Here is a 56,097-nt window from a genome sequence, read left to right on the forward strand (position 1 = left end):
GCTGCAGCCCGCCCCCGAGGCGCTCACGGCCATAGAGGGGTCGACGGAGCTGGCCAGCCGGTAGGTGCCGTCGGCGACGGCGCGGGGCAGCGCCGCGCCGTCGATCAGCCACGCCTGGGCGGCGGTGCCGTTGGCCCCGTAGAGCCATACCTCGTTGCCCTCCCAGGCGCCGCGCGAGCGCAGGTCGAGCGCCAGCCCCGAGGCGGACGTTATAGACCAGCCGCCCTCGCACTCGGACAGGCGCCACAGCTGGGGGGCCGAGCCGTCGGCGTCGGCCAGCACGGCGGCGTTGCCCGACTCGGTGAGCAGCCTGCCGCCCGACGATATGCGGTAGAGGCCCGTGGCGGAGTCGCGCTCGAACGCCAGGGTCGCCGCGCCCGACGCGATGCTGCAGCCCGCCCCCGAGGCGCTCACGGCCATAGAGGGGTCGACGGAGCTGGCCAGCCGGTAGGTGCCGTCGGCGAGCGTGCGTGAGGGCATCGTTGGGGTTTCGGAATATTTAGCTGCGAAATCGTACTTCGCAGACCACTTGTTGCTCGATTGCGTGGTGACGTTGGAAATGGCGGTGAGGCCGACCTTGGCGTTACTTGCCTTCCATTCACGTTGATCCATCGCATAGGCGACGATGCCGTTTTGTATCCCGGAGATGCTGGGCGGGAAGGATTGGTTATCGGCGTCGATGCTGAATTCGGTCTCCCTGGCATCGAGATGCTGCTGGATGCGGCCGGCATATGCTTCCGCCCATTCGTTAGCCTTGCCGTTGCGGACGAAGTAGTTGTTGGACAGGTCGGTGGAGCGGTAGGCGTAGCCTTCTGCCTGGTAGTTCTTCGTGTGGTCGCTGTGGGCGATGGCCATCAGCTCGTCGGTTAGGCCGAAGTAGAGGTGACGCTGATCGAGGTCGCCGTACCAGTTGTCGCTTGTGTCGTCCCAGGTGAGGTCGATCTGGCACCACTTGCCGTCGATCTTCACGGCGTTCCAGGTGTGGCCATTGCCTTCAATGCGGCCGTTGGCGATGTCGGCGGCATTCAGCAGTTTGGCGTAGATGCGCTGGTAGCTTTCGCACGTGCCTTGATGGCGGGTGAGGCCGCTTTCCGCGCTGCACCAGTTGAGGTTGTGGTCGTATTCCAGCTGGTTGAGCGTCCAATCGTGCAGCCACAGGGCGCGCGCGTAGTCGGACCCGTCGGTCTCGGCGTTGCATTTGTCGACTGCGGATTTCACGATGGTGCTGACCGCCGGATAGGCGTCGTCGTTTGCGCTTGCAAATACGTTTGCGCGCAGGTAGTACACGCCGGCTGTTTTGTCCATCAGGTAAAAGCGCAGGTAGTAAGTGCCGCTTGCGGTCATTTCGAACTGGTAATCGTGCGATGCGCATTCGCCGGTGTATTGCTGCCATTGGTTGCGACTGGGGTCGGCAACGCTTTCGTTGTTGCCATCGGGATCCATATACGTCGGCGCATCCATACGGAACTGGTACGCACCGCTTCCGCCCGTTGCAGATACATGGAACGTGGTCTCCTGGCCGAGCTTCGGGTCGTTCCACTGGACGGTGAGCATGATATCGCCGCTTTGCGCGGTAGTGCTGTGCTGGTAGTTCGCAGCCGCGTTCGTCGGCTTGATTTCAAACGGGATTGCGCAGGTGCCGCTGTAGTTCTGGCTGTTCGCGGTCACGATAGCGGTTGCCTGGCCGATGGCGACGTTGTTCTCGTAGGTGACGGTGTACTGGTCGCTCGGCACCGTTGACGACGTGACGGTGGGCATCACGGGATTGCCCGTGTAACGAATGTCGGTGTCCTCGATGCTGAACATGCTGGCGTCGATCGGCTGTGTTGCGTGGACCGTTACCTCGATGCCGGAGACGGTGCTGTAGTTCGCCGTGTCGGCCGGGGTGTATGTCGCGGTATATGTCGGCCATCCTGGCGTATCGATGGTTGCGGACGCATCGCCTTCCCAGGCGAAGCCTTCGGGCAGGGCGATGTCGGACAGTTTTTGGCCGCAGGTTGCTGTGAGTCCCTTAACTTCAGGGTAGTTCGGGGTTGCTTTGACGATATCGTACGGGAGTTCCATCGACCCGGCATAGCGCCCAGCGCCTGCGATGGTGATGGCGGCGGTGCTCACCTTCGTGTTGTTTGCGTACGCCACGGTGTAGTCGCGGCCCTGCTTGAGGGTCGAGGTCACTTTCTTCTCGATAGGCGATCCCGTGTAGGTGACGTCATCGGGATTGTAGAAGAACGGGAATTGGGTGACGTCAAGCTGCGACTCATACGTTGCCGCAACGTTGGCGGGAACGTTGATGGGCGCGTAGATTTCGTTAGAGGCAGTATTGATCCAATTGCCGGTAGCCCTGCTCCCACCGGGCTCGGGGAAGCTCACCGCGCATTTGTCACCAACGGTAATGCGCTCGAGGGAGGGGCAGTTATCGAACATCCTCGAAAGGGCATTCGGGTCCTTGCCGAGTTTCGACATGTCAAAGGATGAGATGTCTATAGCTTGAAGCTTCGTGCACTGCGCAAACATCGAATCCATATCGGTGGCGCTTGTCGTGTCAATGCCTGCTAAATCGACAGTTGCAAGGGAGGAGCATCCCTTGAACGCGTTGGCGAAGTTCGCTACGTGTGACGTGTCGATTCCGGCAAGGCTAATGGTCTCTAAGCGCTTGCAGTCCGAGAACATACTGGAGATTGTGGTTACGTTGGAAGTGTCAAGCGGCGAAATGTCGACGCTTTCAAGCGACCCGCAGTTGCTGAACATTGCGCTTATGCTGGTTACTTTCGGCGTTTTGATGCCTGTCAGATTGATGCGTTCCAGGCTCTTGCAACCGGAGAACATGCTTGTCATCTTGGCAACGTTGGACGCGTCTACGTTTGAGAGATTGGCATCTTTTAGAGCTTTGCAGCCGGAGAACATGCTTGCCATGTCGGTAACGTTGGGTGCGTTAAGGTTCGAAAGGTCGATGCATGATAGAGATTCGCAGTTTGCGAACATTGCCGCCATGCTCGTTACGTTTGATGTGTCTAGCTTTGAGAGGTCAATGTTATCGAGGGATTTGCAGTCATGAAACATAGATGTCATGTTGGTTGTGCGCGAAGAGTTCAGATTTGAGAGATTAATGTTCTTGAGTGATTCGCAGCCAAAGAATAGCATGACCATGCTGGTTACGTTGGACGTATTGATTCCTTGAAGGTTGATGCTTTCGAGTGACTTGCAGGATCCAAACATGTTGGTCATATCGGTGACGCTCGACATATCTAGTCCCGAGAGGCTTATGTTCTTGAGCGATTCGCAACCGTAAAACATCCAAGCAACATTGGTAACGTTGGCAGTTTTGAGCGCGGACAGATCGACGGAGCCGAGGTTTTTGCAGCCTTGGAACATGCTGCTCATATCGGTGACGTTGGTCGTGATCAGCTGCGAGAGATCTACGGATTCTAGCGATTGGCAGCCAGAAAACATGCTTCTCATATCCGTGACGTTGGAAGTGTCGATGCCTAATAGATTGACGGACTTCAAATTCTTGCAGTCGGCGAATATGCCACGCATGCTTGTGACGTTCGACATATCAAGCTGCGATAAATCTACGCTTTGAAGCGACGTGCAGCCATAAAACAAGTTGCGCAGATCTTTTGCTTGAGACGTATCAAGTTGAGAGAGATCGGCATGCTCGATGAGGTCAGGATACGCCTTCCAGGATTCGTACTTTAGGTTTGAATCGGTACGCTCGGCAATGCGTATAACAAGGGTGCCGTCTGCCGTGATCATCCATTTGAAGCGGTTTTCGATTCTCCAGTCAACGCGAGGCGCATCGTTGCTCGCTGAATCGGTGTCGCTCTGGAGGACGGTGGCCGAGTCGTCGTCCGCGTTCTCGTTGCTTGGCGACGCATTGCTTGTTGCGTTTATATCAGAGGGGGAACACTCGGGTGTTTGATTTGGCGTTTCGCTTGAGGTATTGGAGGCGGCGCTGATTTGATCGTTTGCCTGGGTTTGGCCCGACGTAGTTTCGGTTGGGCTCTCGTTAGGTTTGCTGGCGCTTTGCGTAGCGGGTTCTGACGTACTGTCGATTCCTGCAAACGCGGGTGACGGGATAAGACCAACCGACATCACGACCGAGAGCGCGATGGAAAGGACGCAGGAAGCAGGCTTACGCATAACGGCCCCTTTTCTGTAATCGGAACAGGTACGATTCTGCAAGCGTACGGCTATTTCAACGATTGCAGTATAAACGAAAAACCGCAGGTTGTTGCCGAGTTCGGCGTGTTTCGAGGGCGTGGCAAGCATTTGCTGTTCCAAGCGATGTTACGAACGTAGGCTGGTGATTTCTTGTTGCTTTGCGGCGGCAGTTCGGGACTGTTTGCCGAGAGGCTGCTTGTTGCATGGGTGGGTGCTGTTGGTGTGGGTTTGAGTGCTGTATAGGGACGGCGACGGCCGATGCGGGTGAAGTTGCGGAGCGGATTGGAGATGCGAGGGTCTGGCTGATTCCGCGCAACGGTCGAGTGCGTTGTTTGCGGTGTGCGGCGCAATCGACCTATGTAGGGGGTCTCCCTATCGCGAGGTGTCCGAAGGTGGTGCCCCTGGAGCCCTCGCGCTTCCTGGATATCTTAGCGATTGAGGTGTATCCATTCTCAGCTGGCGTATAGAATGGGTTGCGGGCGTGGCGGTTGCCCGCAACCGATTTCCTGATTAATCGACGACAGTGGCAACCGCGGCGATTGATCGGGCAGTTGGCATGTTCACGAGTGAAGCGGCGGCCTTGTTCGGCGATGTGTTGAGGTATATTGCAGCGAATGCGGACGACCTATCGATTGGAGCCATGATGCAGCAAAAACAAGCGATGCGTTCTCTGTCCGTCTATAAAGCCATCCTCAATGAAAGAGGAGATCCAACTAATCTGATCTCAGTTAACGATGTTGGGCATTATACGTTAGCTGAACAATTTGCTCGTTTTCTTGAGAAGAGAGCAAATCAGATATTAGATACTAAGAGAACCTCGAAGCATATCATCCTTAAGTCCTGTGAAAGGCTGGATGACTCGCTCCTCGTGAGGCTCGTTTCAGGTGCGTCTGGCGAGCACGTCGATGTTGTTGACGTGCAGTCTGCTGAGGTTGACTACTCGTATGATGGCGATAAGGCATCAATGGTTGAAACGCGTTTGTATTTGTCTTGCGCGCATGGTGACACCTATATGCTTATTTGTGTTGAGCACGCAAATAATGGAGCAGGAGAAACTGTTTTGTTCGAGCCCTTTAAGGGCTATCTTGCTCAAGTCGTTCCGAATGTTGTTATTAGCTACGAGCCGGTTTTGGAGGCCGAGGTCCTCGAATCGTTTAATCAGGTTGAATCTGTTGTCGTGAAGAAATACCTCGAACCAAGTGACCCTTCAACGGCTCTTGTAAGAGAGGGCGACTACATTGAGGTGAAGTTAGGACACAAGCGTGGCAGGCCGTTCAGTATGGCGATTCTAAAGGAATTGCTTTCTGGCAATATGCGCGCAACCACGTTGTATGGGCTTCAAGGCGGAATCATCGAAGATGAAGGCGCGATGACGACCGTTTCGCTAAAAGGACCTAATTCGGCAAAAGGGAAATTCGTGATTGGGCAAGGGTTGCGTTCGAAAGTCCATGAAGTTTTAAACGAAAAGGGCAAACCGGTTCTTTCGGATGATGAGTTTGTGGACAGATGCGCCTCTCGATGCCAAGAGATCGGGAGGCGGCTAGGACGTGAGCGGTTATAACCTGAAAGAGCTCCCATGGGTAAAGCTGGCATAGGAAGAATATTCAAGGATTACTGCGATACGTTGCGCACGGGTGTGTACCGCAATCGTAATTGGAGAGACTATGTTACGCATTTTGCTATTCCGGCAATTGTCGCCATTGCGATTTTTGTAGCGCCGCAGTCTGTGTCGTCCTCGATTCGTTCATGCTTTGGGAATGCGATAACTGCACTTTCGATTGTGTCCGCTCTGCTGTGCGGACTTGCCGTGGCAGTGTTTCAGTTGAGGGTTCAGATATCGTCCGGCTCAAGCGGCCTTGAAGTTAGGGATGCAGAGGTCAAGTTAATCGATGAGCTTTTCGCGGCAATCCTTTGGGCGGTTGTAGCTGGTTTCGGCGCTGCGGGTTTGATGGTGGTTGCGGGTATCGGCGAGTTAGCGAATGTCGTTTGCGACATCGCTACGGCATGTTCGCTCGGGGTTACGTGCAATTTTGTCGTAGTTGTATGCATGTGCTTGAAGCGGCTAAGCATTGCATATCGTCTTGCGAGCAAAGAGTGGGGAAGAAAGGGCTAGCTGCTTTCGGCCGCGAATCGATTCGTGCTTATGGGCTGTTCGATGTGGTCTGCGTTAGCCCGGTGTGTTGCTTCGGGCTGCTTGTTGTGCTGAGTTAGCTGTTGTCGTGATATGTGCGATGACCTGTATGCTGAAAACCTTGGTGTGAACTCATCCCGTAAGAAGAATGGCGAGGCTAGGGAGCTGACCAACGTGAAAGACAAGGTCCTTATAATGATTCTTCTTTCAGAAAACGGTTGGTATGCTTTCCGGCACGCGGCGGACTACATTGTGAAAGTAATCTTAACGAATGCGATGACCGATGACCTTGCTGCGCACAATCCGCTTCGCAACAAGATTTGCCATGGCGCGCAGACCGAGTACGGAACTGTAGAACATTCTTTGAAGGCCATACTGGTCACGGATATCGTCATCCGTTTTGGTGCTGTGATATTTCCTGGCAAAGCAGAGGAAGCACGTGATGGCGAGCCTCAGGTGGTATAGTGCTTGCTCCGACGACATGCCCTGCGTCTTTTTGCCATAGGGGATGCTTGTGGTTCGAGGCGTGTGTTACCCATCTGTCATTCTGGGCTATACTGTAAGGCCTAGTAGGAAGACTCATGTATTGCGTGCTTCTCAACCGATTCCAAAGGGTTATTTGGCGTAATGACAGCTATCGATCGAAATGCCGCAGAATCTGCTTTTGGATGGCAGTTCCAAGTTCATGCGGCAATAGTTCTTGCCTTGAAAAATATTGAAGACATGTCCTCAATAGAGGTTGAGGGGGACATGGAGGACATCGAGATTGAGCTTCAGAACGGTATGAGGGTATATTGTCAGGCAAAAGCTCATTACAAGGCAAATGAACCGGGTGCTGGGTCGACAAGGCGTTTATCCGAAGCGATGGAAACTCTGGTGGACGATCTGCGCAAAGCAGATTGCATGAAGGCGGTATATGTTACGAACGATCGCCTGCTCTTCGGCAAACGAATTAACGCAGATAATTTTAGTGATGGCGCTTTCTATGGTTTCTACGAGCTTGAGCCTGAGCAACGAGTTGCTGTAGAAAAACACATCGGAGATACCGTTCTCTTGACCAAGGAGTATGGCCTGCTTTGCTTCTTCGTGCTTCCGTTCTTTGGGAGTGACGAGGCTACAAAGACGAAAGCGGTAGATGCAGCCATTGCTGCTTTTCTAGGCTCGATTAATTCATCGGATGCTCATGGCGTTATTCCGAGCAGATTACGGCGTATATGGGTCCAGTTGCTGGGAGCTGATGCAACGGTAAAGCCAGGGCATCCCAATAAGAGCATTTCCAAGAAAACGTTTATATGGCCAATAGTTTTCGAGATGTGTGATAAGGCGTCCGTTGGAAACGGCATGCTAGAAATCGATGAGGATGTTCTTGAGGATGTCATGCATCGCTATCGATCGACGATTGATGGCCAGAGTGATTTGTATAGTGTTTCAACTCGCATAATCTCCGATTATGAACAGTTTCGATGTTCTTCCACAAGCGGCAGTCGGACTCTGTCCGATTTTGTTTCTGAACGATGGGAGCAGTATGTCGATGTACTTGGTGCAAGCGTAATTTGTGATGATGACGAACGCCGTGCATTTGTTTGGCTTGTTCTATTAAAGGTCTTGAAGAGGCGATCGGCGATGAGAGAGGTGTCAAATGCCGTTAGACTGCATGATTAGGCGTCTCGATATTCGGAACGGAATGTATTCAAAGACGTTCTTCTTCACTGATGGATTTAACCTTATACAGAGCAATGGCAGGAATTCAGTTGGCAAGACGACGCTGATTCGAGCGGTTTTTTACGCCTTGGGTGAACCAATTGCAAATACGGTTCAGTTTAAGTTCCCGGATCACGCATTTCGCATTGAGGTGCAACAGGGGAATAAGACTATCATCGGGATAAGGGAGAGGGATAGTTACAGGATCAGCTCGGGGGATGATCGATTTTCCTGTTATGTGCTCCCTTATGAACTGAATGACGTGCGTAAATCCATATGGGGCTTTGATTCTGAACAGGTAGCCGAGAATTATCTGGCAGGGATGTTTATTGACCAGGATGAAGGGTGGACTCTCTTAAATCGCGGCAAAGTATCTTGCGGTATAGGCTTCAATATTGAATTGCTCATTGATGGTCTTTCGGGTGATAAGGCCCTTGATCTGACTCAAGCAATTAAAGGCCTCGACGATCGCATCGAGAGATACAAAACCGTTTCCAGTATTGCCGGCTTGAAAGAGGAATTAGGCGATAGCCAAATTGGTGAGCAGGCTGCACCGAATTTGCCGGAGGTAGCAGAGGCGTTATCGCGCTTGAGAGTGGAGCGTAATGCGCTTCAACGTCGCGCAAACTCGGTTAAGAGGGCAATAGCCGAAAACGAGCGATTTGCAGCTTACATTGAAAACCTTGGTTTGCGCGTAACCGTTTCCCCTGGTGTTGAAGTTGCGGTTACGAAAGAGAACCTCGCGGGATTTGAAGATAGTGTTGACTATCAAATAGCGGAGTTGTCAGCAATGCTGGCTAGCATAAAGGCAAAAGACGGTGAGATTTCCGATCTTGAGAACAGAATCAAAGGCGATTCCGTTTTATTTTCTGTTGCTGAGAGCATTGATGATGCTGAAAGACAAATCGCACAATTGAACATTCGAAAAGTTGCATTCGAAAAAGCCGTTGATAGCTTGAAGAAGGAGAGAGGCGAAAAAAAACAGCAGCGTAGAGAGCTTCTGGCTAACGGCAACGAGGTTGCGGATTTTTTGGCTGAAACGATAGCGGGTTATTGCGAGCGACTTGGTGTCGAATCGGATTACTATTCGGATTCAAAAGGAATTTTCACATACAAGCTAAAAGACAAAAGCGGGACTCGTCGTTTGCTTCTTGTCCTTGCATTCAGGCTTGGCTACGCAAAGGCGATAGAGCGGTATTGTGGTATTCGCCTTCCTTTTATAGTTGACTCGCCTCGTAGCGGCGAGATAGATGAAGATAACTTTAGGCGAATGATGAGCTTGATTCATCGGGAATTGCATGGTTGGCAGATTGTGGTTGCGTCTATCGGTGAGGTTGGGGTTGAGCCTGCCAACTGCATCGTGATAAAGGAAAAAATGTTAGAGAATTCGTGCATGATAGATGATATTGGGCAGTGGGAGCATGGTGCTTTTGCTTAGGGTGCTCGTTGTTTGAGTGAGTTGCGGGGGCGTTGGGATCCTTCGACAGCCCGGATATCCCCAGCTTCTTCGCTATGCGCTGCACCTTGCGCGTCGAGGTGCCGGTGGCGTACATCTCGGCCACGGCCGACACGACCGCGCGGTCGACGCGCTGGTAGCGCTCGACCACGTCCTCCGGGAAGAAGCTCCCCGACCTCAGCTTCGGTATCCTCGTCGTGATGTCGCCGACGCACGTGACCAGGTTGCGCTCGCGGTAGCCGTTGCGGCTGTTGGCGCCTCCCGCGCACAGCTGGTCGGCCTCGGCGTCCATGATAGCGTTCACGACGTCCTCGGCGATGCGCCTCATGAGCTCCCTCAGGTTCACCGACCCGTCCTCGAACCTCGGCATCGCCGGCTGCTCCCGCACGCTTTCTGCTAGACTCTCCAGTGAAGTCTTCGTCCTTTCCAAGAATCCGTTATGTCGCAATTCCAGATTCTAGGGCGAAGGCCGTTTCCCTTCAAAGCCATCCCGATCTGTTTCGCTTACACCAACTTTTCCGACACGATCGCATAGCGCCCATGTGGCACCCGCGCATGAACAAGCTCTTGAAGCTCACTGGCGTGCAGGCCATAAGCCGCAAGTCCGTATGGTGGCGCGGCGAGTGCGGCCACGTCTATCAGATGGCCGTCCGCGACAGGGCGAGGGCCAAGCCGGGCTACTGCCCGTACTGTTCGGGGAGGAAGAGACCCGAGAGGCCGATAAGGCTCGACTAGCCCTCGGCCCCTCGGCGAGGAAGGAATGGGGGGTGTTCCTATAGTTCTGTCAAGGGGAAGCTATCTTCCAGAGAGGCGTTTTTGGCAACGCTGACGCAAGCCCGGCCGGGCCTTGAATTCTCGTTGGCCGCTAGGCGACGTACGGGACCCTGTCCCTCATGACCGCGTAGATCACCTTGAGCCGCTTCCTCGCAACGGCCTTCAGGGCCTTGCCGTGCGGCATCCCCCTGCCGCGGCAGCGCGCGTAGTAGTCGCCCCATCGGTTGCGGCTGCGCGCAAGGCAGTTGCACGAGAATATGAGCAGGTTCTTCAGCCTCTTGTTGCCCTGCCGCGACGCGGACACCGACGATATCGACGTGCCGGACCGCCGGTTGCGCGGCGCCAGCCCGCAGTACGAGGCCAGCCTGTCGTGGCTTGGGAAGTCGGCTATGTCTATGGATATGACCAGCTCGGATGCCGTTCGTGGCCCTATGCCGGGCACCGTGAGCAGGCACCTGTACGTCTCGTCGGCGGAAAGCAGCGCCGATATCTCGGAGGTCAGCGACCCGATCTCGGCGTCGTTCTCCGATATCCTTCGCGCGAGCAGTCGAACGGCGCGGTCCTCGCAGGCGACGGCCGCCGGGTGCGGCCTGCTTGACGATTCGACGGATTCGGCCAGCGCCGCCACTTTGGCGCGCCTGCAGCCGCGCGTGAGCGCACCGACGGCCTGCGGCGACGCCCCGGATATCGACCACGGGCCGCCGACGGCGGCCATGAGCTTGAGGGTCGCCGGGTCCGAGAGGTCGGCGTGCGCCTCGAATTCCGGGCACGATTCGAGCAATATGCTGCGGAGCCTGTTCTTGCTGCGCGTGTTCTCGCAGGTCAGAAAGTCCCTTTGCGCGGCGAGCGACCTGGCTGCCTCTATCTCGGGCGGTCTGTCGGCTACCGGCAGCAGCGCGTCGGGTATGCCCAGCGCCGTCTTCGCGATGACCATCGCGTCGCGCTCGTCGGTCTTGGCGTCGCCGGCGAACAGCTTCGACGCGCCGTGAGCGGCGAGCCCGGGCAGGTACGCGCGCGGCATCCCGGCGAGCCTGGCACGCGAAAGCGCCAGCGACCCGATGTTGCGGACCTGGTCGACGACGACCAGCGCGCCCGGGTACTGCGCGTAGAGTCCGTCGATGGCGTTTTCCCTGTTCAAGACAGGCTTGCTTGCCAGAAGCTCGCCCTCGCGCGTGACCACGCACGCCCAGTGCGAAGACTTCCCGACGTCGAGCCCTATGACGATTCCCGGCCTGGTGGGTGGTGCCATGGTGGTATCCTCCAATCGGTAGGCCGATCGGAAGCCCTCCCCTCGACACCCACATTACCTGGCCGTGGCCCCCGGGCCCGGCAGTTTCCTATCAGTCGTTCGGAGCGGCGAGCGTCCTCGGTGGCAACACCCCCCGGGCCCTCGAGGGGCAGGGGCAGACGGCCATCCGGGGACGCCCGATCGGCGGCCCCTCGGGGCTTGCCCGTATCGTAGGCAATGCGCCGAATGATCGCCACCGAAGCTCATCGATGGCTTATCTCGGACTGTAATGGGGAGGCGTCGGTGCCTCCTGCCTATAGGCGTGATTTTGCAACTATTGGACTGGCCGGCTATGCGTGGCAGCTATGGGGATCTGCATCGTTTTCGATGGCTGCTTGGGCTGCGGGCGCATGGAGACGTGGAGAGGATGAGCGGATAGACCTAGGGAGGCTATGGTGGCTCCGATGGTGAGGCGGCTTGCAACAATCAGATGCAAGCCGCCTCATTTTTTTTCGCAAACTATCCCAGGGTCCCCGGGAAATGCGTCGACACGAATGTGGCTAGGGCTGCGACATGCGTCGCGGAGGACGAGCAGTCGTTGAAACCCTTGAGGCTGTTCACGATCGTTTTGACGATTGAGGGTTTTGGCTGCGCGTCGGACAGGCCTCCTTCATAGCCTCGATGGTTTCCAGGGCGGCTTGCTGCCTATCGGCATCGAGCTCGCTTGCCGACTTTTTCAGGTCTTCCGGGATCGTCTTGAGCTCTTCGGCCGCCGCGCCGTTCGTCTGGTTTGCCGTGACCGATGCGTTGTCCGTTGCCATGGCGGCTTCGGCGCCGCCATGGTTCCCGAAATAATTGAACTGCGAGGCTTTGCTGTCGAGGCCCATTTCTGTTCCCTCCAATGTGAGCGTGCGGTTAACGCTCGCCACCAAGCGCCGGGCGACTTCTTCGAGGAAGTTTTTCGCCATGTCGTCTAACTTCTTCGAGCTGTGCGCATAGCCATAGAGCAGGAATCTAATGTTGCAGGCATGCTCGTTCACCTGGAGCGACGGCACCTTTGTAGGGACGGGGTGAACTTCGAGTCGTCGAGGTAGAAGCTGACGGTGTACGCACCCCTCTTTGTCGCCGCGAGCCCGATTTGGCGGACCAGCCCGTATTCCAGCCATCTGACGGCAGAGGGAAGGAGCACCCTTCTAACAGCAACCCGTCATCCAGGGAGGCTCGATGCTGCGTTGCGCAAGAGCCGGTCTTTTCTGCGGTTGGCTATGTCATCTAAACTTAAGAGGCCATAAAACGATTGGCCGATTTCGGGAAGGGAGAATCGATGGACGGGATACAGGATTGCGGCAGCGGCGCTGTTGCCGTCAGCGCCGCCAGCGGCAATATGAGCGGCAACGAGCTGACGGCAAAGGCCTCTGTCGTGGATGCGAGCGGTACCACGGTGAGGATAGGCGGCGGCGCCAGGCGCGAGCCCTTCCTGACCTCGTCGTTGAGGGCCCGCATCAACGCCAAGGCCCAAGGGCGCTACGTCGACTCGGCTCTTGAGCAGATCAGAAAAGTCGAGCAGAGCGATATAGATGTTGCGACCAAGAACGCGATCGTGGCGACGCTCAACAGGTCGCTGGCGCATCAGCTGAACCTTGAGGACATCGCCGAGAAGGCCGTAAGCTCTCCTGATCTGAAGGAAGATGCCGATCCCGGCAGGCTCGACCCGGAGTGGGTGGACAAGTTCGAGGAGCACGCCGGTGCGAAGTACGATGAAGATGCCCAGTGCCTATGGGCGAGGCTGCTGACCGGCGAGTTGAATAAGCCGGGGAGCTATTCCCGCAAGTCGATGAGGATTCTCGACGATATGGAGCGCGAGGATGCAGAGGCATTTGCCTCGCTTTGCGCAAGGTGCGCCGGGGGCGTTCTTCCTTGGGGCGAGAGGCAGCAGCTCCTGCCCCTCCTCATGGAGAAAGGCCAAGAACTCGCCTTGCCCGAGTCAGGCCTTGCGAGGCTGAAGGGGCTTGGGCTTATCGAGTTCGGAAACTCGAGCGGCTTTGGCATGTACGAGAGTATGAGGCTCGGAGGCGGGGGTTGGCAGGTTCTCAAGGTTGGCTCCCGCCTTCTAGGCGTTCGCTTCCCTGAGGGCGAGGGCTTCGAGGTCACCGTCCACAGATTCACGCGCTACGGTGAGGAGCTGTCGCAGCTCTGCGACTTGGGATGTGAGCTCGACCGCAACAATCTGCTCGCGAACAAGCTCAAGCAGGCTGGCGGGGAGGTCGTGAGGGTGATGGAAATAGAGTCTGATGGCCGAATGCGCTATGTGCCTCTCTAGTAAAGCGCCTGCTATGCGTGCATGCGGTCTATCCTGCAACCCGGCTCGGCCTTACGACGCGTGGTGGAGAACAAAAAGAGATCAGCGCCGTGGTCGTGAGCGCTCTGAGACGCTTGAATGGCATGGGCGTGACGGAGGTCGGGGCCGTTCTCGTAATAGACTAAATCGAGACGGGCTCGAGCCTCATAGGCTCAGTGGGCTTCTTCGGGGGTTGAGAAAGAAAGCCTAGTCCGAGGGTGGCCAGGTGATTATCACGACCCATTCGCCTGTGGCGATTACCGAGCTCAGCGAGTTTGAGGCAGCTACCGTTCATAGTACGGATGGCGTCATGAGCGTGCGCGAGATGGCAACGCGAACGGCGGCGTCGAGATGTTCATGCTTGCTCGTCTTATGAACAGCTGCGGTTGCCGCGACTTCTGGACGGTTTCGCAGGAAACGGGCGCCGATTTCGCCCTGGGTCTGGACTTCTGTGCGGTTTTCGGCGGCAGTTGTTCGCTGCCGGCTTCGCCGACCTGGGGAAACGCTGGCGTATTGTGGCGTTTCGGGCCGGTTCGGCCTGTGATGGAGCGGAGTCATGCTCGACGAGTTCGCGGACATGCTCGACGCCTATCTCGGATGGTATAGGGATGTCAGGCTAAAAAGCGACCTGGGCTACAGGAGCCCGATGCAGTATCGGAGGGATTTGGGGCTGATCACCTAACCCGAAACGGTCCAGGATTTCCACCGCAGCCCCAAATGGTGAAAAATGCATTGACGCTAACACGCTTGAGCCTGCGGTTCTCCTCGGCCGCCTGGAATGGGTTTCCGCCGCGCGGGGCGTCGGCCTTCTTGACCCAGTCCGACAGGCTGCCCGGGTCGCATCCGAGCCCGCGCGCCACCTCGGCGTAGGTCGTCCCGGACTTTCTGTAAAGCTCGACCGCCTTCTGCTTGAACTCGGCCGTGTGCTTGGGCGATGGGGGTTCCCATGCCTGCCTCCTATCCTCCGTTGCCCGCATCATGCGAAACGGAAATCGACTTGTCAACGGGAATGGGGCAGATTCAGATTCAGATTCATCTGGCTGGATGCCGCCGCACTGGGCGTCGACCTGAACAATGGGGGGGTCGAACGCGCGCTTCCGCGCCAGGTCGTGCTAGAATGCGGCCATCCGCAGCGCCGAACGCGCCACGAATCTTATCGCCGCGGCGAGGTTCCCGGCCGACTTTTCTCGCAAAACCTAACTCGCACAGCAACAGGTGGTCAAGGTGGCCGGCTATAATGCGAAGCAACAAGGCAGGGAAGGCAGGTCGCAGAACATGGGCATATTCGACAAGGATTTCAGCCCAATCGGCATCGCCGCAGGGGCCGTCGACGTGGTTGCAAAGGCGGGCGGCGCTGTTGCGAAGGGCGCTGTCGACGTTGTCTGTGGAATAGGCGGCACCGTCGCCGACATCGGCAACCAAATACAGCGCAACATCAACCGCCCCAAGACGCCCTTCAGCTTCGAAGACAGCATTTCCCAAGAAGAGTTCGCACAGATGGCCGACGCCGCCGCCAAAACCATCAAAAGGGTCGTCTCGTGCCGCTGCGACGGACCCATAGCCCGATTTACGGTGCGGTCCCAGAGCAACATCTCGGAATGGGGGTTCAGCGTCGACTTCAACGCATGGGGCCATTTCACCGGCCAGTACTGGATTAAAAGCGACAACGCCGATTCGAAGATACCGGGCGCGATTGCAGAGCGCATGAGCGAGTCAATCAAGGCCCGCATCGCTTAGACAGGCTGCGGCTAAGACATATTCCCAGCCTAAACGCCCTTCATCGCTCCTCCGTATGAAGGGCGCGGTATTCCTTCAGCAAGTCCACCAAAGTCGCCGATTCCCTCGCACGACGCTCCACACTTTCGTAGTGTTTTATGGAACCGGGCAACTTCTCGGACACACGACGGAAAAACGTCTGGTTTTTACTACGTTCGAGGAACATGCCCCAATTCGATTCAACCCATCTCTCGAAGGCAATCCGCTCGCCCTCGTCCTTATAGGTCGGGACGAGCGAATCGAGCCAGCGGACTTCCTCCAGAGCGCTGGGACCTTCTTTGCTCTCATCGAGTTCGAACATCATCGCGGCGCGCTCGATGGAACCTTCGAGGTAATACATGTAGAAGTGCGCGTCTTCGGGCGGAACCGCATAGCAGTGGTCGTGAAGCGTGGAAATGGTCGGCGCCGGAATCCACAGATGGTCGGAGTACGCGCCGGGCATCTGGTAAATCATGGTCTGATGGTAGTAGAGGTAGCACGTCCACCAGCTGGGATGCGAGAAGAACGGGCTGGCGAGCATGAAGTACTCAACGGCGTCCCAATCCTCCTCGGGCTTGCGGACGAAAGTGAACTCAGGGAAGTCGACATGATGGAAGCAGTACCCGCAGTACTCCTCATCTCGTGCCAAGACGGGAAGGGTGTGCTTCCACTTCGAGGGGTCTTTTAGCAGCTGTGGAAGCCTTTCAAGGGGGGTCTTGTCCAACCCGAAATGCCTGCGCCATAGTCGCTCGGCGGCGAGAGGGGTCGCCGTCCCGTTCTTAGGTGTGTTGCTGTCCGCGTCTCTCGTGTAAATGGCGCCGGCGCGCACGGTGCTACCGCCGTCTCTGTAGTCTTCTACAAGGTAGTAAGGCATGGCGTCCTCGTCGTGGTCGACAAGGACGACATCGACGCAGGCTCCACGGAGGTCGATTGTGGCAATACGAATTCTCGGCATTCCGTCGGCCCATTTCTTGGAACGCAGTATATCAACGAGGTTTTGCGTAACCAATCGCTTGCCTAAGGCGTCGGCGTCGCCGGTCGGCTCATAGCCCGCCTCTTCATCGACGCCGATTATCAACAACCCCGTCGTCTCCGCGGGATTGTTTGCCATACAGATGATGTCATGGAGTAGATCGGCCTTGTTGTCGTGCCATTCGCGCTTGAAATCCCAGTAGATGCCTTCGCGCTTGAGGCTGGCGAGGTTTGCCACGAGTTCGGGTAGCGTCCCATCGTCCGTATACTTTAGATTCACCTAACATCCACCTCCTGCAATCGCACCACCATCTAAAGGAACCAAATTAGTCAAATTGGCTCCGAATCAGGCATCTGGATCACGTTTCATGCTTGCTCTGCAGGGCCCCATCTTCTCCAACGGCGACCGAAACCCCATCGCCCGCAGAAACTCCCTCACGCGCTCCGGCACCCAGTAACCCTCATCAACGTTTTCATGCTGCGCACCAATTACTAGACATCGTTCATGTGGCAATGATGCGTCGCGGTCACAAGCGCGCAGGCCATGCGGATATCATAGCGCCAACGTGTCCCTAAGGAGTGCCCCATGAGCGACTACTACTGCCCGAACTGCGGAGCCGACCTCTGCGACCAAGCGGGCTTCGACCCCGACGAGGGATTCTGGAAATGCATGCAGTGCGGCGAGGAGCTCTACGGCGACGACTCCGTGGACGACTGCTCCAACCAGTTCCCCGGCGTCGTGTGGCGTTGCGACGGCTGCGGCGCAGTCCTCAACAAGCAGAGCGGCTTCGACGACTGGATGTCCGCATTCACGTGCGAGAAGTGCGGCACCCTCAACTTCATCAACGAGAGCGAGATCGAAGACGATTCCAATAATACGGACGATGATGAGGACCGGTCTGCACTAGGCGCCATCGCGAGCTTCCTCGACAGCGCGGCGAGCCTGGCGGACACCATCAGCGAAATCAAAGAGCGTCGCTCCGGCGAAGACGATGACGACGAAGCGGCCGCAGGCGAAGAAGAGGAAGCCGATGAGCCCAGCACCGAAGACGTCGGGCAGTTTCGCACAGTCAAGCACGCGAAACCAGGCCGTTCTGGCCGATCGCTCAAAGCGATCCTCCTGAGCCTTGCAGTCACCGTCCTGCTCGTTGCATGCATGGTCGCCTGCCCTGACGAGGCGCTCGAGTTACTCAAAGCGCTGGGTAGCGCCTTCATAGCGCTGTTCAACCTCCTGGTAAAGGCGCTCTCTGTCTTCTTCGCCTGGCTCCCAACGCTCTTCGCCCAATAAGCCGCGCGGGGTTGGCGAAGAAAAGCCCCAGCCCGCCCATCCGCTCCGTACCCATGTTTCGTTTGATGAAAAAAAGAGAAGAAGAGCAGGGCGAAGAACAGCCCGCCGTGAACCTTGCGCCGCTACCCGCGAAGCACATCGTCCATCACCGCATACCTAACGGCGTCGATCGAGTGGACGTTCCCATCGGGTACGTCCACGTCCAACACCGATATGCACGCGCGGCGTAAATCATGATGCGGCAACGACGTAAATCGTGGTGCGGCTGCTGCGTAAGCAATACGCGCGGACACGACCATCCGGTCATGTCCGCGCTTCCGCCCGCAAGGAAAAGAGCAAGGCTTTGGGCCTTGACGGGCATTGGCGCGCCGACGAGGGAAAACGACGCCGTCCGCAATCGGTTCCGCCATCTCGGTAGGCGCAGGGGCGCCCGTCGGCCATTGATGCGGGCGCGCATATCGCTTATGCGAGGGTGTCGTTTTGGTTTGCGCGGAATGTCACCACGATTTATGCGCTGCGTGCATATCGGCGTTGAATGTACTTTAGCGGCCAAATGCGTACCTACTCCGCAGTTTTACGGAGCAGGTACGTAGCTGATCATGCGTTTTCCGGGAGCCTGTAGAACTGGTTGGGATCGTGAGGGTTTTACCTACCCATTCCAGTAGTCCCTTTTTGCAAAGACGCTTCAGCGTCTCAGATGCGGTCTTTTCCCGATCTCGGCGTTTTCGGCGAGCAGGCCGGTGGCGTCCTGCTCGATGACCTCGCCGTCGTCTTTGACGCCGAAGTACAGCTCTCCTGCGCCATGCTTGTTGAGCATGGCGCTCATGGCCTGCGGGGCCTCCTTGTGCTCGCCTGTCGACTTTTTGAACTCGACGGTCTCGCTCTCGCTGCCTAGGTTCATTCGGGCCGCCTTCCTATTTGCGTTCGATGTTTCGAATTATACCTTGGCAACCTTGGGGCCTCGACGTTGCGGCGCCGCCTGTTGTCGCCCTCCACTTCACGTCCAATCTTGTTTCCGTTTCGACAAAAGGGATGGTTGCACGGCATCCGCATACGTTAATTTAATAACGGGCTGCTCTTCGCTTTAAAAATGGGCCACCCCGCTCCGGCGTATGCTGTTCGCCGGAGGTGATCGGAGATGGTCAATTTGACTGACAAGATGAGAATCGTCCAGATGCACCTGTCGGGGAAGTCGAACCGCGGCATTGCGGCCAAGCTGGGGCTCAACCGCAAGACGGTCGACAAGCGCGCGTCGCGCTATGAGGCCGCGCTGGCCGTGATGACGGCAGACGGCGCCCCGCGGACGCGGTGCGGGCCGCATCGCCGCGGTAAGGCCCCTGGCCGACTTCCCCGCAAAATTTAACTCGCATTTCTGGACAGTCTTACTTGAGGGTCTAACGTATGTGCAGTATAATATATCTGCACATACATCGATAGGAGTATCATGTCTAGCTCTACTTTGACCATACGCATTGACGACGACCTGAAGCGCGGCGCTTCCGAGGTGGCCGATTACTACGGCCTCGATCTCTCATCGGTTACGCGCGCGTTTTACAAGCAGATGGTGAACACGCGCCGCATCCCCCTGACCTTCGCCCCCGACGAGCCCAGCATCGAGAGCCTCGAGGCTATCCGCGAGGGCGACGCCTTCCTGTCCTCTGGCGAGAAAGGCCGCTTTGACAACGCGGCCGACCTCATCGCGGCAGCGATGGCCTAATGGGCAGGCTCACGGCAGATTTCTCCGCTGCATTCTCTCGCGACCTCAAAAAGAAGGCGAAGCGGCGTAATTGGGATTTAGCTGAGCTGCAGAAGCTCATCGACCTGGTGCTGGAGAACACTCCCGAGTCGACGGAGATTCTCAAGCGTCGCCACAACATGCACCACCTGAGCGGTAGCTGGGCCGGGAGGAACGAGTGCCACGTGGCGAACTCCGGCGATTGGCTGGTGATATGGTCGGCCAACGACGAGGTCGCCTTCTTCGAGCGCACTGGCGGTCACGACGAGCTGTTCAGGTAGGAGGGATTGGCAAGTTGCGATAATGACGGACTTTCTCGTTAGGGGGATTGGCCCAACGGTTGGGGGCGTCTCGGTTCCCGGGAGCGCCGCTCATCCGGCAGCCGCCTATCCCCGGCAGGATTCCGTGGACGGCTAATCGCAAAGCCTTGCTACCTCGGCTCCGCATTTCGCGCAGCGGCCCTCGATGAGCACGCAGCTGTGGCGCATGCGCAGCGTGTAGCCGGGCGCGAACTCCGTCGTGCCGCAGTTATGGCAGAACGCGTTGGCGAGCAGAAGCTTGCGGATATGCTCGGGAATCTTCCTCCACTCCCGCAGCGCCTCGAACTCCGTGACGCCCTTTCCGCGGCGGAACTCGTCTTCCTCCATCTCCTCGGCGACGAACCTGGCGATCATCGCCTCGCTGACGCCGTCGGCTCTCATCTGCTGGGCCATCTCCTCGTATTTTGACCCCATGAATTGCCCTCGTTTCTCGCGTGGCTGCCGGTTGGCGGGCGGTGCCTTATGCCTCCAGCCCATTAGGGGCAAACGTCACCGTTTGCGCTGGCCGGGCTCGCCGTCAGTCTTCGCGCAGAGCCTGCCTATGGCGAGGTCCAGGTTCCTTCTGCTGTTTGGCGTTTTAGGCTGCGTCATGCCGGCTCCCTTTCCAATCTTTCATATTCACTGGCGGTGACCTGGCCCTTGCCTCGTGCCTGCCTGGCGGTGATTATCCCGTACCCGTCGGCTGCGATGTCGTATATGTCGTCGAAATGTGGGAAAAGGTTCTTGCCGAACGTGCATCCTTCGGACGCCGCCAGAGAGATGGTTGCCGCCGCCGTTTCGAGGCGACGCGACAACGCATCTACTTTTCTCCCGCGGCCAACTCTTCGACAAGATTGAGAACGCTTTCGTCGTAATAAGGCCAGTCCACAAAGTTTTCGAGGTGCCCGCGACCCGTGGTCGCCGACAGCTCGTCGTTGATCTTGAGCGTGACGGCGATAAGCAAGGTCAGCATTCGATAGTAGTCGGCTCGGAATTCTTCTGAGTTCGGGTCGACGATTGGGGAATGCGCGTGGTCGTATCTGTTTCGGAGGCCCTGGGAGTTGGAAAACGTGGCGTCGTTGAACATGTAGTCGAGATAGGCGCTCTCGTCCGGGGTGAAGAGTTTCTCGCTATACGAGAGCATCCCATCCGAAACGAGGCTTTCGACGATGGCCAGGCCATCGCTTCCGCGTCCTTGGAGGGATACGGCCCCGTTGTCCCAGGCTGCTTTTAGACAGTCTGCGCGGGGCGTAGGGGAGAGGGCTTCGGTCTCGTCGTCCATGCAGGCGAGTTTGCTGTCGATTAGACGGTGAATTAGGTCGGTGTATATCGGGTTGTAGTCGCCAACGAAGACCTCGGTCTTCCGCATCAGCTCGTAGAAGCACCGCGCCTTGTCATCGTGCCCGCGCCTGTATGTCAGCATGCACTGGTCGGAGAACAGGGACGTTGCGTATTGATCGAAATCGGAGCCGGCGATCGCGTATTTACGCTCAGAGAGCGCCTTGAGGTCGCCAAACGACTTGAAGGTTACGTAGGGGAAGTAGTCCCCGTCGATTCGCCCTGCCGTCGAATAGATCGAATAGGATTTGGCGGCGCGCTCGATTTCGGGCCCTATCGACTTGCATTTGTCGAGCCACGATGCTCCGTCGGCCGGTAAGGCCAGCGTGAACCCGTCGATGGAGTACTCTTCGGCAAAATAGACGTTGTACGCCCATTCGATTGCCCGCTCGAGCTTCGCCCCGCGGCTTTCGAGGAAGTGCGAGTATGCGACGACTTCGGTATAAGAGAGCGACTCCCTCATGTTCGAAGCCATGTTAGTCCTGTATTCGCCCAGCACGCGCGACCCCAGCGTGGCAAGCAGCCCGCTTTCCTCGTGCGCGTGCGCGGGCATGGACATGAACCCGTCGTTGTCTACGATGTCCAGCAGATACCTGCAGTTGTTCATGACGGTTGCGTGGTCGGTGAACTTTTCGAGCCATCTCTCGCTAAAGCTGTAAATCAATGTGAAGCCATCGCGCTCTATGCCCTTGCACGCTACTTGCTCGGGGTCGATTCGGACCCCGGCTCCGTATTCGAGCCCGGCCCCTTGCCCGAACATCGTCTCCATGGCGGCATCGCATGCCCGCTTTGCTTGCACTTTGACGTGAGGCGATGGGGAGAACTCGCATTTGCTCGAGCCGGAGGGCCAATTGAAGAGGGCTTCCTCGTAATTGGGGTTGGCTCGTTGGTCGCCGAGGTAATCGGCCATTATGGAGTCGAAGTCGTCTTGGGAAAGGCTCTTTGGGAGGAAGATGCCATCGGGATCACCGGATTTCGTCGCGTATTCGCGAATCAGGAGCTCAGCCGAGAAATACGGGTTGTCGATCAGGGATTCTCTGATTTCGGCATCGAACATCCCAACGATTTTCTTGTTCGCCAAGATGCCGGGCAGGCATTCAACATGCCGCGAAAGGAGGACGCTGAGCTTCTCGCCGCAGATTAGCTTCTCCGCACCGCATGAGCACAACAGGTCCCAGAATTGATCGGCGTATTGCACCTCCATGTCCTCGTAGGCCTCGACGATGCTCGAGGAAGAGAGCCTCTCTCTTACGTAGCGGCAAGCGCTCGAGAATAGATTCGAAGCGACCTCGATGGCGTTGGCGACATCGGTTCCTTCGAACAGTTCGGGAATTGTTTCGAGGGTAAGCTTGAGCTGATGGACCTCTATCGCGTCGTTGATCGTCTTGATTCGAAGACTGCTCCCTGTTTCTATGATTTGGAGGCATCTCTCCCTGAAAGCGCCAGCAGCAAGATCGTTGCGGTCATAGCAGATGATTCTCTCGTGATTGAATTCTCTCAATGCGGGCCTTTCTCGCGTAGGACGCAGCGCCATTGGGCGCATCTATGCTGGGCATCCCCATCTTCGTTGCAGCTTGCCAAATGGGAGGTTGGTATACGGTGGAGGCGCGGGGCGGCTTGACCCTGCTGCGGCTCCGGCAAAACAGCCTCGGTGCGAGGCGGCTACTGGGAAGAACTTCGCAGTAGCCGGGAAGAACTTCACAGTAGCTACGAGATGAAACGATCGTCGTTCGGAAGGCGGTAGAACTGGCCGGGGTCGTGCGCGTTCTTGCCGACCCACTCGAGCAGCCCCCGTTCTGACAGCCTTTTCAAAGCGGCCGAGGCGGCACGCCTGGTGATTTGGGCGCTCTCGACGAGCGCGCCCGTCGAGACGGTCCCGTTGGCCGCAGCGAGTTCCATGGCCTTGCGCTTGCTCTTCCCTAGCTTGCCGAGCGAGGCGCCCCAGGCGGCGTCGGCGTCGGCGACCGCGGGTGTCTTGGGCTCGGCATCCGCACCGTCTTCCGCGACCGTCGCCTGTGCCCCGGGGCGCTCGAAGCGTATCACGGTGGAGCTGACGTCCTGGCGGTAGCTGAACGATGCACCTGCCGTGTCACACACCCTATATAAAAAACTAGGCGGAACCGCTTTCGCGACCCCGCCTTACAAAACCCGTGGGTTTTTCTGTCTGAGACCATTATGCCTCATTAGAACCAGCTGTCAATCAGCTTCGCCAGAAAATCCAGGGACGAGCGGACGGTGTCGTTGGCGTTGAGAAGCTCGGACGTCTCGCCCATCCTGGCTTTGAGCGTCGCCATGTCCCCGACTGCGCGCCGCTTCCCGGAGCCCTCGGGCACGATTCGGGAATGCAGGTACATCAGAGTTGCTATCTGCTTGAGCCTCGGGTTCCTCATCTTCGCTGTTCTGACCCTGTGCGAGAGGCCGGTCCTTGCAAGCGCCCTCTCAACGTCGGCGTTGGACTCGACTGCGCCGCCTTTGATTTCGAAACCGTTTATCAGGTTCGACGAGTGCGCGCACGCGTTGCGGACGAACTGTGCCTGGCGCAGCATGTAGTGCTCGTCTTCCATGGCCGGGTCGGCCCATCGGTTCGCGCAGAAGAGGTACAGGCTCGCGAAGCTGCCGAACGAGAACAGTTCCATGAGCACCCAAGTCGGCATGGCGTCGGGCCTGCTGCCGTATCGTCTGACGAGTGCCCCGCAGTACGCGTCGTTCTCGAGCGACTTGATGTCGCCCTCGCGCCGGCGGCGCTCGTTGTGGTTGAGGCTCGCCATGTAGTCCGCCGCGATAGAGTAGCCGTCCTCGTCTTCATGCTCGGTAGCGATGCGGACAAGCTTCGTGCGCGCGGCGTGCTCGACGTCGAGCGTCAGCGGCAGCAACGCGTAACGCAGGTCGCGGTCAAGCGATGCGAGCGCCCGCAGGTGGCCGAAATCGAGGTTGACGTACTGCCCGTCGCGCTCGCCGCCGACGCGCTTGTCGAACAGGACGCGGTAGGCTGCCAGCTTGAAGTAGTAGGTGCGGTTGGAGAGGTAGGCGGCGGCCTCGTCCTCGGAGCAGAGGTCGAACGTGACGCCCTTCGCTTTGAGGTGGGCAATCTGCTTGTCAACTGTGAGCATGGCCTTGCGCTGCTCGATATTGCCGCTTTCCGTCATTCCCCATCCTTTCGCTCCGGTGTTCGGAAGATTATACAAGCCTGTGGCGACTTTGACGGTCGCGTTCTGATGGGGCGGTAAGGCGCCTTGTCTCTCGGCTAGATCTCATCGATTTCTTTTGCCCTAAGCGTATTTGTGAAGAATCGTCTCATTGGGAAACGGGTCCCAATGAGACGATTTTGACATCAGTTATAGGGGGAGCGGCATGCTCTGCATGCTTGAAACATCGCATCGTTTCGGCTCTCTTGTGCGTCCCATCAAGCCTGAATTGCCCTGCCGGAATCATCGATGATGCCCGTCACCTGCGCAAAATCCCTGCACGACCTTGCATTTTCGTCTTGACAAAAGGGATGACGCTCGTAGGCCTTTGGCCTACGAGCGTCGGCTAGTGTCCTACGCGTTGGGCATCAAGATCCAGACGGGCATGCACGTCACTCCCCGGCCCTGAAGGGGATCATGCCGCTCGCGACGGTCTCGAGGGCGAGGATCCTGACGGCGACGGAGAACGATATCCCCATGCCTGCCAGAACGGCCATGGCCTCCTCGGCGACCTCCTCCGGCAGCCTTACCGACGTCACGGCGGTCTTGCCCGACATCTCGAAGTCGACCGACCTGACCTCAAAGGGAATGGCCCGCTTCCGAACGAGCTGGTAGGCGAAGCTCTTCACCGCCGACGTGTAGTCCAGGCCTATGCCCTCGAGCGTTCTCGAGAACTCGTCCTTGAGGTTGGTGTCGATTCTCGCGGACACCTTTTTGCATGCGCGCATCTCCTCTTCCTTCCTGTTGCCGCCTTCGCTGCCGGGGCTTGCGCATCTCCGGTTCGCCGGAGCCTCCACTCAGTGGCGCCGCCCGGCGCTTTTTGGACATCGGGTCCCGACAGGCGGCGAGGGCCGTCGAGCGGAGGTTCCCCTCGATGCCGATCGGCCTGCCGCCGATGCAAGGCCCCCTTGCTCGGCTTGGATGCCGCCGTGCGCGGGCACGAGGAGGGAGGGGCGGATTCGCGAAGGCCCGGCAGGGCCGGCACCTCCACCGATTTCCGGATCTGGCCGCAGGCCGTTCGGGAACCTGTGGAGATGTCGCGCGTGCGCCCCGCAGCGACGAGGTCTGCGCAACAGCCCCCGCGGCGGATGAGCGGCTGCCGGCCGGAGGGGTTGCAAGGGGAGGAGGCGAGGAACGCTCCCCTTGCCATGGGACCGGCGGGCGTGTGCTCGGGATGGTTGCTCGACTGGCAGGACGCAGCGAAGGCGGACGACGGCCAGCGGGCAGGTCCTCGACCCCGCTGCCGAGCGTGTTATTTACGCGGCATGGGCTCCTGGCCAGGCATGCTGCTTCAAAGGCGTCCTTGCCGATTCGCTTCTTGGCGTGCGTCAACTGTGCTGCCGAAAAGGACGCGTGCCTTGCAGTTGTCGGATCGTCGAGGCTTGCACCTCGCCATTTCTTCATCTGGACCAATAGTTATCGAACGTCTCAATCCGCATATAGACGAGTCGGATGATCGGGGCTGCTGGAGACGGGCTCCGTTTGCGCCTCGGGGTTTGGCCTGCTGCCCGGCGTGCTTTGCATGCTGCCTGCGTTCCTGGGGAACACGCCGCTGTTGGGCGAAAAATAGGCGGAACCGCTTTGCGATTCCGCCATACAAGGCCCGTGTGCCTTTTCTGCTTGCTTGACGTTATGAATCACCGGCATCGACGGTCGACGGGTTTTGCCTGGAAAGCCCAAACATACGCTTAGGAGGTGTCATGGGCGTCCGGTCGGCCTTGCCGCGATGGGCCCAGCCTCGCTTTTCTGAGTCTCTAGCTTTGGGCTTTGTTTTTCGAGTAGACGAAGCGGGCTTGCTCTGAGCGGAGAAACTCAATGACGTTGACGTGGTGGACGTCGAAGTGGTCGCAGACGTCCACCAACGACGCCTTCTTCTTGCTGGGCTTCGGAGCCTCCTGCGTGACGACGCAGCCACCGTGCGCCATCGCGTATGCGACGAGCCAGGGGTCTGCAACCGTCTCGGCGAGGAAGTCCGAGGCGACGTTCGGCTTGTAGTCGCCTCGGACGTATTCCGCAACCTTCATGTACGCCTTCACCACCTCGGCATCGCCGAGGCTGTCTTTGAAGGATGACCGTTCGAGGTTGCCCTTTACCCAATCGGACAGGTCATCGCCGCCGACGACGAGCTCGTCGTAGACATGGCGAATGCTGAGAGACCGCTCTGCGTTGAAGTCGTCGACCATGAAGTCCCAGAAGCCGGGGCAGATGTCGAACGCGTAGTAGCGGTTCTTCGACTCGATGAACGCGTTGGAATCGATCAGGTAAGGCGGGTAAGGCGCCACTATACGAACATCCCCTCTCGCTTGTAGTAGTCGGAGAAGCTGCCGGCGCTCATGCCGGTGAGCCGGTAGGCGTCGGAGTAGAGCAGCCTCTCGGACTTGAGGGCCAGGTACACGGTCTCGGGGAAGAGCTTGCCGAGATGGTTCTTCTGCAGGGTGTAGAAGGAGGGCCCGGAGGTTTTTGCGCGCTCTCCCTTATTGGGAGACAGGGAGGACAGGCGGGCCCTGTAATCGTCCAGCCTCCTGAAGAACTCCGCCTTGCTGATGAGCTTCAGGTCCTTCGCCCTGCGCAGGCACACGATCTCGCTCACCTTGGTGAAGCGCATCATCTCCTTGATGGCCCCGTCGTTGTCGAACCGGTCGAAGAGGCGGAAGGCCAGGGAGGAGGGGACGAGGAATTCGGCCGCGATCTCGTCGCAGATGGTCTCATTGCTCTCGTCGAGCTCGGCGTCGTCCAGGCCGCTCTCGTTGAAGAGCAGGTGGGCGAACTCGTGGGCCAGCGTGAACAGCTGGGCGGAGCGCGCGTCCCTGGTGTTGATGAAGATGACCGGCGCGTAGGCGTCGGTCAGGACGAAGCCTCTGAACTCCTTCACGTCGAGCGTTCTTTTGCTGCTGTTGCCGACGTAGCTTCCGGCGCAGACGTAGACGCCGGTCGCCTCGATGGCGTCGCGTAGCGCGCGAACGGCGGCGTCGCTGGCCAGGCTCTTCGCCCAGCCGACCTCGAGATTGATGAGGGAGCGCATGGCGGCCACGCACTCGGCGACGGAGGTCATGCCCTTGCAGCTGCCGACGAAGGAGAGCCTGTCGGCACCGTCGTCCTCCAGATACTCGGAGAGCCAGTCCTGCCGGGATTGCATCAGGTTGATCGTGTCGTAGAGCTCCGGGCTGGGGTCCTTCGGCGCTTCGGAGGTCACGGTGCGGAAGTCGGGGATCTGGAGGCCCAGGTCGGGTAGCTCGTCTTCGTAGAAGTACGGCAGCAGGACGTGCGTGGCCTTCGCCAGCTTCTGCATCTGCTTGGCCGTCGGCTCTGCGTCGCCGGTGACCCACAGGGGCGCCTTCTTGGAGATGCCCGTCATGTCCTCGGGCGTCTTGCCGCAGCGTTTGATGGCCCACTCGATAACCGCGGGATTCGGCGTGTCCCTCATGGCGTTCACCTCCTTCTTCTGAAGACAACAATATATCGCAATCTCTTGCGTGGCGCAGCGTGCGCGCGGCGCAGGTTGGCGGAATTCGCATCTCTCCGCCATCTCGCCGCGCACTTTGCCTGCCGAGGACTGCAAATACCATAAGAAGCCTTCTAAGGGCCTGAATTGAGCATTATGGGCGTATCCGCAGAAGCGCGCTTTGGCGACTGTCCCCGCGTTTTCATGCGCCTTGATGCCGTTTGTGAAGAACCGTCTCATTGGGAAACGGGTCCCAATGAGACGGTTTCGGCGGGCATCAAGGGTGGAAATCGGCGCGCTTCGAGCGTTTGGAATACCTCAGCATTTCGATTGCCTTATGCGCTCCTAGTGGCCCTAAACGACCCGTCGAAATCGCCATCGACCCCCGCTACCTGCGCAAAATCACCTGCACGACCTTGCGTTTTCGTCTTGACAAAAGGGATGAGTGTCGTGGGCCCGCGCCCCGCGCTGCCGAACGAGGTTGCAACCTACAACGACTACCAGCGCCAAAGGCTGCTGGTGAAGCCCGGCATGACATGCTACTGGCAAACCCGTCGCAATCGCGACTCGATTACCTTCGACGAGTGGGTAGATTTGGACCTGTGGCGGTTCGGCTCTGCTTTCCGCTCTGGTTATTGTGTTATCGAAAAGAGTGCCTTTCTTGAGAAAGGTATTTGGCATCTAACGGATCAGCAGCATCAGGACTTCTTCTGCGCTTTTTACGGCTAAGGAGTATTGCGTGGGCTGCGAGCGCCTTAGAGTGATGATGTCGGTTGCAATTTAGGTGACGGCGATGGCGATATGTGAGCTCGTTGATTCGCTTTTGGCATATGCTATTGACCTTGCTTGCATGGTTGCGCGCTAGGTCCGGCGGACGTAAAGATGAGCATGCTAAGGGGCGCATTCTCTGCCTGTTGCAGTGGATCTCGAAGTGCTTGAACACGTTTAGCTTCGTCTCTTCCCTTATCTTGCAATCCCGTACTGCACCCTTGCTGTTCACCGGATCGTGCATGAGCGTCTTAAAGAGGACTCAGCTCGTTATCCTGTGGTTTGCTCTGATTTGACATGGATCGGGCGATTCCATGGGGATTGCAACTGTTATCGTGCACTCGGCGGGCAGAACGGTGGAGCTCATTGCGGTTGCAAAACCCTAGCTAACCTTCAATTGTAATTACTCGGTCGCATATTTCTAGTGCTGCTGGGCGATGTGTGACAATGATGACGGTGCGGCTGAGGGCTCGCAGGCGGTTGGTAGGGGGTTGCGGACAAATAGTTGGACCAAATCGGTCCGGTCAGGAGTTCACGAATGCCAAGCTACACGGACGAGCAGAAGCGCAGGGCCGTTGACATGGTCGAGGAGTGCGGCGGGTCGATGACGCGCGCGATGCGCAAGCTGAGTTATCCTACGCGCCAAACGCTGTACCGCTGGCTGAACCGGCGCGACGCGTCGCGCGAGAGAAGGGCTGGCAGGCCTTGGAGCCATTACGATCCCGCCCTGAAGGCGCAGGCTGTGGCGTTCGTGAGGTTGGGCATGGCGTGGCGGAGATGCTCGGAGTGTCGAGCGCCGCGGTGGTCTACAATTGGGCCAGAGCTGCAGAATCCCCGAGTCCCGCGGCGGCGGACAGGAGCCCCATAGAACCCATGAGAGATTCCGACGACAGGGCGCACGACGGCTTCGAGGGGAGCCTCGAGGAGCGCGTGCGCCAGCTCGAGCTCGAGAACGACATCCTGAGGGCGGCGGCGAAAGTTTTAAAAGCCGAAAGCCCCAGCCCGATGACGAACAGGGAGAAGGCCCTGGTCATAAACGAGCTACGGGCGACGACGGGGAGAAGCTTGAGAGAGCTCGCCGGTTCCTTGAGGATATCGAAGAGCTCCTATGAGTACCAGCGAGCGGCGCTCTGCAGGCCAGACAAGCACGCCGGGCTGCGGGCGCGCGTGCGCGAGGCGTTCGAGGGCGCGAGCGCCTTGCGCGGCTATCGCTACGTCACGCACGTGCTGCGGTCTGGAGACGGCCCGGTCACGGTGTCCGAGAAGGTGGTGCGCCGCATCATGCGCGAGGAGGGGCTGGCGGTCGCGTACGCTAAGAGGAGGGCGAGGTGCGGCTCGTACAAGGGCGAGATATCCGATGCGCCCGAGAACCTGGTCAACCGCTCCTTCCGGGCCGCGGCGCCCAACGAGCTGCGGCCCGCGGACATCACGGAGTTCGGGCTACCGGGCGGCAAGGTGCACCTGCCCCTGATCCTCGATTGCTTCGACGGCGGCCTGCCCGCCTGGTCGATCGGCACGAGCCCGAACGCGGAGCTCGCCAACAGCAGCCTCGAGGCCGCATGCGGAACGCTCCGCGAGGGCCAGCGCCCCGTGACCCGTTCCGATCGCGGGCGCCGTTGCCGCTGGCCCGGATGGATAGCCATATGCGAGAAGAGCCACCTGATCAGGTCGATGTCGAAGAAGGGGTGCAGCCCGGACAGCTCGGCGATGGAGGGATTCTTCGGCAGGCTCAAGAACGAGTTCTTCCACCATCGGGACTGGTCGGGCGTGACGATGCCCGAGTTCTGCCGCATGCTCGACGCCTATCTGAGATACTACAACGAGGAGCGGCCGAAAGAGAAGCTGGGATGGCTGAGCCCGATGCAGTACCGCAGAAGTCTAGGGCTGGCCACATAGCCGGTCCAAAGAAACGTCCGCATCCTCCGATCTCCGAAATCTAGATACAGGTCAAAGTATGGTGATTCAAAATAGATGAATCTGAGTTTCGCTAACCTTACGCCGTCCGGCGCCTTGGTGATAGTTGTGAAATATGCTAAAAGAGATTAACGTGCGAAGTGAGAAGTGTGGCCTATCTCCTGCCGAATGCCAGAGGACCTGTGTTCGTTGTTGTCCTCGTCGAAGCTCCAGTTATGGATGCCGGCTAAGGTTTTTGCCCATCTGGATAGAAGGAGCATCAAAGAATGGAAACGCTAAACCTAATCCTTGGGATAATTGCCTCATGCGCGTCGATTGTCGCTGCTGTCATATCCCTTTCTATTAAGTCAGATATCGAGAAAATGCGAGATTCTTTTCAGAGAAATGCCATGCGTGTCTCTGGTAACGGCAGCAGCCAAGTTATGGGCTCGGGCAACAAGGTGAACGTGCATGCCAATCGCTAGCTCATGTTCGACAGAACTTTCTTCGCTGGGGTTTGGAACTGGCCAGATTGTGGGTGATAACAACACCCAGAAGATTATGATGCAAATTGGCGGCAAAGAAGGGCTTACCCATAGCGTGGTGCATGATTTGCTCGCCCTCGTCTATAGCGGTTCGCTCAGTGCTGATTCAGAGCTTCCGCTCGATGTCCCCATCGGCATGAATGATAAATTGCGTTTCAACAACGCAAACAAATATATAAGGATTATCCGCAACCATTCGGACGACTATTCCAAGGTTCGCGAAGCCATGGGCGAGTTCCCCGACAGCGAGAAGATAATCAAGAAACTCGGCGATCTCTTCTTTATCGCCGCTGATTATAATGCCGACGGCGAGCTCGTAGTTGGCGATGGGGACAAGCAGCTCGATGCAATCAAAGACCGTCTTGTCCAGACAATTCTTGAGGACGTGGATTATAATCCGCATGTTCATACGCGCGAGGATGTAGAAAGTTTCTGCATCGCGCTCGTGGCGTGCGGGGTTTCCAGATGCATCGTTCTGAAAAAGCCCACGTAGGAGAGTGTTTAACTATTCATGCTGCTTCTCGACAGGAACAACGACCCGGTGAAGACGGTCTACTATATCGCCGCTTTGGCACATTCACGGATTTCCGCCGAAGGAGAAACCGGGATAATCGACCTTTACAGGTGGGTTTGCGACTCCGCTCGATGCGGGGAAGTTCCTTACGATTTCTTCTTGATGGCTATCGATTTTTTGTTCCTTGTTGCTGGAGTGGATGTTACTGGGGAAGGGAAGCTCCATGTTCATAAAGTCGGTTAGGCTTCGGAACTCGATGACCGGTCGTGTCATGCGTGAGGTTGTGTTCCATAGGGGGCCAATCTCATTGCCGATACTTTTGAGTCAGACAGGCATAATAAGGTCGGGAAGACGACGTTCCTCAAGCTCGTAGACGTGCTGCTCGGTGCAAATGGAAGGGATCGCCTCTACAAGGACGACGAGACGAATAGCGTCAGCGAGGAGTTGCGCGACATTATTGTTGACAAACGGGTCGTGGGAGAGATGACTCTCGTGAGCTCGTTCGAGAGGCCCTTTAACCACAGCGTTGAGCTCAAAGTGGAGCTGTTTCCAAGAGGTCGATATTTCTTTGACGGCGAGAAGGTCAATGCAGCCAAGTACAGGGAACTGTTGGGCGAGGCCTTGTTTGCGGTTGGCTCTAGCAAGCCCACGTTCCGCCAGCTCATCAAATATTTCGTGAGAGTATCCATGAGTGGGGACGACGATTCCTTCCTTAGAGCGCTGCCCAGAGCATCTATCGCTGATTACAGGGCGGTCTACAACTATCTATTTGACATTTCGGATTCGGAACTCGACGCAAGGTTAGCTGAGCTTAACAGGGAGCTGAGCAAGCTTAGGGAATCCGTCAAGCAGTACAAGCGCCTTTCTGGTATTGAGGACGAGGAACAGCTTGCCCAAGTGGGTGTGGCGCTGGAGCGCGAGTGCCAACGCCTGGAGTCTCGGCTAGGCGACGTGCTCGATGCCGATGAGTTTAAGGCCAACAGGGAGACAATCGAGGAGGCGAGGAGTCGTTATGCCGAACTGCGCTCTGATTTGGCCGAGGTCGAATTTAGGATTGAGCGCAACAATAAGTCAATAGAGCGCTTCAGGAAGGGGGCGGCGAAACAAGCAGACCTGTCGCTTTCGCGCAGCTTCTACGACGAGGTCTGCTCCCTCATTCCCTCGGTGAACAAGACGTTTGAGGACATGGTTGCGTTCAACCGAGCGCTCTGCGAGAACGAGATAGCGTACTTCCGGGAGGTCGGGGCTGAGCTCGAATCCGAAAGAGCGGGCATCCAGGCTAAGATCGCAGCCTTCTCGGCTGAGAACTTGCGCTACCTCTCGCTCCTTGATGGCAAGGCGATGGGCGAGTACGAAGCCCTTCTCGAAGAGTGCATGCGCCTGCGCCAGGAGATGGGCAGAAATGCTGAGGTCCTTAGCACGCTGCAAAACTATGATAATCGTATAAAGGCACTGAAAAGTCAAATCGCAAGCCTCTCCGAGGGTGGAGAGGAACGGGAATCCTCGATCTCGAGTCATCAAGCTATGATGAATTCCTTCAATAGTTATTTTACGCCGATGGCAAATGCTGTTAACGGCGAGAGGCCCATACTGACCTACTCGACTGACACGAGCAAGTTTCCGGTGGCTATAACCGACCTCAACGGATCAAGTACCGGCACGCGTAAGTCTCTTTTGGCAGTTTATGACCTTTCGTACCAGCAGTTCGCAATTGCTAACAAGATAGAGGTGCCTCGCTTCGTGGTTCAAGACGTCGTTGAGAATGTTGAGGGTGAAGACCTGAGGAAAATTATCGACCAAGCAAATAGCATAAATTGCCAGTTTATTATCGCCGTGCTTAAGGAGAAGCTTGATTCATCGCGGATATCCCAGGAATCACAGGACGCAATGTGCATCCTCGAACTGTCAGAGCGGGACAAACTATTCCAGGGCCTGACGGTCGAAGCAAACGAGCGGAGCCATGGTTCGGAATGAGCGGTGCGCAGTGGCCAACCATAAGAAAGATTCCGGACGTTACAACCCATGGAAGTACAGCACGACAAAGCATCCCTCGATACTGAGCGAATGCCCGGACTGCAAGTTGCTTGATGATGCCGAATTGTGGGCCCTTTACGAGTTCTACGTTCTCCACTCGCCGTGCGAAAAAACTAGCTGCCAGGGAAGACCGTTTGAACGGTACGGCTGGAGCGGTTCTATAAGGGATACCGGGCTGGGCTCCGAGCTTGAGGCGGCGTTCACAGAATGCAAGGGTCAAATGATCGTGCCTCGAAGCCCCGTTAGTATTCCTTGCGGGGACAAACTTGCGGTCGATTTGCCGCGTATGTTTCAACTTGCTGATTTCACTGATGGACTCCTTTTAGATGTCGCTACGGAACGGGTCGCCATGAGGGCTACGTCGGGCAGCAATTCATGGCTCAGGCTATTCCGCCGTATTAGGAACTGCTTAGCGCATGGGCGCTTCGAAGCAGCCGATCCAGCTGACGGACTTGGTCCGTCTCTGATAATGGAAGATAGGGATGCAAATAATATTACGGCCCGTATGGTGCTCAGGTTGCAAACTTTGTTGAAATGGCGTGAAATTGTCGAGCGCGGCCCGACCATCGCAGTTTCACCGGCTGAGGTTTCGTGGAGCGAATAGGGCTTTACGGCACTAGCTGCTCGATTCTATGGCCAGCAGCTATGCTGCTACCCACGTAAAAACCATCAGGGGGAGTGGCGGTATGGCGATCGGACAGCAGCAAAACTGTTTATGTCAAGCAGGCAATGAACAAAGGGGGATGCTGACATTTTTCCGTCCCAAAGCCTATGCTGCGAGCCCCAATGATCTTCTGTATTGCATAGGACTCATTCCTCCCAATGGCAGCTTGATCATCTCCTCGTTATACCAACGGATGTATTCATCGAGGGCATCCATGAAGCCATGGATCGACCATCCCGACCAGTCGCGACCACAGAAGAACTCGACCTTGAGCCGCCCGAAGAACTCTTCCATCGCGGAGTTGTCGGGAGAGCAGCCCTTCTTCGACATGGAGCGCGTGATTCCGTATCCCAAACGCGCGCTTGCGCTAACGTTCAGCGTCAATGCCGCAAGAAAGATGAAGAATGACATTCACAAAGCCATTGCCCAACAAAAAGGCATGAGGAAGGAGTTGGTCGGTCGGGTTGATGTGATGAATTATCACGCTCTTGCAAGGCAGATAATTATGAAGCATGGTCACGCATCGCTTTCGCATGGCATTGACGTTAACGCTCTTACGCCTATGAACGAAAGCCATGTTTTGGCATTTCTGCATAATCTGAAAGTTCCTTTCTCGGAAAAGCACAACAAAGTTTTGACTTCTCTTTCCGCTGCAGTAAAGCGAGCGGATGAAAGGTTAATCGATTCTCTATTTGAGCCATATTGCGATCTGGTTTTAAAGACATTGATTCAGAATGGCTGTATTACCTACAACGCAATTCTTCTCCCGGCAATCAAGGTGCTCCAAGACGACAAAAATACTTGCGGTCTTTACCGATCCCTGTACCCATACATCATCGTTGACGAAGCGCAGGACACCAATCTGCTTGGTTACAAATTATTCAATAAGCTTGCAACAAAACGGACAATAGTGTGTATGTTCGGGGACTCTTTGCAGCGGATTTACGGCTTTATTGGCGCAGTTCCGAATTTCATTGAAATCGCCTGCAAGGATTTTGATTTTAAGGTGATGGAATTGAAGGTTAACCACAGGTTCCTTCCCGGATCCCCTATGCAGCTTCTGGATAAGAATATTCGGGAGAACATACGCAATCCGTTATCTCCATCCATTGACGATGAATCGAAAATCCCCTTGCTTCTATCTAGTTCGGTAGAACTCGAGATTAAACAGACTTGCAAACTAGCTTCCAGAGTTATTAACGCCCAAAATCACGCAAAGATTGCAGTGCTTGTTCGCTCGAGGGGTTATTATTCCGACCGCATCGTTAATTCAGTTCGCGCGGAGGGCATCTCTTGCTTCGATGGTCTATTTAGCGACGAGGACGAAGAATACATCCAATTCAACGATCAATGCATTGCCGAGTTGGATCGACTTTCAGGCGGTGACCATAAACTCAGTCTATCTACTTTGAATGATTTTGTTGAAGCAACAAGAAAGCTGCTACAAGGGGGAAGTTTTGCCCATGGTGATTCATAGATGCAGCTGATTGAGGGGATGCGAGCGCAGGTCCGAGCGGAATATGCGGGCACGCCCGCAGACGCTAAATACCAGTATGTTAGAAACATTCTTGAAAACAAAGCGCTTCGCCATGCCGTTAATTATGTTGATGCGGCAGTTGTGGTCACCACCATGCATGCGTCAAAGGGGCTCGAATGGGATTACGTTTTTCTCCCTGAGATGATGCAGTGGGTCGTACCTGCATATACCACATGTAATGACTGCTGCTTTCAGCTCAGAGAAAACCGAACGGTCGGGCATAAGTGCTTGCATGAGGGAAGCCATGTTCCCCAATCGTACGTCGACGAATTGTGCTTGTTTTACGTGGCAGCTACTCGTGCCAAACGCTCGGTAACTCTTCTTGCATCAAGAGACCGCGTGAACGGAAAGTGCGAGCACAAGACGGGATATCTTTCATGCTTTGCATCCATCCCCGGAGTAAAAGCCTTCACGCCTGAGTCGTTAGCTGACATTGTCGTCTCGTAGTGTATTGAATCGGGACTGCGGTGGAAATCCTGGACCGTTTCTGATTAGGCGATTTGGACTGGTCAAGGTTTCTTGGACGGAAAAATAAGCTTCTTCAGGCAACATCTCGCTCTAGGTCGCACGGGGCGTAATAGCCGATCGATGAGCGCATCCTCTACCTGCTGCAGCAGGGCTCGATGTATTCGAACACGTCCCGCTTCGCCTCCTCCCTCGTCTTGCAGCCCTTGCCGTTCACCAACTCGCGCTTGAGCGTCTTGAAGAAGGATTCCGCGAGCGCGTCGCCCCACAGGTCGCCCGGCCGCGACGTGGATCGGGCGATTCCATGTGGCTTAAGGCGGCGCTGGAACGTCCGGAATGCATGCTGGCGGTTCTAGTTGGAGCTAGACCGACTTCCGCTTAGCTGCGACCGCGTATTCGCGTTCTGGGTACGTGAATGTCGAATCGTGGCCGTCAACGGCGGTGTGTACGATGGCCGACTTGGCATGCTCAGGGAGAATAGGGAGCTGGTCCTTGACCTGCTTTACCTCGATTTCTCCACTATCTATGCTTTATCGTGGCAGGAGATGGTGATGCCGGTGTCTATCCATTATGCATTGGATACGAGCAGAAGGCATCAATTCCGCTACCATAAAAGCGTTCGACGAAACCGGCTTGGGACAGCTTTGTTGCTCGGTTGCAGTGATTTAAAGATCGCAAAAGGATCTCGTGAGTTTTATCGCATCATGAGCAATGAGACTATAGGGGAAGCCGTTTTACGGGGAGATTCGACCAAGCTGGCGTTATGAGTCTCCCCTGGAGGCTAACCCTTCAAGAAAATGCATGCAGCACAGGAGGAAGATGTTTTCGAAGTTAGAAATGGGAGCGTTCGCACAGCTTTTCAACCGTAGTGGTTATGTCCTCGACTTCAGTACTGCGGACTTCAATGCTTTTACGATGAACAGCATCGGGATGCCTCTCTGTGGGCATTATGGTCTATCAAAAGGACAATCAATGCTCGCCTATCTTGGTGAAGCCGATCCTATAGATGCGACACGGCTACTGCTGGATCTTTTTGAGTACTACGAGTTTCACTTTAGGCCGGAGTTCGATTCTGCCGCAGAGGATGAATTCAATTCCTACAAGCATGAGAAAGGCAAGAGGGGCCTGTATATCAAATGTAAGGAGGTTGCAGATCGGGAACGTGCCGGGGCGAGTTACCTACAGCCATCGCTGCGCTATCTCCAAAAGGAATTCTCGAGCGAATTCATGAACGACCGCATCTCCTTGCTCATGGAAATGAGGGAAAGCGACCCGACGGAAGCCATTGGCAAGTCAAAGGAGCTTATCGAGAGCTGCTGTAAAACGATACTTGGAAAGATGCAGATATCCGCGGATAAGAATTGGGACCTAAATAAACTCGTAAAAGAGACGATGAAAGCTCTTTCTATTACTACCGAAACAGTTACTGGAAACAGTAGGGAGGCTAGTATTGTCAGGCAAATACTTGGAAGCCTCAGCGGCCTTGCGACGGGAGTTGCCGAGTTCCGAAACGAGTACGGGTGCGGTCACGGCAGGGAGGCGGGTTTTCTCGCCCTGCCCGTCAGGCATGCCAAGCTCGCAGTAGGGAGTAGCATCACATTAGTCGAATATCTTTGGGAAACCTACAACTGGCGCTCGGGCGGCAATCAGAACTGAGTAGCTCACGTGCGTAGACAAACAAGCCCCTAATTGCCGGCTTCATGAGTGATGAATACAGCCATTGTTGTGCAAATCGATTAGACTTGTAAGTGTCTTTCAAAGAGATGGCTGCTCCGAGTTTGAATGCGAAGCAATGTGTATTTGGAGGAAGCAATGTTGATGTATTCCACGCTGTTGGATATCGATGAGTCTCTTACTCGCGATGATTTCATACGTCTTGTGATTGAGTGGAATCAGTCGAGCCCACATCAAGATTGCGTGATTCCAGATCTGAAATGGAGTGGGCAGGGCAACATCCGATATGGTGATGGGTCGCTTTGGCTTGGTATTGAGGAGTATCGTAACCATAATACCGTTGCAATTCGTTATGAGATGACGAATGCAGAGGGTGTTGTCTGGGATACTGATTTCATCATGAATTTCGATGAAATGAGAATGGCAATTCAGCTTGATCGAAGTCTTACTGAGGGGGCTCAGGTCGAGGACTATCGTTTTTCTGTGCCTTATTTTGTGACGATGTTAATCAAAGAGGGATATCTAAAAGATGATAACGGTCTTCCTGTTTTGAGAGATCCTATTGATATCACAAGTGACAATGTTGATTTGATTGCTTCAATTGTTAACCATGAGAGACAGTATAGCCTTCCGGTTATCTATATCTCAAAGACATCAGCGAATCATGCTCTGGTGAATGTAAGCAAGCTTTGCAACAGCTTGAAGGGGGTTGCTCATGTTTTGTTGGAACAGAGTTGCCAGCTTGATTTGGCCATAAGAAATGCATGCGGCGACCAGAACGAATACTTGGGCGCAGTCGGTGTTTATTTTCCGAACGGTGATCACAAAAGACTCTTGCCAAAAAAGTATTGCAACGATAGTGGCCTATTCGCTAATAGAATCATTCGAATAGTCCTGCAGTATGCAAATGCGCAAAAGACGGATTTATCGTATACATGGGCTGGTGTGACATATTCTCTTTTGAACGATCGCAAAAGTGCGGCGGATCACGCACGTCAAGTGGCTGAGAATCAGAGGGAAGAGTACGTAGATGCATTTGATCAGGAAAATAAAGAACTCCATCAAAAGGTTGATGAACTGACAGCGAAGAATGCATCATTAGAAGCGGAGGTTCGTGGGCTTAGAAGAAAGCTGAATAATGCTGAAGGGACCCCGCTTCTTGTTTACGGTGAGGAAGAAGAATTCTTTCCAGATGAAATTAAGGAAATGATTCTTGAAGAGCTAGAAAAGCGCGCTAACAACCTTAGCTCTGGGACGCGAAGGGCTGATGTTCTGAGTGATGTTTTGGAAGCTAATCCTGTTCAGGGCAGAAGCGATCAGAGGAGATCGAATCTGCGAAATGCACTGACGGATTACAGTAAGATGTTGCCTTCCAAGAAGCGCCAGCTTCAGGATCTTGGATTCGAGATTGACGAAGATGGGAAACACTATAGTCTGTCATATTACGGAGATAGCAGGTACTTCACTACTCTCCCAAAGTCTGGCAGCGATTGGAGGGGAGGCAGAAATTCCGTATCGGAAATCATCCAGAAGCTGATGTAGCCTTCTATGGCGAGGGCCGCTTCCTTTCAAAGCCGTCTTGATTTGTCTTGCTTGCACCAACTTCCCCAAGGCTACTCGGTACCGTCAATGGTTTTACGCGAATTCAGCCAGCCGTCAGCATGACTGCTCCTTGAGAAGCGACACGTCCAGGTAGGGGCGCGATCCCCATTCGCTGTCGGCGACGCACTTCAGGCGGGTGGCCACCAGCATGAGCGCGGATTCCCCGTCGGGGAACGCGCCGACCACACGGGTCCTGCGCCTTATCTCCCTGTTGAGCCGCTCGATCGCGTTGTTCGTGCGGATGCGCCGCCAATGTTCGCGGGGCGTCGTGCAGTACGCGAGGGTCTCAGCGTACCCGCCGCGCACGACCTTGGCGCCTCTTTGAGCTTCATCGACTTGAGCTCGGTGGCCACCGACCCCGCCTTGGCCGATGCCGCCTCGCGCGACTCCATCGCGTGGATCGCCTTGAGCATGGCCGCGACCTGGGAGCGCTTCGATTTGGGGACCTTGGCCAGCGCGTTGCGGTAGAAGTGCACCGTGCGGCGCTGGTATCTGGCCTTCGGGAACACCTCGGCGATCGAGCCGACCACGCCGGCGGCCTTGTCGCCGGTGAACATGCGAGCGCCGCGCAGCTCTCGCGACTTCAGCCACGACGGGAAGCCGCGCCAGCACTCGGCCGACTCCGTGAAGCTCTCGGCGCAGCCGACGACCTTGCGGTAGCAGTCCCCGTTCACGCCGATGGACACCATCATCGTCACGTCCTCGAGCCTCGGCATCGCCGGCTGCTCCTGCATACTTTCCGCTAGACCCCTCCATTGCGGTCTTCGTCCTTTCCAAGAATCCGTTATGTCGCAATTCCAGATTCTAGGGCGAAGGCTGTTCCCCTTCAAAGCCATCCCGATCCGCTTCGCTTACACCAACTGTCTCGACACGATCTCCGGGTCGTGGACCGCCGTCCGCCCGCCTTCGGTGATATCTGACCAAGGCGGCTTGCATCAACGATCGGCGTACTACTACAAACCGAGGTTTGCATAACTGCTATGCGGAAAACTTCGCAACAAACTTGCGAGCTTTGAAGAGTTTTACCCCTAGGTATTCTTCTTTCTTGTCGATTTGGTTTTCGTATTGTTTGAGAATCTTTAAGCATAGGTTCTTTTTGGCGGTAGAGTTGCCGTCGATTCTCTTGCGGGCAATTGATTTCAGAATCGTTTGCTCCATTGCCTGCATCGCCGCAGCGCGGTTTGCGCAGAGATTCGTTTTGCTGCTATTTAGCCCCAGCGTATCATTAAGGTCATGGTTGATGTCCGGGTCGTCCGCATGGATTCTTCCGTCATGATGATAGGTAATGGTAGCAAGCGTTTCTGGCTTGAGCGGATTCACTGTCAAAGGCTTATTGCCGCGCCGCTTATCACACGTCGCACCGCTTCGACCATCGCAAACCGCGAGCATATTCTTGTATGACAAGCTCAAATCCCTATCGAAGCATGAGGTGGCGGGATGTTGCGGCGTTATATGCTCGATCGTTGCGGGGTTGTCGTTGGTGTCGATTCGGCACATGCAATATGCGCACAGATGCCCCTGCTCGGCAATAAGAGCCTCGAGGACTTTTCGCTTATGCTCGCCACGTAGCGGCGAATAGTCGAATGAGGCATCCGGGGTGTTTTTGATATCCTGCTTCGCTTCGGTTAGCGCTTTCGGCTCGTTGCCCTTGATAATGGGAATCATGACAGCAGCTCCTCGAGTTCGAGGGTTGTTTTTGCCGCTATAACATCGGGGTCATCTCCGCCGATAAGGGATTCGATGTTGATAATGACATCCTTTGCCGTTCTGTAATCTTCCTCGTCGATTGCGCGGTTGAATGATGCAAACAACTGCATAACGTTTTCTGGACGAGAGGTGGCGCCGAGTACGGTATTGAGGATGTCGCTTGCGTCGCGTCCTCGGGTTTCTGTTGCGGGTATGGCTGTAGAGCACTCTTCAAGTATGCGAATGTTGTTCCGCGGAACCGACGCGACAATGACAGGGGAGTGCGTGGTTGTGATAAATTGCACGTTCGGGAAAATTCGCACTAGATCGTCGAGGATGCGCGCTTGCCAACGAGGATGCAGATGCAGATCGATTTCGTCGATTAAGACGACGCCAGGCGTTTCAAGCACATGCTCGCGTAAAGCAGGGTTAAGCGTTGCCATACGATAGGCAATATCGGCGATAAGGCTTATCGTTCCACGATAGCCATCGCTCATGGAATGAAGCCTGTCGCGGTGATAAATACCGTTAGCATCGCAAAACGTGAAGACAAGTTGTTGTAGCTCCGCATCGTAATCGACCATCGCATTGTCAATTGACGCAGCAGAGTCGAAGCAGGTGGCGAGCGCCTTTTTGACGGCCGTGAATACCGCGCTTTCTCTTTTGTTCTGCCATTCCCACAATGACTGCCTCTTGAACCAGGCATTCATGCGTGAATCGTTCGAGGCGGCTTGCAGGGCATCTTCGTAGCCCCTAGTTCTGCTGGGCAGGATGTCTGACGAAGGACCATCCTGTTTCCAAAGGCGGTTCGTTCCGTATCGCGCAAGAATTGGCAACACCAAATCACTGTCGTCGGCTGCAATTTGTTGAATTCGTTCACCTGCATTGACGATAGTCTTGGCGTCTGCTCGCGTGGTGCGGCCCTTCGCGCTGTTCAGCGAACGGGTCCAAGATATCGATGAGCCAGCAACAACGCCAGCCGCGCTAATTACGACAGGATACTGCGGCTGCACAACCGTCATGTCGCCTTGCTTGATAACAGCGCCTCGAGCATCGTCGGAAGAAATCGACGGCGACGTTGCGTATTCGATTTTATGGAACAGCGTTCCGAGTGCAACGGAGGCAGCGTCAATCAACGTGCTTTTACCCGTTCCGTTATCGCCAACAAGAACGGTGAGTTGCTGGTCGAAGTCGATGGAAAGCGATTCGAACCTCCGGAAGTTACTAATCTCAAGTTCGCTAATTCGCAACTCTGTGTTGGCGAATCCCACAATAACCTCCTGTGTTTTGCGCTGGCAGCCAGCCAATTAAACTTTTGTGCCGGATCAAACAGGTTCATTATAGTCGATGGCTTACGGGCTTCGGCTTTTGCGGCATGCTGCCTTCGTCGCTGACGTACGGAAAACGCAACCAGCCGAATCAACCAATAGGCAGGAGACGAGGTCTTTCTGCTTTGGTTCAAGCCTTGTGAATCAGCTATAGACGACTGTGCATATTCTGCTAAAGGTTCATCGGCCCGGATTTTCGCGATGCTGCCCATTTATTGATGAAGAGTTGTAATTTTGTTTATCTTGCTTGTCGGGATGAATCTCCTTATCAAGCTGTAGCGTCAGTGGCTTTGCGCACTTTTAGGTAGTCGCCGGCACGGCTACTCTTTGAGCAGAGACGCGTCCAGGTATCGACGGGAGCCCCATTCGCTGTCGGCGACGTATTTCAGGCGGGCGGCAACCAGCATCAGCGCGGATTTCCCGTCGGGGAACGTGCCGACAACGCGGGTACGCCGCCTGATCTCCCTGTTGAGCCGCTCGATGGCGTTGTTCGTGCGGATGCGCCGCCAATGCTCGCGGGGCATCTCGCAGTACGTCAGCGTCTCGGCGAAGCCTTCGCGCACGACCTTTGCGGCCTCCTTCAGCCTCATCGACTCGAGCTCGGCTGTCACCGACTCGGCCTTGGTCGCCGAGGTGAATCTGAATCTGCCCCAGATCCGTTGACAAGTCGATTTCCGTTTCGGTTGGACTGGGACTGTTTTATGGACATCCGGAATCGAGCTGATGAGCGCACTGCCGCTCATATTCCACGGGCGATAGGTTGCCGAGGGACGAATGCGGCCGCCTGGTATTGTAATACAGCTCGATGAACTTGAATATTTCCTGCCTGGCCTCTATCCGGGTGTCGTACTTGCGATCGAGGGGAAGCTCCCTTTTCAGGGTCTTGAAGAACGACTCCATGACGGCGTTGTCGTAAGGGCAGCCCTTGCGGGAAAACGATTGGACGAACCCGCGATTCTCGAGCTCCCTGCAAAACCTGCTCGAGGTGTATTGGCTGTCTCTATCCGTGTGCACCATGAGTCCTTCTTCCGGATTTCCCTGTTCACAGCATTGTCAAGGGCGTCGATTACCAGATTCTCGTTGATGCGGGGGGCACTTGCCATCCGACTATCTTGCGAGAGAACAGGTCGAGGTAGGTGGCCAGGTAGAGCCATCCTTCTCGTGGGTATGTAGGTGATGTCGCCGCACCACACGCTGTTCTTCTTTTGGACGGAGAATTCCCTGTTCAAGACATTGGCCCCTTTGTCCGAGGCCTTTCCGCCCCTTCTGTACTTCTTGGGGCCCCTGTAGGATGCCGGCCCTTTCCTCGCCATCATGCGCTGCACGGTCTTGCCGTTCGCAACGATGCCGATCTTGCGAAGCTCGACGACGATCCGCCTCGACCCGTACCTGCGATTGTTGGCGTAGAAGATGTCCTCGACGAACGGCTCCAGCGCCTCGTGGGCTATCTGCCTCGATGATTTGGGGCGGTTCAGGAAGGCATAGTATCCGCCTCTGCTGACGCCCAGCGCCCCGCATGCCTTCTTGACGCTCATCCCATGCTCGCCGGTCCTCACGAACTCGAACCTCACGCTTGGGCTTGCCTCGAGAAGGCCCGGAATTTCTTTAGTATCGCGACCTCCTTGCGGAGCTCCTCGTTCTCCTTCTGAGCTTCAGCATCTCGTGATCCTTGTTCGCGACGGGGTTGCCGCTTCCGGGGAACGCGTCCTCGCCGTCGGCCTCATATTTGCCGCCCACCTTCTGAGGGTGCAGCACGGCACGTTGAGCCGATCGGACAGCCCCTTGACCGGGATCTCTCCCTCGAGAACCAATCTCGCGACGGAGAGCTTGAATTGCCTGTCGTAGCGTTTTCCTGGCATAGTTTGAACACCTTTCCAATCGAAACGCTCGATTCTCCGTGTCCATTATATTGTCCCAGTCCAGTCCTCCCAGTCCTCTTCTGGTCCAGGATTTCCACCGCAGTCCCAATCGGCTATCTTATTAATTTCTATTGATGGATACACGGAATTTGCGTTGCGCAAAGAAGGGAAGATGCAAAGGTGCTTCAACTATTTCCGGTGCTTAATTATCAATTAAAAAACAAGCGTGAGCTAACCCGCCATGAATATCGTCATGAATGGCGTAAGGTGATTGAATATGATGACGTTATGGGAGTGGTTCGGCCTGTATTAGTCGCTCAGGTCGTTGCTTTTATCGCTTCAGTGCTCTTGTTCTCAGGGAAAATTGCAATAGGCTATTTAGCAATCAATATGGTTGAACCATTCGATGCGCGAGTTCGGCAGATTTTTTCATCATTTAGGGATGACCCTGCCGGCTTTCTGTCGTTCGCGGTATTGACATTCAGTGTTTGCGTTTTCTTTTGGTTCTATCTGAAAAAGGATTTTGTTACTAAGTTTGCGTTAAGGAAAGCCATTCTGAGAGACACTTGTGCAAATCGCGCTTCTTATTCAAGACGTGCAATTACGTCGTCAAATGCGAGCACGGTTAATTTTGCTGTACAGTGTGCGATTGCCGTTTTAGCGGCAACATTGCTAGTTTCTTCGTTGTTTCGGCTTGAATTATCGACAACCCTAATGGCTCTCGTGGCGTATGCGATTTCTGTCGTTCATATCTGGTCTTTATTTCGAATAAAGGATGGCGAGAAGACAGCATGCGGATGCAAAGTTAAGTGTTGTTGCGCGATTCTTGCTACAATAGCTGTTGCCATTGTATTGATTGCTTACGTTGAGTCATTTGGCGATTTTCTTGGTGGTCTACAACCAATACGGAATTTATGTTTGACGATAGCATATCTTGCTGAATCTTTTTGGCTTGTGATGTTTGGCATTTGGTACTTGCTGCTCTTTTATGAATGGCGAATCCCGAAACAACGAGTAAGTTGCATCAAGAAGAAACAAAAAGTCGATCTTCAGACGATCAACGATGCAGATGCAGGCAAAAAAGGCACATTCCGAGATTGGTTAAAAAAGGACATAGAAATAATGTGGATTGTCGCTGTTGCGCTAATTCCTGTTCTCGCAGTGATGATTATTGAGTCAGCTCAGCTCTTGTGTGTGCTAATAGGCTTACTGTATCAGTTGCTTAATCTTGTAGTTCAGCCTGTATGGTAAGTTAAGGCAGATATCTTTGATAGGAAATAGCATTCTTGACGAATGTGTTCAGATGGAAAAGATTGAATCTGATATTGTGAAGAAAGCAAAATAGATTTGTTTCGGTGCCGTCAATAGTTTTGCGCACTTTTAGCTAGCCGTCAGCACGACTGCTCTTTGAGAAGCGACACGTCCAGGTAGCGGCGGGAGCCCCACTCGCTGTCGGCGACGTACTTCAGGTGGGCGGCCACCAGCATGAGCGCGGACTTGCCGTTGGGAAAGGTGCCGACCACGCGGGTGCGCCGGCGTATCTCCCTGTTCAGGCGTTCGATCGCGTTGTTCGTCCGGATGCGCCGCCAATGCTCGCGGGGCATCTCGCAGTACGTCAGCGTCTCGGCGAAGCCGTCGCGCACGACCTTGGCGGCCGAGGCCTCGCGCGACTCCATCGCGTGGATGGCCTTGAGCATGGCCGCGACCTGGGAGCGCTTCGATTTCGGAGCCTTGGCGAGGACGTTGCGGTAGAAGTGCACGGTGCAGCGCTGGTATTTGGCGCTAGGGAAGACCTCGGCGATCGAGCCGACCATGCCGGCGGCCTTGTCGCCGGCGAACACGCGAACGCCGCGCAGCCCGCGGGACTTGAGCCACGACGGGAAGTCGCGCCAGCCCCCGGCCGACTCGGCGAAGCCCTCGGCGCACCCGATCGCCTCGCGGTAGCCGTCCTCGTTCACGCCGATCGCCGCCATGACGGCGACGTTCTCGTAGGAGCCTCCCCAGCTGCGCTTCAGGTAGACGCCGTCGACGTAGACGTACGGGCATTCGCAGGCCAGGGGGCCTGCATCGCCGCTCCTCGGCCGCCTTGAAAGCCTTGTCGTTGAGGTTTGAGGCCGTGCCGGCGGAGACGCCCGCGCCCCACAGGATCTCGCTGACGTCCTCGATGCGGCGCGTGGGCACCCCGGCCAGGTACATCTCGATGATGGCCTCCTCGACGCTGGTCTCGCGCCTCTTGCAGCGCTCGACGACGGCGGTGGCGAAGCGCATGCCCTTGAGCTTGGGCATCTTGAGCGTGAGCTGGCCCGACGTCGTGGTGAACCCGCGCTCGTAGTGCCCGGCGCGGTACGCCGCGCGCTCGTCGGTGCGCTCATAAGGGCCGGCGCCGACGAGCCGGTCGGCCTCCTCGTCGGGCATCGCGTTGATGGTCTCCTCGATGGTTTTCCCGACCAGCTCGCGAAGCTCGGACTTCACCGCCTCCTCGTCGAATGATGCGATTGGGTTGGACATGACCTGCCTCCTAGCATGATTGAATTCGACACTCAAATCATACCGACGGCACGCGCCATGTCTTTTCTCTTTCCTGGGCGTGTTCAGCTTTCAAAGTGCGCAAATATTTTTCGTTATCCGAGCTCCGGCAGATACCGCGTACAATTCGGTTAAAGGCAATTGCGGATGGGGAAGCATCATGGAGATCGGATTGACCGAGACCGTCAGGAAGATGGCGTCTGCCGGCGCCCTGCCGGCTGCGCAGGAGGGCGAGCTGCTCTTCTGCTGGGACCTCGCGCGCGTCGATTTCGGGCAGCGCAAGCTGCTCGTCGCGTCGAATGCGGCCACGCGGCTGTGCGCCATCACCAGGATGGCCGCGGCCGACTGGAAGCGCATCGACGAGGTGGCCCTCCGGCTAGTCGAGGACGCCGTCGGCAGCGCCGGCCTCGACGCCGCGCGCTACCTCGAGCTCGCAGGGGAGGCACGCCTCAGCAAGACCCACGGCAGGCGGGCGCTGGGCTGCGTGAACGACCTGTCGCGCATGCTCGACCCCGTCCGGATCGACATGGGCGAGAAGCTGCAGTGGCGCGAGATGGAGCTGCTCAACTGCAGGCTCATATCCAAGTGCGCCGGTCACGAGGGTTACGGCGTCCCCGCCGAGCGCTTCGCCGAGGACCTGCGGGCGCTGATCGATCGCGTAGAATAGCGGCTACTTGTGAAGAAGGTGGACCAAAAGACATGAAAGAAGGCTATAGTCTAGCGACGATTTCTTGGCCGCCTCTTTGACGGCCATCTCGAGCGCCGCGGGCGTCTTGTATCTCATGATCGGCCTTTCTGGTCGGATGCGGAGAGGGCTTTTGCGAGGGGCTCGAGCAGGGCCGCTCGCCGTTTGTTTTCGCCGAGCTCGTCGAGCAGGCTGCCAAGCTTCGCAGAGTCGATGAGACCTTTGGCCGCGGCGTCGCGGAAGGCGCCTTCGACAAGCGACGGGTCCTCGCAGTCGAGGCACAGATCGGCAAGCGTTCTCTCGGCGCGGGTGACAGGCAGCCCGCCCATCCAGGCCATGTCGCCTTCGTCGACGTTTCTCACCCCAAAGCGTGCCGACTCGATTTTTGAGTTGATGCGCTCGGACGCGTAGATGCGGTAGGGGGAGAGGTGGAAGTCCCCGATTCCCAGGAGCCATGCAGCCGTAGAGCCACCGACGGCCACGCCGTCCCACTTAGCTTGCCGCTCCCATGAGAACGCTGTCGATGCCGTGAGCTTCCAGATCGCGGCCAGCTCGTCGGTCTCCGAGCTCGGCGCACCAGAGAGGCGATACGCGCCGTGGGCGACGCGCTCGAGGCGCCCGACCTTGCAGGCGTGGGAGAGGGCGTTCCTGCTGATGCCGAGGCGCTGTGCCTGGGCAGTGGTGAAGACGCCCTCCGATGCCGAGAGCTCGTCGATGGCGGCTATGTTGTTTGCATACTTCATGTTGCGATTGTACGAAAATTTCAGACATTTGCAACATCGAAGTGTCACACGCCGACTATGCGATTGAAGCAGGGCCAATCGAAGGGGGACAACGCCGCGTTGATTCTGGCCTTATTGAAAATCTCGCCACGCGATTCACTCAGATTTGCCGTTTCGCTAAATCGCTGGGTTTGTGTATGCGTCGACGCTGATGCGAAGAATCGTCCCATTGGGAATCTGTCCCAATGGGACGATTTGCTATTCGGTTTGAAGGCGGCTTTTCGGAGCCGATTCATCGCCGATGACGATCAGAATGAGTTGCAAAAGTCTGGAGATTCAAACTCTAGAAAACAGATAGTTCAGCTATCTAGTCGGAGCATTTCTGCAGGTAATCTTGTTTTTCGTCTTGGCAAAAGGGATGAGCGTCGTGGGCCCGCGCCCTGCGCTGCCGAACGAGGTGGCAACCTACAACGATTACCAGCGCCAAAGGCTGCTGGTGAAACCCGGCATGACCTGCTATTGGCAAACCCGTCGAAACCGCGACTCCATAACCTTCGACGAGTGGGTTGACTTGGATCTGTGAGACGGGTAAGAACGTGTCGGCGGTCAAGGTCGATCGCTACCTACAGCAGCTGGGTTTTCGCATGGTGATCGTGCCCAAGGGCGCGGACGTGGATGTGACCGAATGAGGCGGCGTTAACCTCGGCGGGCGCGAAAACTCATTGCGGGGTGTCGGGCCGCCTTTCAACAACCTCTATTTTGCCATCCATGCCGGCTATCCAGCCGCGGAACTGGGGGCTGTCGATTACCTTTACCCGCACGCGTGCGGTTTTGCCGTCAGGATTCACCGCAACATGCCCTTTGAGCCTGTCTCCGAAATGGTCGTACAGCGGGTTCATCATCTTCTGTTCGTTGACCTGAAGCGTTATCCATTTCGATGTTCCTAGAAACATGCCGAACTGCGTGCATTCGAAATCCTCCAGGTCGAAAGCGTTGATTTTCGCGCTTACTGCGCCGTCCACGCAGGTGTCGAGAACTTGTTCCATGCGATCGAGTCGCCGCGCTATGACCTTATCGCGCTCTTCGCTGAAGGAAACCATATAGTAGCAGTCGTTGATGTGCGTGAGCAGAATCGGGGTTTCCGTCTTGGTCTCCCTGTATCGGGATTTCTTCTCCAGGTCGAATCCTATGTCAAGATACTCGAAGGATACCTTGTGCCGCGGCGATGCGGCTAGCGCCCCTTGGATAACCTCGATATTGTGAAATACCTGATCATTCTTGGTTTTTGGTCGGCGACCCAGGCGAATCTCGGCTTTCAGGGATTGCGATTCGCCATGCAACCCAAGGGCAAGAATGGACTCCACAAGGTCTCTTGACGTTTGCTCATCGATCGATCTGGAGCTTTGAACGATGTCGATAAGCATCTTGAGCTCGTTTTGCTGAAACCGCCGCGAGGAAACGTAATACTCGAATGTGTGGTGCTTTTCTCGTGTGATGTCGATTCCGAAATCCTGCAACGTTTTGATGTCGCTGCGAATCGCGCGCTGGTTCGCTTCGGTGTGGGGCAAGCCAAGCCTATCGAGCAGTTGCTTGACGGAGAACCGATGCGTTCGGTCGCTCTCTTCTTCGAGAATCGTCTTTACCGTCATAAGGCGGTGCTTATGCTTGGCTCCACATCGGTTTGACTGCTTGCTGGTCATGGTGCCGTCCTTGCTGAAAAGCCGTTATAACGACCTGATAAGGTCGTGAAAATTCTAACCCGTTGACTACGCTTATGAGCAACCATTTATGCAAATGGCCTGATGACCTCGGTAAAAACGAACTGGTGTGCAGGTATGCGTGAACAGGGACGGTGAACAGGGGACGGAGGTGTGTTCAGGATGCGTCTTCGGGAAGTGCAAGCCTTTTCCTGAACACACCTCCGTCCCCTGTTCACCCTGTTCGCCTAGCGGAAACGATTGGAGGCAGGTGTGGCGGAAATGGAGAAAGCAAGGAAGCATTCGGGGATTGAGCGGGTTTTGGGCCAGTCCATCGGCGTTGATCCTGAGCAATGCGGGCTGCTTTTGCTGGCTGGCCCGGTTGGCGCGGGCAAGACGTACTCGTCTATGAGCCATATCGCTGATCAGCTTATAGCGTTCGGACCGAAGTGCAGGCGGTTCGTCTTTGTGACGAACGTGAAGCGGAATCTTCCCGTTGACGAGTTGCTGCAAATCCTCGATGAGCGCGGCCACCCCGAGCTTGCCGCGTACGTGGTTAAGCTCGACTCGAATCTAGGGATGTTCCAAAGCAATATCAACGCCGCAAAAGGCGTTATGCCAAGCGCCCCGTTCTCCTATTGGAAAAAAGGACCCAAGAAGCCCGGGTCGAATGAGCGCGCGGTCATCAAGGCCGAATTCAACATTCGGAACCTTCCCGAGCTGCAAGAAGCGGAGAGGCTGCAGCGGATTCTCGAGGAGACGAGGAACCTCCCTCTGCATGTCGGTGCTGCTCGGCGCAAGGCAATCGAAGGCGCTGAGGAGGAAGCGGAGAAGGCCGAGAGCAAGCTTCGACGACACATTTCGTCGGTATTTGCGTCCATGTGCAAGCTTGATGAAGACGGCTACCGCTTGATGACGCGGCAGGAGAAACGCGAACTTGTCGAGAAAAGCGCCTGGTGGGAATGGCTAAGAGTGCTGTATCCGTCGGTCCTGACGCACAAGAAGCGCGTGCTGTTCATGAGCGTGAACAAGCTGCTGGTGAAAAACTCCCCCATCATCGAGCCGTCGGAAAGCATTTGGGAAAGCGACTTGCTAAAGGGATCAGTCGTGATCATCGACGAGTTCGAGCTATCGAAGAGCGTCATCAACGACTTCCTGATTCGCGAAAGCGTTGGCAAGATGGCCGACATGGTAAGCATGCTCCGCATGCTTATGGGCCGCGCGCTCGAGGGTCGCCAGATCGACGGCAAGGGCGGCGACGGCGACGCGGGTGCGGCGTTCACGAGCGAGCTGTTCCGCAGCCCTTCGAACAGGATCGGCTGCGGGCCTGAGCTTCGTGCGGAGTTCGGCGCCATCGTGAACGCCGCGGAAGAGGCGTATCTCGAACTGCACCTGGACAAACAGTTCCGCCTGAGCGACAGGCTGCGCTATAGGAACCAGCCGTTTCTCTTCAACGACTTCCAAAGCCATATCGTCGATGTCGAAGACAGTTCATGGTCGGCGATCCGTTTCCTTGAAAGCCAGAACACCATCGAATTCGGTTCGGGCACTCCGCCCTATGCTGGGGGCGAGGCTTCGATAACGGGGCTACGTGAAGTCGATTCCTACTCCGTCCCGTTGTTGCTGAGCAGGCTCGAAGGCCTTGTCAGATGGATCGTCAGCTGGATCGCCCGCGTCGCTGAGAATTACCAAGCGGTCGTGGCCGAGGACGCCGATCAGGGAAAGCGTCCCGAAATCAGTTTTGACCAGGCTGTCGGCACGGTGCTGTCCGAGCTCAACATGATGGACGAGGTGCATGGCGAGCTGAACCCGGCGCGTCGGCGCGTCATCGAGATGGCGCATGAGGAGCGGGCGCGCCGCGCGGCGGTCGATGACGGGGCAAGGGATGATGATCCGGCAGATTTGAGCTTGTATCACAAGGGCTTCAGGGTGCACTCGTTCACCGAGTCCGCGAAGCATGACACGTTAACGCGTATGGAGCGCTGTGCGCTTTCTTGCACGGCAGAGCGCAAACTCATCGAGTTGAGTCGCCGCAACTTCGTGGTGGGCATTTCTGCGTCCTTGGATATACCGTCTGTTCTGGGCAATTACGATATCGATTACATCAAGGCGGCTCTCGGCGACCGATGCATCTTGCTGGATGCAGCCCAGCGACAGGGGATCGAGGAAGACTACCGACGCAGCGTAAGCCGCTACGATAACGTGGAAATCCGCGTCAGCAAGATTTCCGACGTGGATTCCGAGGGGGAGTACAGCGAGAAGGCGTGGCTTGCCGTGCTCGATGATGCGGTGGTTGCTCGCAAGGCTTTCAACAAGGTTGCGATGGACTTTTCCACCGCTGACGGACGCTTGACGTTCGGGCAGCGGCGAGTGTTGAAGGTTTGCGCCGCGTTCAAGGGATTCTGGAAGGCCGATGATGCTCGCGCCATGCTTTGCGTTTTGAATGCGTTGCCGAAGGCCGGCGGAAGCGGGTTCGACCTGATGAAGCTCAAAGACGTGTTCGGGATGGTCTTCGAGCAGCTAGGGATCGACGGCAACGTGGATGACGCGTTTTACGTTCTCGGCGGCGGCAACGAGGAGTTTGAACGCGCGAAGAAGCAGGCGCTTTCGCGTTTGGCGGCGGGTGAGAAGCTGTTCGTGATCACGGCGTATCAATCCGCGGGTGCGGGGCAAAACCTGCAATACAAGATTCCCGAAGGCGCAACCCCCGTTCAAATCAACGATCGCCCCGCATCTGAGGAAATGGATTTCGATTGCCTGTACGTGGAGGCCCCAACCCATACATCCCCGGTGATCACCGGAAACGAGAAGGTGGACGAATACCAGGTAGTGCACCATATCTTGGGATGCGAGTACCTGTACGAGAATGCTGAAATCAGCAGAGGGGCGTTGCTCAGGAGCGTTTCGGAGGCGTTGCGCGCGCTTGGCGGTTCCGGGGTGGATTACGGCTACAAGGCAACCGATAGCGCGCGGCTGTTCGGGGCGAAGCAGGTGTATCAGGCTGTGGGCCGTTTGAGCAGGACCAACATGAAGATGCCGGTGATTAGGCTGTTTGTCGACGCCGGCCTTATGGAAGGCGTTCCCTTGGGCGTGCTGAAGTCGTGCGGGCTTACGTTCACGCCCGAGTTCGGGGCGTTGGTGGACGCGTTTGACGAGCCGATTCCCCAGTCTTCGAAGGATGTCAAGCGCTTGCAGCGCAGGGCGGCGCGCGCGTCCGACAGGTCGCGGGCCTGCATTAACTCGCTTTTGGGCTCCGGCTGGCGGGACGATGCTCGCAAGGCGTGGTTTGACCTGGGGAATCAGGTTCTCAAGCATCCGACGCTTCCCGATAGCTGGAACGAGGTCCCGTATATGGAGCGGTGTTATTACGTCGAGCTTGATGCGAAAAGGACGTCGTATCGGTACACCGCAAAAGATGATTTCGCGTCGGTCGAGGTGCTCTTCGATCCACCCGCCGGTACAAAAAGCTTCGAAGTGAGCGAAAAAGCCGCGCGCCTGGACGTGCTCATGCGCATTCCTGGTATGCGGAGCTATTTCGAGCAGTGCGGATACGCTACGAAATGGGAGGCTTCGACAAGGATCATGACCCCCATTGTTGCCGAGAGCATCTACAAGGGGCGCCTTGGCGAAGTGTGCGGGCGTTTCGTCCTCGAGCAAAGCGGCATTGCGGTCGCGGATATCGACGACGCTTTCAGGTTCGAGAAATTCGACTTCGTGCTGCCTGGCACGCTGGGCGACCAAGAGGTGTTTATCGATTTCAAGCACTGGAAAAAGCAGTCGGATAGAACGGGGTGGGACTCGGAGAAGCTTATCGATTGGGTGTTCGCGAAGATGGAGGCGATCGACGCCAAGAAGGCTATCGTCGCTAACGTTTTGCTTCCTGACGAGGGCGATTATCGGGAGACGTACCGTTCAAAAGACGGGCGAAGGCTTCTTGTGGTGCCTGCGCTCGTCAAAGGCGACTGCTCATTCGACGAAACGGCGATTCAGGCTATAAGGAGGTTTATCGATGGCGTTGTTGACTAACAAGCTGAGCATTTCCTTGGTGCACGAGGAGTTTGACAAGCGGTATGACGTGTTCGAGGTGACGAAAGAGGGCAAAGGGCATCTTTCTTGGTCGTCGCGCGTTTTCGAGGCGTTTGGCGCCCCGTATATCCTTTCGATTCTCGGTCAAGGTGGGGATGACCCGTTCTATATCCTTGCCCCAAAAGGCATCGTGTCGGTGAGGGGGCTCCGCGATCATTTCGAGAAAAGCTACGGCGGTGTTATCGAGGATGAGGATTTGGAGTCAGCCGACGTGGCAACAAGCCTGCTTCCAAAACAGGTGCCAAGCCGCAATGTGTCAGAGCATATTTTGGTGCAGCTGCTGCTTAACGCGCTTTTTGCGGGCAACAGCGAGAACGGCCCGTCCCTGCAAAACGTCGCCGGGCACCTCTATTGCTTCAAAACAGGCAGGGATTGGGTTAAGAAGACGAAGAGCGGGCGCAATCTGCACATTATCGGACTGGAGCTCAAGGTGACGCCGGAATCGTTGCTGAAGGTGAATGTTAGAACGTTCACCAGGGCAAATGCCGCCGGTCTGATATTCGATGGCAGGAAGAAAAGCGAGTACCCGCGGTACGTGGTCGACTTCGATGGCCCAACTATGCGTCGTGCTTCCCCAGGTGAAAGCCCTGAGGCCGACAACGTTTTCATTCAGAAGCAGTACGAGGGGCAGAAAAGCAAGATCCCGTTTTTGAAATACGGCAATCGAAAGGCTTTTGCGAACTCGAAATGCGGGGTTATCCAAGAGGTCGTCGAGCGGTTTAACGAGACGTATGCGGGCATGGCGAGCATATCTTTCAAGGCGATTGATGATTCCAAGCGCGCGCCCGTTCCCAAGAAGCTGATGAAAGCCGATTACCTCGCGTGGTTCGCGCGAGACGAGTACGTGGTGGTTGACGTTGCTAAAGACGGCGCAAGCAGGAAGGCGTGCGAATTTGTTGCCGATTGGCTTGCGTTCGATGAGTATCTCAGCGTGCGTCCGCGCATTGTGGACAGTGCCGTCGCCGGTGCCAACAACCTGCTGATCCTTCATGAGAAAGCGTATTACGAGGACCGGGGGATCAACGACCCCTATGTTGCTTCCGTGCTTGAAGGCGCAGCGTGCCAGCATTTGACCGTCGAGACCGTGCAATCTGAGTTCGGTAAGCCGAAGGAAGACAGTGGCATGCGTTTCGTCATTCCGAAATGCCTGGTCGAAGCCGCGGTTAAGCGCGATATTTGCGATGCTGCTATGCGCTTGTACGATTGGAGCGCGCTCGAGTGCGACGGTCCGCTGGTTTTTGCACTTTGCGGGCCCGAGTCGAAGGAGGAAAAGAAGGAGCGCGAGAGGGACAAGTCGCCAAGGCGCTATTCGTTTCTTGAGGTGAGCTCGGCGGGCGCACTGGCGTTCTATCAGGGATGTTCGGACAACGCGGCCTCGGGTTCCAAGTGGGATAAGCTCGCAGATGTGTTTACAAGCGAGTGGTCGTCTGAGACGGAGGGTTTTGCGATCAACGCCGCCGGCGACATCGATGCGATCGAGCTGACGGATGGATTTCCCATTCCCGACCTTGCCACGATTAAGCGCGCTGTGGAGAGCATCGACTGGTCGCTGCCGAAAAGCGACGTGCTCGAGGCGGTATCCACTCTTACGGAAGACCCTGCTATCGACATCGCATTGCGGGCACTGTGCGAGTGGGTTTCCGAGATGCCGGATTCTTTGGTGAAGGCATCGAAGCTCAACTCGTTGGTTGTGGATGCTGCAAAGATGGTCGATGAGAAATACCCGGCGCGGCGTATTCGAGAATTGGTTGACGCTCGGCTGGAGGAGCGGTTCTCAAGGCGCCTTTTGACCGGCGTGCCCCGCGACAAGGAAGCGCTTGCGACAACGTACGAGCCGATCGTCAAGATGCATTGCGTTCGGGAAGACGATTCGCTGCTGTATTGGGTGAGCAACTTCGATGGCCTAAGCCGGATGGGTCGGGAAAACGGCTGCGTCATCAGGAGTGTTCGCAGCGTCAACGGCGAGAACCCGTTCTTCGCGGATTTGCTCGAAACGCTCGTTGTGC

The 56,097-nt window shown here is 56.3% G+C and carries 53 protein-coding genes and 5 pseudogenes (1 of these 58 only partly in view); 31 read left to right on the forward strand and 27 right to left on the reverse strand.

The annotated features are described in order from the left end of the window. Positions 1-4,272 (reverse strand): BspA family leucine-rich repeat surface protein (locus Q0G75_RS05975; protein ID WP_365910828.1); only part of this gene is annotated, 4,272 nt, incomplete at its 3' end. A 415-nt stretch (positions 4,273-4,687) separates the two neighbouring features. Here Q0G75_RS05975 and Q0G75_RS05980 point away from each other — a divergent pair. The 5 genes from Q0G75_RS05980 to Q0G75_RS06000 all read left to right on the forward strand — a co-directional run bounded on the left by Q0G75_RS05980 (position 4,688) and on the right by Q0G75_RS06000 (position 9,434). Further along, positions 4,688-5,725 carry a hypothetical protein gene (locus Q0G75_RS05980; protein WP_294417887.1) on the forward strand — a complete coding sequence of 346 codons (1,038 nt, stop codon included), beginning with the start codon at positions 4,688-4,690 and terminating at the stop codon, positions 5,723-5,725. Positions 5,726-5,740: 15 nt separating this feature from the next. Next, positions 5,741-6,277: a hypothetical protein gene (locus tag Q0G75_RS05985; protein WP_294417889.1), complete on the forward strand. Its 537-nt coding sequence runs from the start codon at positions 5,741-5,743 to the stop codon at positions 6,275-6,277. Positions 6,278-6,469: 192 nt separating this feature from the next. Further along, positions 6,470-6,760, forward strand: coding sequence for a hypothetical protein (locus tag Q0G75_RS05990; protein ID WP_294417891.1), 291 nt, complete (start codon positions 6,470-6,472; stop codon positions 6,758-6,760). A 162-nt stretch (positions 6,761-6,922) separates the two neighbouring features. After that, positions 6,923-7,957 (forward strand): hypothetical protein, encoded by a 1,035-nt coding sequence (locus tag Q0G75_RS05995; RefSeq protein ID WP_294417893.1) that lies wholly within the window; start codon positions 6,923-6,925, stop codon positions 7,955-7,957. Between the two features lie 22 nt (positions 7,958-7,979). Further along, positions 7,980-9,434, forward strand: a complete 1,455-nt coding sequence (locus Q0G75_RS06000) for a hypothetical protein (protein WP_294417895.1) — start codon at positions 7,980-7,982, stop codon at positions 9,432-9,434. Here Q0G75_RS06000 and Q0G75_RS06005 read toward each other — a convergent pair. Further along, complete coding sequence (locus tag Q0G75_RS06005; protein ID WP_294417896.1) at positions 9,319-9,822, reverse strand: transposase; 504 nt, start codon at positions 9,820-9,822, stop codon at positions 9,319-9,321. The two genes, Q0G75_RS06000 and Q0G75_RS06005, sit on opposite strands and share 116 nt — an antisense overlap. A 170-nt stretch (positions 9,823-9,992) precedes the next feature. On the opposite strand from Q0G75_RS06005, the gene Q0G75_RS06010 reads away from it, so the two are divergent. Then, positions 9,993-10,187 carry a zinc-ribbon domain-containing protein gene (locus Q0G75_RS06010; protein WP_294417897.1) on the forward strand — a complete coding sequence of 65 codons (195 nt, stop codon included), beginning with the start codon at positions 9,993-9,995 and terminating at the stop codon, positions 10,185-10,187. Positions 10,188-10,317: 130 nt separating this feature from the next. Here Q0G75_RS06010 and Q0G75_RS06015 read toward each other — a convergent pair whose 3' ends face one another. Continuing rightward, a complete protein-coding gene (locus Q0G75_RS06015) occupies positions 10,318-11,475 on the reverse strand; it encodes an IS110 family transposase (RefSeq protein WP_294417898.1) in 1,158 nt (385 codons plus the stop codon). Positions 11,476-12,071: 596 nt separating this feature from the next. Continuing rightward, positions 12,072-12,494: a hypothetical protein gene (locus Q0G75_RS06020; protein ID WP_294417900.1), complete on the reverse strand. Its 423-nt coding sequence runs from the start codon at positions 12,492-12,494 to the stop codon at positions 12,072-12,074. Positions 12,495-12,778: 284 nt separating this feature from the next. Between Q0G75_RS06020 and Q0G75_RS06025 the strand changes: the two genes are divergently transcribed. Together Q0G75_RS06025 and Q0G75_RS06030 are read left to right on the forward strand one after the other, a co-directional pair. Then, complete coding sequence (locus Q0G75_RS06025) at positions 12,779-13,774, forward strand: DUF2806 domain-containing protein (protein WP_294417902.1); 996 nt, start codon at positions 12,779-12,781, stop codon at positions 13,772-13,774. A gap of 574 nt (positions 13,775-14,348) precedes the next feature. Further along, positions 14,349-14,474: an IS3 family transposase gene (locus tag Q0G75_RS06030; protein WP_294417903.1), complete on the forward strand. Its 126-nt coding sequence runs from the start codon at positions 14,349-14,351 to the stop codon at positions 14,472-14,474. Here Q0G75_RS06030 and Q0G75_RS09360 read toward each other — a convergent pair. Then, the gene (locus Q0G75_RS09360) at positions 14,467-14,772 is read right to left on the reverse strand and encodes a transposase (RefSeq protein WP_365910835.1); all 306 of its coding nucleotides are present in this window, start codon (positions 14,770-14,772) and stop codon (positions 14,467-14,469) included. The two genes, Q0G75_RS06030 and Q0G75_RS09360, sit on opposite strands and share 8 nt — an antisense overlap. Positions 14,773-15,067: 295 nt before the next feature. Between Q0G75_RS09360 and Q0G75_RS06035 the strand changes: the two genes are divergently transcribed. Continuing rightward, positions 15,068-15,529, forward strand: a complete 462-nt coding sequence (locus Q0G75_RS06035) for a hypothetical protein (protein ID WP_294416157.1) — start codon at positions 15,068-15,070, stop codon at positions 15,527-15,529. A gap of 40 nt (positions 15,530-15,569) precedes the next feature. Here the strand turns inward: Q0G75_RS06035 and Q0G75_RS06040 are convergent, their stop codons facing one another. Next, complete coding sequence (locus Q0G75_RS06040; protein ID WP_294416155.1) at positions 15,570-16,799, reverse strand: ATP-binding protein; 1,230 nt, start codon at positions 16,797-16,799, stop codon at positions 15,570-15,572. Positions 16,800-17,105: 306 nt separating this feature from the next. Between Q0G75_RS06040 and Q0G75_RS06045 the strand changes: the two genes are divergently transcribed. After that, a complete protein-coding gene (locus Q0G75_RS06045) occupies positions 17,106-17,807 on the forward strand; it encodes a hypothetical protein (protein ID WP_294416153.1) in 702 nt (233 codons plus the stop codon). A gap of 685 nt (positions 17,808-18,492) precedes the next feature. Here Q0G75_RS06045 and Q0G75_RS06050 read toward each other — a convergent pair. Then, complete coding sequence (locus Q0G75_RS06050) at positions 18,493-18,708, reverse strand: helix-turn-helix domain-containing protein (RefSeq protein ID WP_294416151.1); 216 nt, start codon at positions 18,706-18,708, stop codon at positions 18,493-18,495. Between the two features lie 237 nt (positions 18,709-18,945). Between Q0G75_RS06050 and Q0G75_RS06055 the strand changes: the two genes are divergently transcribed. The 3 genes from Q0G75_RS06055 (at position 18,946) to Q0G75_RS06065 (ending at position 19,823) form a co-directional block, all read left to right on the forward strand. Further along, complete coding sequence (locus tag Q0G75_RS06055; RefSeq protein WP_294416149.1) at positions 18,946-19,170, forward strand: helix-turn-helix domain-containing protein; 225 nt, start codon at positions 18,946-18,948, stop codon at positions 19,168-19,170. Positions 19,171-19,251: 81 nt separating this feature from the next. Then, entirely contained in the window at positions 19,252-19,524 is a 273-nt protein-coding gene (locus tag Q0G75_RS06060; protein WP_114513208.1) for a type II toxin-antitoxin system RelB/DinJ family antitoxin, read from the forward strand. Next, entirely contained in the window at positions 19,524-19,823 is a 300-nt protein-coding gene (locus Q0G75_RS06065; RefSeq protein WP_294416140.1) for a type II toxin-antitoxin system YafQ family toxin, read from the forward strand. The genes Q0G75_RS06060 and Q0G75_RS06065 overlap by 1 nt, the downstream gene beginning before the upstream one ends. Before the next feature lie 132 nt (positions 19,824-19,955). On the opposite strand, the gene Q0G75_RS06070 is transcribed toward Q0G75_RS06065, so the two are convergent. The 7 genes from Q0G75_RS06070 to Q0G75_RS06100 form a co-directional block, all read right to left on the reverse strand. Then, complete coding sequence (locus tag Q0G75_RS06070; protein ID WP_294416138.1) at positions 19,956-20,276, reverse strand: hypothetical protein; 321 nt, start codon at positions 20,274-20,276, stop codon at positions 19,956-19,958. 385 nt (positions 20,277-20,661) lie between these two features. Then, positions 20,662-22,680, reverse strand: coding sequence for a hypothetical protein (locus tag Q0G75_RS06075; RefSeq protein WP_294416136.1), 2,019 nt, complete (start codon positions 22,678-22,680; stop codon positions 20,662-20,664). 206 nt (positions 22,681-22,886) lie between these two features. Then, entirely contained in the window at positions 22,887-23,276 is a 390-nt protein-coding gene (locus Q0G75_RS06080; protein ID WP_294416134.1) for a helix-turn-helix domain-containing protein, read from the reverse strand. A gap of 86 nt (positions 23,277-23,362) precedes the next feature. Continuing rightward, positions 23,363-24,325: an Abi family protein gene (locus Q0G75_RS06085; RefSeq protein ID WP_294416132.1), complete on the reverse strand. Its 963-nt coding sequence runs from the start codon at positions 24,323-24,325 to the stop codon at positions 23,363-23,365. 431 nt (positions 24,326-24,756) lie between these two features. Next, complete coding sequence (locus Q0G75_RS06090; RefSeq protein WP_294416130.1) at positions 24,757-25,092, reverse strand: type II toxin-antitoxin system RelB/DinJ family antitoxin; 336 nt, start codon at positions 25,090-25,092, stop codon at positions 24,757-24,759. Positions 25,093-26,118: 1,026 nt separating this feature from the next. After that, positions 26,119-26,646, reverse strand: coding sequence for a DUF4411 family protein (locus tag Q0G75_RS06095; RefSeq protein ID WP_294416128.1), 528 nt, complete (start codon positions 26,644-26,646; stop codon positions 26,119-26,121). After that, positions 26,646-27,788: an ImmA/IrrE family metallo-endopeptidase gene (locus Q0G75_RS06100; protein ID WP_294416126.1), complete on the reverse strand. Its 1,143-nt coding sequence runs from the start codon at positions 27,786-27,788 to the stop codon at positions 26,646-26,648. Before Q0G75_RS06100 ends, Q0G75_RS06095 begins: the two co-directional genes overlap by 1 nt. Before the next feature lie 174 nt (positions 27,789-27,962). Here Q0G75_RS06100 and Q0G75_RS06105 point away from each other — a divergent pair, with 174 nt between their 5' ends. The 7 genes from Q0G75_RS06105 (at position 27,963) to Q0G75_RS06130 (ending at position 34,164) form a co-directional block, all read left to right on the forward strand. Then, positions 27,963-28,535, forward strand: a complete 573-nt coding sequence (locus tag Q0G75_RS06105) for a sugar transferase (protein ID WP_294416160.1) — start codon at positions 27,963-27,965, stop codon at positions 28,533-28,535. 816 nt (positions 28,536-29,351) lie between these two features. After that, on the forward strand, positions 29,352-30,470 hold the full coding sequence (locus Q0G75_RS06110) for an IS3 family transposase (protein ID WP_294416159.1): 1,119 nt from the start codon (positions 29,352-29,354) through the stop codon (positions 30,468-30,470). Between the two features lie 284 nt (positions 30,471-30,754). Continuing rightward, positions 30,755-30,952 (forward strand): hypothetical protein, encoded by a 198-nt coding sequence (locus Q0G75_RS06115; protein WP_294416125.1) that lies wholly within the window; start codon positions 30,755-30,757, stop codon positions 30,950-30,952. Then, the gene (locus Q0G75_RS06120) at positions 30,939-31,505 is read left to right on the forward strand and encodes a hypothetical protein (protein WP_294416123.1); all 567 of its coding nucleotides are present in this window, start codon (positions 30,939-30,941) and stop codon (positions 31,503-31,505) included. The genes Q0G75_RS06115 and Q0G75_RS06120 overlap by 14 nt, the downstream gene beginning before the upstream one ends. Before the next feature lie 18 nt (positions 31,506-31,523). Then, entirely contained in the window at positions 31,524-31,769 is a 246-nt protein-coding gene (locus tag Q0G75_RS09365) for an ABC-three component system middle component 6 (RefSeq protein WP_365910845.1), read from the forward strand. A gap of 132 nt (positions 31,770-31,901) precedes the next feature. Continuing rightward, positions 31,902-33,500, forward strand: coding sequence for a DUF2326 domain-containing protein (locus Q0G75_RS06125; RefSeq protein WP_294416120.1), 1,599 nt, complete (start codon positions 31,902-31,904; stop codon positions 33,498-33,500). A 10-nt stretch (positions 33,501-33,510) separates the two neighbouring features. After that, positions 33,511-34,164 (forward strand): hypothetical protein, encoded by a 654-nt coding sequence (locus Q0G75_RS06130; protein ID WP_294416118.1) that lies wholly within the window; start codon positions 33,511-33,513, stop codon positions 34,162-34,164. 165 nt (positions 34,165-34,329) lie between these two features. Here the strand turns inward: Q0G75_RS06130 and Q0G75_RS06135 are convergent. After that, positions 34,330-34,560, reverse strand: a pseudogene (locus tag Q0G75_RS06135) (IS3 family transposase); the annotation flags it as partial. Here Q0G75_RS06135 and Q0G75_RS06140 point away from each other — a divergent pair. Both Q0G75_RS06140 and Q0G75_RS06145 read left to right on the forward strand, forming a co-directional pair. Beyond that, complete coding sequence (locus tag Q0G75_RS06140) at positions 34,553-35,701, forward strand: UvrD-helicase domain-containing protein (protein WP_294416116.1); 1,149 nt, start codon at positions 34,553-34,555, stop codon at positions 35,699-35,701. The pseudogene Q0G75_RS06135 and the gene Q0G75_RS06140 sit on opposite strands and share 8 nt — an antisense overlap. Beyond that, on the forward strand, positions 35,702-36,208 hold the full coding sequence (locus Q0G75_RS06145) for a 3'-5' exonuclease (RefSeq protein ID WP_294416114.1): 507 nt from the start codon (positions 35,702-35,704) through the stop codon (positions 36,206-36,208). Positions 36,209-36,362: 154 nt separating this feature from the next. Here the strand turns inward: Q0G75_RS06145 and Q0G75_RS09370 are convergent, their stop codons facing one another. Further along, a complete protein-coding gene (locus Q0G75_RS09370) occupies positions 36,363-36,527 on the reverse strand; it encodes an IS3 family transposase (RefSeq protein WP_365910866.1) in 165 nt (54 codons plus the stop codon). 124 nt (positions 36,528-36,651) lie between these two features. Between Q0G75_RS09370 and Q0G75_RS06150 the strand changes: the two genes are divergently transcribed. The 3 genes from Q0G75_RS06150 (at position 36,652) to Q0G75_RS06160 (ending at position 39,442) form a co-directional block, all read left to right on the forward strand. Further along, positions 36,652-36,993 carry a hypothetical protein gene (locus Q0G75_RS06150; protein WP_294416113.1) on the forward strand — a complete coding sequence of 114 codons (342 nt, stop codon included), beginning with the start codon at positions 36,652-36,654 and terminating at the stop codon, positions 36,991-36,993. A gap of 34 nt (positions 36,994-37,027) precedes the next feature. Further along, positions 37,028-37,882, forward strand: coding sequence for an abortive infection family protein (locus Q0G75_RS06155; RefSeq protein ID WP_294416111.1), 855 nt, complete (start codon positions 37,028-37,030; stop codon positions 37,880-37,882). Between the two features lie 144 nt (positions 37,883-38,026). Further along, positions 38,027-39,442 (forward strand): hypothetical protein, encoded by a 1,416-nt coding sequence (locus Q0G75_RS06160; protein WP_288578765.1) that lies wholly within the window; start codon positions 38,027-38,029, stop codon positions 39,440-39,442. 201 nt (positions 39,443-39,643) lie between these two features. Here the strand turns inward: Q0G75_RS06160 and Q0G75_RS06165 are convergent. From Q0G75_RS06165 to Q0G75_RS09380, 8 genes and pseudogenes are all read right to left on the reverse strand, one after another. Further along, a pseudogene (locus Q0G75_RS06165) lies at positions 39,644-39,766 on the reverse strand (transposase); the annotation flags it as partial. 65 nt (positions 39,767-39,831) lie between these two features. Beyond that, a pseudogene (locus Q0G75_RS06170) lies at positions 39,832-40,338 on the reverse strand (transposase); the annotation flags it as partial. Between the two features lie 142 nt (positions 40,339-40,480). Then, positions 40,481-41,167 carry a hypothetical protein gene (locus tag Q0G75_RS06175; RefSeq protein WP_294416107.1) on the reverse strand — a complete coding sequence of 229 codons (687 nt, stop codon included), beginning with the start codon at positions 41,165-41,167 and terminating at the stop codon, positions 40,481-40,483. Further along, a complete protein-coding gene (locus tag Q0G75_RS06180; RefSeq protein ID WP_294416105.1) occupies positions 41,164-42,459 on the reverse strand; it encodes an AAA family ATPase in 1,296 nt (431 codons plus the stop codon). Before Q0G75_RS06180 ends, Q0G75_RS06175 begins: the two co-directional genes overlap by 4 nt. A gap of 377 nt (positions 42,460-42,836) precedes the next feature. After that, a pseudogene (locus tag Q0G75_RS06185) lies at positions 42,837-43,139 on the reverse strand (transposase); the annotation flags it as partial. Between the two features lie 76 nt (positions 43,140-43,215). Then, a complete protein-coding gene (locus tag Q0G75_RS09375; protein WP_365910851.1) occupies positions 43,216-43,416 on the reverse strand; it encodes an IS3 family transposase in 201 nt (66 codons plus the stop codon). Continuing rightward, a complete protein-coding gene (locus tag Q0G75_RS06190) occupies positions 43,392-44,087 on the reverse strand; it encodes an IS3 family transposase (RefSeq protein ID WP_294416104.1) in 696 nt (231 codons plus the stop codon). The genes Q0G75_RS09375 and Q0G75_RS06190 overlap by 25 nt, the downstream gene beginning before the upstream one ends. Positions 44,088-44,168: 81 nt before the next feature. Further along, positions 44,169-44,375, reverse strand: a complete 207-nt coding sequence (locus tag Q0G75_RS09380) for a transposase (RefSeq protein WP_365910854.1) — start codon at positions 44,373-44,375, stop codon at positions 44,169-44,171. Between the two features lie 180 nt (positions 44,376-44,555). Here Q0G75_RS09380 and Q0G75_RS06195 point away from each other — a divergent pair, with 180 nt between their 5' ends. Further along, a complete protein-coding gene (locus Q0G75_RS06195) occupies positions 44,556-45,626 on the forward strand; it encodes a hypothetical protein (RefSeq protein ID WP_294416102.1) in 1,071 nt (356 codons plus the stop codon). 140 nt (positions 45,627-45,766) lie between these two features. Here the strand turns inward: Q0G75_RS06195 and Q0G75_RS06200 are convergent. Further along, positions 45,767-46,883, reverse strand: a pseudogene (locus tag Q0G75_RS06200) (IS256 family transposase). A gap of 178 nt (positions 46,884-47,061) precedes the next feature. Between Q0G75_RS06200 and Q0G75_RS06205 the strand changes: the two are divergent. Next, positions 47,062-47,568 (forward strand): hypothetical protein, encoded by a 507-nt coding sequence (locus tag Q0G75_RS06205; protein WP_294416100.1) that lies wholly within the window; start codon positions 47,062-47,064, stop codon positions 47,566-47,568. Positions 47,569-47,681: 113 nt separating this feature from the next. Here the strand turns inward: Q0G75_RS06205 and Q0G75_RS06210 are convergent, their stop codons facing one another. After that, on the reverse strand, positions 47,682-48,329 hold the full coding sequence (locus Q0G75_RS06210) for a type IV toxin-antitoxin system AbiEi family antitoxin domain-containing protein (protein WP_294416098.1): 648 nt from the start codon (positions 48,327-48,329) through the stop codon (positions 47,682-47,684). A gap of 397 nt (positions 48,330-48,726) precedes the next feature. Here Q0G75_RS06210 and Q0G75_RS06215 point away from each other — a divergent pair, with 397 nt between their 5' ends. Together Q0G75_RS06215 and Q0G75_RS06220 are read left to right on the forward strand one after the other, a co-directional pair. After that, on the forward strand, positions 48,727-48,891 hold the full coding sequence (locus Q0G75_RS06215) for a sugar transferase (RefSeq protein ID WP_294416097.1): 165 nt from the start codon (positions 48,727-48,729) through the stop codon (positions 48,889-48,891). Continuing rightward, on the forward strand, positions 48,875-48,997 hold the full coding sequence (locus tag Q0G75_RS06220; RefSeq protein WP_294416095.1) for a hypothetical protein: 123 nt from the start codon (positions 48,875-48,877) through the stop codon (positions 48,995-48,997). The genes Q0G75_RS06215 and Q0G75_RS06220 overlap by 17 nt, the downstream gene beginning before the upstream one ends. 30 nt (positions 48,998-49,027) lie before the next feature. On the opposite strand, the gene Q0G75_RS06225 is transcribed toward Q0G75_RS06220, so the two are convergent. Next, positions 49,028-50,008 carry a YafY family protein gene (locus Q0G75_RS06225; RefSeq protein WP_294416094.1) on the reverse strand — a complete coding sequence of 327 codons (981 nt, stop codon included), beginning with the start codon at positions 50,006-50,008 and terminating at the stop codon, positions 49,028-49,030. Positions 50,009-50,287: 279 nt separating this feature from the next. Between Q0G75_RS06225 and Q0G75_RS06230 the strand changes: the two genes are divergently transcribed. Both Q0G75_RS06230 and Q0G75_RS06235 read left to right on the forward strand, forming a co-directional pair. Then, entirely contained in the window at positions 50,288-54,031 is a 3,744-nt protein-coding gene (locus Q0G75_RS06230) for a hypothetical protein (RefSeq protein WP_294416093.1), read from the forward strand. Next, positions 54,015-56,097, forward strand: partial view of a hypothetical protein gene (locus Q0G75_RS06235; RefSeq protein ID WP_294416091.1) — the 5' portion only. The gene runs 86 nt beyond the window's last position; the window shows 2,083 of its 2,169 coding nt (coding positions 1-2,083); the start codon lies at positions 54,015-54,017; the stop codon falls past the right edge of the window. Before Q0G75_RS06230 ends, Q0G75_RS06235 begins: the two co-directional genes overlap by 17 nt.

It is taken from the genome of uncultured Senegalimassilia sp., from assembly GCF_934636665.1.
Taxonomy (GTDB): Bacteria; Actinomycetota; Coriobacteriia; order Coriobacteriales; family Eggerthellaceae; genus Senegalimassilia.

What these genes read in the sequence shown, in the direction of transcription:
- Q0G75_RS06045 (WP_294416153.1), top strand. Translation starts at nt 17,106, where the DNA reads ATGAGCGACTACTACTGCCCGAACTGCGGAGCCGACCTCTGCGACCAA.
- Q0G75_RS09380 (WP_365910854.1), bottom strand. Translation starts at nt 44,375, where the DNA reads ATGCCAGGAAAACGCTACGACAGGCAATTCAAGCTCTCCGTCGCGAGA.
- Q0G75_RS06175 (WP_294416107.1), bottom strand. Translation starts at nt 41,167, where the DNA reads ATGATTCCCATTATCAAGGGCAACGAGCCGAAAGCGCTAACCGAAGCG.
- Q0G75_RS06065 (WP_294416140.1), top strand. Translation starts at nt 19,524, where the DNA reads ATGGGCAGGCTCACGGCAGATTTCTCCGCTGCATTCTCTCGCGACCTC.
- Q0G75_RS05985 (WP_294417889.1), top strand. Translation starts at nt 5,741, where the DNA reads ATGGGTAAAGCTGGCATAGGAAGAATATTCAAGGATTACTGCGATACG.
- Q0G75_RS09360 (WP_365910835.1), bottom strand. Translation starts at nt 14,772, where the DNA reads ATGATGCGGGCAACGGAGGATAGGAGGCAGGCATGGGAACCCCCATCG.
- Q0G75_RS06050 (WP_294416151.1), bottom strand. Translation starts at nt 18,708, where the DNA reads ATGAACCTAGGCAGCGAGAGCGAGACCGTCGAGTTCAAAAAGTCGACA.
- Q0G75_RS06070 (WP_294416138.1), bottom strand. Translation starts at nt 20,276, where the DNA reads ATGGGGTCAAAATACGAGGAGATGGCCCAGCAGATGAGAGCCGACGGC.
- Q0G75_RS09365 (WP_365910845.1), top strand. Translation starts at nt 31,524, where the DNA reads ATGCTGCTTCTCGACAGGAACAACGACCCGGTGAAGACGGTCTACTAT.
- Q0G75_RS06225 (WP_294416094.1), bottom strand. Translation starts at nt 50,008, where the DNA reads ATGACCAGCAAGCAGTCAAACCGATGTGGAGCCAAGCATAAGCACCGC.
- Q0G75_RS06215 (WP_294416097.1), top strand. Translation starts at nt 48,727, where the DNA reads ATGAGCGTCGTGGGCCCGCGCCCTGCGCTGCCGAACGAGGTGGCAACC.
- Q0G75_RS06115 (WP_294416125.1), top strand. Translation starts at nt 30,755, where the DNA reads ATGGAAACGCTAAACCTAATCCTTGGGATAATTGCCTCATGCGCGTCG.
- Q0G75_RS06100 (WP_294416126.1), bottom strand. Translation starts at nt 27,788, where the DNA reads ATGAGGGACACGCCGAATCCCGCGGTTATCGAGTGGGCCATCAAACGC.
- Q0G75_RS06035 (WP_294416157.1), top strand. Translation starts at nt 15,068, where the DNA reads ATGGGCATATTCGACAAGGATTTCAGCCCAATCGGCATCGCCGCAGGG.
- Q0G75_RS06090 (WP_294416130.1), bottom strand. Translation starts at nt 25,092, where the DNA reads ATGCGCGCATGCAAAAAGGTGTCCGCGAGAATCGACACCAACCTCAAG.
- Q0G75_RS06025 (WP_294417902.1), top strand. Translation starts at nt 12,779, where the DNA reads ATGGACGGGATACAGGATTGCGGCAGCGGCGCTGTTGCCGTCAGCGCC.
- Q0G75_RS06205 (WP_294416100.1), top strand. Translation starts at nt 47,062, where the DNA reads ATGGAGATCGGATTGACCGAGACCGTCAGGAAGATGGCGTCTGCCGGC.
- Q0G75_RS06105 (WP_294416160.1), top strand. Translation starts at nt 27,963, where the DNA reads ATGGGCGTATCCGCAGAAGCGCGCTTTGGCGACTGTCCCCGCGTTTTC.
- Q0G75_RS06085 (WP_294416132.1), bottom strand. Translation starts at nt 24,325, where the DNA reads ATGACGGAAAGCGGCAATATCGAGCAGCGCAAGGCCATGCTCACAGTT.
- Q0G75_RS06005 (WP_294417896.1), bottom strand. Translation starts at nt 9,822, where the DNA reads ATGCCGAGGTTCGAGGACGGGTCGGTGAACCTGAGGGAGCTCATGAGG.
- Q0G75_RS06230 (WP_294416093.1), top strand. Translation starts at nt 50,288, where the DNA reads ATGGAGAAAGCAAGGAAGCATTCGGGGATTGAGCGGGTTTTGGGCCAG.
- Q0G75_RS06140 (WP_294416116.1), top strand. Translation starts at nt 34,553, where the DNA reads ATGGAGCGCGTGATTCCGTATCCCAAACGCGCGCTTGCGCTAACGTTC.
- Q0G75_RS06055 (WP_294416149.1), top strand. Translation starts at nt 18,946, where the DNA reads ATGGTCAATTTGACTGACAAGATGAGAATCGTCCAGATGCACCTGTCG.
- Q0G75_RS06210 (WP_294416098.1), bottom strand. Translation starts at nt 48,329, where the DNA reads ATGAAGTATGCAAACAACATAGCCGCCATCGACGAGCTCTCGGCATCG.
- Q0G75_RS09375 (WP_365910851.1), bottom strand. Translation starts at nt 43,416, where the DNA reads ATGGAGTCGTTCTTCAAGACCCTGAAAAGGGAGCTTCCCCTCGATCGC.
- Q0G75_RS06120 (WP_294416123.1), top strand. Translation starts at nt 30,939, where the DNA reads ATGCCAATCGCTAGCTCATGTTCGACAGAACTTTCTTCGCTGGGGTTT.
- Q0G75_RS06010 (WP_294417897.1), top strand. Translation starts at nt 9,993, where the DNA reads ATGTGGCACCCGCGCATGAACAAGCTCTTGAAGCTCACTGGCGTGCAG.
- Q0G75_RS06155 (WP_294416111.1), top strand. Translation starts at nt 37,028, where the DNA reads ATGCAGCACAGGAGGAAGATGTTTTCGAAGTTAGAAATGGGAGCGTTC.
- Q0G75_RS05995 (WP_294417893.1), top strand. Translation starts at nt 6,923, where the DNA reads ATGACAGCTATCGATCGAAATGCCGCAGAATCTGCTTTTGGATGGCAG.
- Q0G75_RS06060 (WP_114513208.1), top strand. Translation starts at nt 19,252, where the DNA reads ATGTCTAGCTCTACTTTGACCATACGCATTGACGACGACCTGAAGCGC.
- Q0G75_RS06145 (WP_294416114.1), top strand. Translation starts at nt 35,702, where the DNA reads ATGCAGCTGATTGAGGGGATGCGAGCGCAGGTCCGAGCGGAATATGCG.
- Q0G75_RS06110 (WP_294416159.1), top strand. Translation starts at nt 29,352, where the DNA reads ATGCTCGGAGTGTCGAGCGCCGCGGTGGTCTACAATTGGGCCAGAGCT.
- Q0G75_RS06030 (WP_294417903.1), top strand. Translation starts at nt 14,349, where the DNA reads ATGCTCGACGAGTTCGCGGACATGCTCGACGCCTATCTCGGATGGTAT.
- Q0G75_RS06000 (WP_294417895.1), top strand. Translation starts at nt 7,980, where the DNA reads ATGTATTCAAAGACGTTCTTCTTCACTGATGGATTTAACCTTATACAG.
- Q0G75_RS06015 (WP_294417898.1), bottom strand. Translation starts at nt 11,475, where the DNA reads ATGGCACCACCCACCAGGCCGGGAATCGTCATAGGGCTCGACGTCGGG.